Annotated in this window: 32 protein-coding genes, 2 other RNA genes and 4 pseudogenes; 18 read left to right on the top strand and 20 right to left on the bottom strand. The window is 65.2% G+C overall.

The features are described 5' to 3' along the window. Nucleotides 1-164: 164 nt before the first annotated feature. Nucleotides 165-1,280 carry an IS1595 family transposase gene (locus tag J7360_RS17600; protein ID WP_209034339.1) on the top strand — a complete coding sequence of 372 codons (1,116 nt, stop codon included), beginning with the start codon at nucleotides 165-167 and terminating at the stop codon, nucleotides 1,278-1,280. On the opposite strand, the gene J7360_RS17595 is transcribed toward J7360_RS17600, so the two are convergent. From J7360_RS17595 to J7360_RS21680, 9 genes and pseudogenes are all read right to left on the bottom strand, one after another. Beyond that, on the bottom strand, nucleotides 1,235-1,750 hold the full coding sequence (locus tag J7360_RS17595; protein ID WP_007969295.1) for a hypothetical protein: 516 nt from the start codon (nucleotides 1,748-1,750) through the stop codon (nucleotides 1,235-1,237). The two genes, J7360_RS17600 and J7360_RS17595, sit on opposite strands and share 46 nt — an antisense overlap. A gap of 183 nt (nucleotides 1,751-1,933) precedes the next feature. Next, nucleotides 1,934-3,360: pseudogene (locus J7360_RS17590) on the bottom strand (MFS transporter). A gap of 426 nt (nucleotides 3,361-3,786) precedes the next feature. After that, nucleotides 3,787-3,863: non-coding RNA, sX9 sRNA (locus J7360_RS17585), on the bottom strand. A 60-nt stretch (nucleotides 3,864-3,923) separates the two neighbouring features. Beyond that, nucleotides 3,924-4,910, bottom strand: coding sequence for an HD domain-containing phosphohydrolase (locus J7360_RS17580; protein WP_057659080.1), 987 nt, complete (start codon nucleotides 4,908-4,910; stop codon nucleotides 3,924-3,926). A 33-nt stretch (nucleotides 4,911-4,943) separates the two neighbouring features. Continuing rightward, nucleotides 4,944-9,038: a CHASE domain-containing protein gene (locus tag J7360_RS17575; protein ID WP_209034337.1), complete on the bottom strand. Its 4,095-nt coding sequence runs from the start codon at nucleotides 9,036-9,038 to the stop codon at nucleotides 4,944-4,946. 142 nt (nucleotides 9,039-9,180) lie between these two features. After that, nucleotides 9,181-10,485, bottom strand: coding sequence for a DUF445 family protein (locus J7360_RS17570; RefSeq protein ID WP_209034335.1), 1,305 nt, complete (start codon nucleotides 10,483-10,485; stop codon nucleotides 9,181-9,183). A gap of 233 nt (nucleotides 10,486-10,718) precedes the next feature. Continuing rightward, nucleotides 10,719-11,573 carry a hypothetical protein gene (locus tag J7360_RS17565; RefSeq protein ID WP_017156201.1) on the bottom strand — a complete coding sequence of 285 codons (855 nt, stop codon included), beginning with the start codon at nucleotides 11,571-11,573 and terminating at the stop codon, nucleotides 10,719-10,721. Between the two features lie 138 nt (nucleotides 11,574-11,711). Further along, complete coding sequence (locus J7360_RS17560; RefSeq protein WP_170922317.1) at nucleotides 11,712-13,076, bottom strand: aspartate aminotransferase family protein; 1,365 nt, start codon at nucleotides 13,074-13,076, stop codon at nucleotides 11,712-11,714. Nucleotides 13,077-13,283: 207 nt separating this feature from the next. Further along, the gene (locus tag J7360_RS21680) at nucleotides 13,284-13,466 is read right to left on the bottom strand and encodes a hypothetical protein (protein ID WP_081027471.1); all 183 of its coding nucleotides are present in this window, start codon (nucleotides 13,464-13,466) and stop codon (nucleotides 13,284-13,286) included. A 126-nt stretch (nucleotides 13,467-13,592) separates the two neighbouring features. Here J7360_RS21680 and J7360_RS17555 point away from each other — a divergent pair, with 126 nt between their 5' ends. From J7360_RS17555 to J7360_RS17535, 5 genes are all read left to right on the top strand, one after another. Next, nucleotides 13,593-15,272, top strand: a complete 1,680-nt coding sequence (locus J7360_RS17555; RefSeq protein ID WP_057659072.1) for an OFA family MFS transporter — start codon at nucleotides 13,593-13,595, stop codon at nucleotides 15,270-15,272. Nucleotides 15,273-15,278: 6 nt separating this feature from the next. Continuing rightward, nucleotides 15,279-16,124, top strand: a complete 846-nt coding sequence (gene fdhD / locus J7360_RS17550; protein WP_057659069.1) for a formate dehydrogenase accessory sulfurtransferase FdhD — start codon at nucleotides 15,279-15,281, stop codon at nucleotides 16,122-16,124. After that, nucleotides 16,121-18,469: an FdhF/YdeP family oxidoreductase gene (locus J7360_RS17545; RefSeq protein ID WP_007972339.1), complete on the top strand. Its 2,349-nt coding sequence runs from the start codon at nucleotides 16,121-16,123 to the stop codon at nucleotides 18,467-18,469. The genes fdhD and J7360_RS17545 overlap by 4 nt, the downstream gene beginning before the upstream one ends. Continuing rightward, the gene (locus J7360_RS17540) at nucleotides 18,459-18,737 is read left to right on the top strand and encodes a hypothetical protein (RefSeq protein WP_022559366.1); all 279 of its coding nucleotides are present in this window, start codon (nucleotides 18,459-18,461) and stop codon (nucleotides 18,735-18,737) included. Before J7360_RS17545 ends, J7360_RS17540 begins: the two co-directional genes overlap by 11 nt. Nucleotides 18,738-19,430: 693 nt before the next feature. Continuing rightward, on the top strand, nucleotides 19,431-20,711 hold the full coding sequence (locus J7360_RS17535; protein ID WP_007972338.1) for an MFS transporter: 1,281 nt from the start codon (nucleotides 19,431-19,433) through the stop codon (nucleotides 20,709-20,711). Between the two features lie 119 nt (nucleotides 20,712-20,830). On the opposite strand, the gene J7360_RS17530 is transcribed toward J7360_RS17535, so the two are convergent. The 4 genes from J7360_RS17530 to J7360_RS17515 all read right to left on the bottom strand — a co-directional run bounded on the left by J7360_RS17530 (nucleotide 20,831) and on the right by J7360_RS17515 (nucleotide 25,500). Then, entirely contained in the window at nucleotides 20,831-21,292 is a 462-nt protein-coding gene (locus J7360_RS17530; RefSeq protein ID WP_209034333.1) for a bacteriohemerythrin, read from the bottom strand. Nucleotides 21,293-21,421: 129 nt separating this feature from the next. Next, the gene (locus tag J7360_RS17525; protein ID WP_005915311.1) at nucleotides 21,422-22,720 is read right to left on the bottom strand and encodes a diguanylate cyclase; all 1,299 of its coding nucleotides are present in this window, start codon (nucleotides 22,718-22,720) and stop codon (nucleotides 21,422-21,424) included. An 84-nt stretch (nucleotides 22,721-22,804) separates the two neighbouring features. Continuing rightward, on the bottom strand, nucleotides 22,805-24,124 hold the full coding sequence (locus J7360_RS17520) for an FAD-binding oxidoreductase (RefSeq protein ID WP_174232335.1): 1,320 nt from the start codon (nucleotides 24,122-24,124) through the stop codon (nucleotides 22,805-22,807). Further along, nucleotides 24,121-25,500 carry a glutamine synthetase family protein gene (locus J7360_RS17515; protein ID WP_057659062.1) on the bottom strand — a complete coding sequence of 460 codons (1,380 nt, stop codon included), beginning with the start codon at nucleotides 25,498-25,500 and terminating at the stop codon, nucleotides 24,121-24,123. The genes J7360_RS17520 and J7360_RS17515 overlap by 4 nt, the downstream gene beginning before the upstream one ends. A 143-nt stretch (nucleotides 25,501-25,643) precedes the next feature. Here J7360_RS17515 and J7360_RS17510 point away from each other — a divergent pair, with 143 nt between their 5' ends. The 12 genes and pseudogenes from J7360_RS17510 (at nucleotide 25,644) to J7360_RS17455 (ending at nucleotide 40,325) form a co-directional block, all read left to right on the top strand. After that, entirely contained in the window at nucleotides 25,644-26,399 is a 756-nt protein-coding gene (locus tag J7360_RS17510; RefSeq protein ID WP_057659060.1) for a gamma-glutamyl-gamma-aminobutyrate hydrolase family protein, read from the top strand. 6 nt (nucleotides 26,400-26,405) lie between these two features. Then, nucleotides 26,406-27,791 (top strand): glutamine synthetase family protein, encoded by a 1,386-nt coding sequence (locus J7360_RS17505; RefSeq protein WP_007963778.1) that lies wholly within the window; start codon nucleotides 26,406-26,408, stop codon nucleotides 27,789-27,791. A 601-nt stretch (nucleotides 27,792-28,392) separates the two neighbouring features. Then, a pseudogene (locus tag J7360_RS17500) lies at nucleotides 28,393-29,761 on the top strand (aspartate aminotransferase family protein). A gap of 217 nt (nucleotides 29,762-29,978) precedes the next feature. Beyond that, complete coding sequence (locus tag J7360_RS17495; protein WP_007963776.1) at nucleotides 29,979-31,094, top strand: polyamine ABC transporter substrate-binding protein; 1,116 nt, start codon at nucleotides 29,979-29,981, stop codon at nucleotides 31,092-31,094. 249 nt (nucleotides 31,095-31,343) lie between these two features. Then, nucleotides 31,344-32,546: an HlyD family secretion protein gene (locus J7360_RS17490; protein WP_057659056.1), complete on the top strand. Its 1,203-nt coding sequence runs from the start codon at nucleotides 31,344-31,346 to the stop codon at nucleotides 32,544-32,546. Then, the gene (locus J7360_RS17485; protein WP_022559356.1) at nucleotides 32,543-34,129 is read left to right on the top strand and encodes an MDR family MFS transporter; all 1,587 of its coding nucleotides are present in this window, start codon (nucleotides 32,543-32,545) and stop codon (nucleotides 34,127-34,129) included. The genes J7360_RS17490 and J7360_RS17485 overlap by 4 nt, the downstream gene beginning before the upstream one ends. A gap of 4 nt (nucleotides 34,130-34,133) precedes the next feature. Then, entirely contained in the window at nucleotides 34,134-35,624 is a 1,491-nt protein-coding gene (locus J7360_RS17480; RefSeq protein WP_057659054.1) for an efflux transporter outer membrane subunit, read from the top strand. 113 nt (nucleotides 35,625-35,737) lie between these two features. Then, the gene (potA, locus tag J7360_RS17475) at nucleotides 35,738-36,871 is read left to right on the top strand and encodes a polyamine ABC transporter ATP-binding protein (protein WP_209034331.1); all 1,134 of its coding nucleotides are present in this window, start codon (nucleotides 35,738-35,740) and stop codon (nucleotides 36,869-36,871) included. Between the two features lie 61 nt (nucleotides 36,872-36,932). Continuing rightward, nucleotides 36,933-37,008: non-coding RNA, sX9 sRNA (locus J7360_RS17470), on the top strand. Further along, entirely contained in the window at nucleotides 37,000-37,911 is a 912-nt protein-coding gene (locus J7360_RS17465) for an ABC transporter permease subunit (RefSeq protein ID WP_057659082.1), read from the top strand. The genes J7360_RS17470 and J7360_RS17465 overlap by 9 nt, the downstream gene beginning before the upstream one ends. Then, on the top strand, nucleotides 37,908-38,756 hold the full coding sequence (locus tag J7360_RS17460) for an ABC transporter permease subunit (protein WP_057659053.1): 849 nt from the start codon (nucleotides 37,908-37,910) through the stop codon (nucleotides 38,754-38,756). The genes J7360_RS17465 and J7360_RS17460 overlap by 4 nt, the downstream gene beginning before the upstream one ends. Nucleotides 38,757-38,960: 204 nt before the next feature. Further along, nucleotides 38,961-40,325 carry an NAD-dependent succinate-semialdehyde dehydrogenase gene (locus J7360_RS17455; RefSeq protein ID WP_007963759.1) on the top strand — a complete coding sequence of 455 codons (1,365 nt, stop codon included), beginning with the start codon at nucleotides 38,961-38,963 and terminating at the stop codon, nucleotides 40,323-40,325. Between the two features lie 151 nt (nucleotides 40,326-40,476). Here the strand turns inward: J7360_RS17455 and J7360_RS17450 are convergent, their stop codons facing one another. From J7360_RS17450 to J7360_RS17420, 7 genes and pseudogenes are all read right to left on the bottom strand, one after another. Continuing rightward, nucleotides 40,477-41,478: a magnesium and cobalt transport protein CorA gene (locus J7360_RS17450; protein ID WP_007970040.1), complete on the bottom strand. Its 1,002-nt coding sequence runs from the start codon at nucleotides 41,476-41,478 to the stop codon at nucleotides 40,477-40,479. Between the two features lie 15 nt (nucleotides 41,479-41,493). Then, entirely contained in the window at nucleotides 41,494-42,777 is a 1,284-nt protein-coding gene (locus J7360_RS17445) for a DUF4105 domain-containing protein (RefSeq protein ID WP_209034329.1), read from the bottom strand. Then, nucleotides 42,774-43,652, bottom strand: a complete 879-nt coding sequence (locus J7360_RS17440) for a transporter associated domain-containing protein (protein ID WP_003488337.1) — start codon at nucleotides 43,650-43,652, stop codon at nucleotides 42,774-42,776. Before J7360_RS17440 ends, J7360_RS17445 begins: the two co-directional genes overlap by 4 nt. A 95-nt stretch (nucleotides 43,653-43,747) precedes the next feature. Beyond that, on the bottom strand, nucleotides 43,748-44,266 hold the full coding sequence (locus tag J7360_RS17435; protein ID WP_057659048.1) for a hypothetical protein: 519 nt from the start codon (nucleotides 44,264-44,266) through the stop codon (nucleotides 43,748-43,750). Then, on the bottom strand, nucleotides 44,266-44,751 hold the full coding sequence (gene ybeY, locus J7360_RS17430; protein WP_003488340.1) for an rRNA maturation RNase YbeY: 486 nt from the start codon (nucleotides 44,749-44,751) through the stop codon (nucleotides 44,266-44,268). Before ybeY ends, J7360_RS17435 begins: the two co-directional genes overlap by 1 nt. A 101-nt stretch (nucleotides 44,752-44,852) precedes the next feature. Beyond that, nucleotides 44,853-45,399 (bottom strand): annotated as a pseudogene (locus tag J7360_RS17425) (hypothetical protein); the annotation flags it as partial. A 2-nt stretch (nucleotides 45,400-45,401) separates the two neighbouring features. Further along, nucleotides 45,402-45,593: pseudogene (locus J7360_RS17420) on the bottom strand (PhoH family protein); the annotation flags it as partial. Between the last annotated feature and the right edge of the window lie 100 nt (nucleotides 45,594-45,693).

Here is a 45,693-nt window from a genome sequence, read left to right as displayed (position 1 = left end):
ACTCAAAATCGGGGGGACGTCGACGAAGCCATAGTGCCCCCCTCCCAAACCCATTGTCAACATGCCCGCAGGGCGTTAACGGGAGGGGCTTGCCCGGACCTTAGCAATGCCGCAGCCGCGGGGGGCGCTGCTCGCCCCCGGCCCGGCACTTCCGGACCAATTCTATGACTCAGCACTACCTTCGGAGCGCGGCCTACCGCGATTTCTCCATCCACTCGATCTACGGCATGTCGGACGATGAGATCCATGCCATGTTCGCCCGCCTGCGCTGGGGCAGTGACTCCCACCAGGCATGCCCAGCCTGCGGTGCGTGGGCCCAGCACTACCGGCGGCCCGCGCGCCAGCAATGGCGATGCAAGGAGTGCGGCCGGGATTTCTCGGTAACGTCGGCCACCGCCTTTTCCAGCAGGAAGAAGTCCCTGCGCAGCATTCTCCTGGCGACCTTCTATTACGCCACAGGGGTGAAGGGGTTGGCAGGCCTTGGATTGAGCCGGATGGGCGACTACTCAAACAAGGCCGCGCACGTCACCCTCGGAAAACTGCGAGAGGCGATCTTCCGGACCCAGGACTTCACACCGCTCACCGGCGTCGTTGAAATCGATGGCGGCTACTTCGGTGGAAAGCCTCGAAAGCCAAATCGTCGTGGACGCCGAAACGATCAGGCTATTGTTGATCGGATCGCCGGACGCCCGACCAAACGCCCATGGCATGCCAGCGGCATGACACGGACGAACTGGGAGAAGCGGAAGAACAAGCGTGTTGTGATGATCTTCCGCCAGCAAGGGCGACTGGGAGAAGGGGCTGTGCGCAGCATTGCCGCCGTTGCCAGATCGGAGAACGACGAGGATGCCGCGAAGCTGATCGCGCGTTACGTCAGCCCCGAAGCAATCATCATGACCGACGAAAGTCCCGCCTACGCGACCGTTTCAGCGACACACACCCACTACGCCGTCAGGCATAGCCAAGAGTACGTTTCGGTCGAGGGTGTCAACGAGAACCAGGCCGAGTCGTTCTTCAGCCGGCTCAGACGCTGGGAGTATGGGGTTTCGCACGGTGTGCGGCCGGCTTACCTGGCTGACTATGCGAACGAAATGGCGTGGCGCGAGGACGTCCGTAGGTTCTCAATCAGAACACAGGTCGAAATGCTTCTGGTAAAGGCCCTCACCGTGGGGCATTCGCGGTGGTGGCGCGGCTACTACCAGGGGAAACGGCGCGGGACTGAGATCCTAATGAATCAGGGCATCCCGCCGTCATCGGCGTCGGGCGCGAGTGCCCAGTAACCCTCTACGTTAGTGCTCGGGCTGTTCCGCCGGATGATCCTTCCGGCGGAACAGTGAGCCTGCAGGCATTTGCGTACCCGCAGCCTGAGTTCCGCATACTGCACATTTCCGTCCACCGCCTTGCCCTGCGAGCCGACGAACAGCAGGACCTCAGTCGTAGACCGCCATTCACCCGCCGCCTCTCTCAGGCAGGCCAGGACGTTTCGGCTGATATGGCCGCGCTGTAGCAGCGGACCCTCACTCGACATTCGTACCGGTCGGATAACCTCCGGCGGCACGCAGATGTCGTGAAGGCCAAGAATGCGGTCCAGGGCTTCAAGATCCCTGCGCGTCGCCTCGACGCTGCTGTCTAGATCGGCCGCACGCTGACGAGCAGCGTCGGCCCTTCTCTGGATCTGGGCAATGTGGCCAGCGAGGCGGGCGCGCTTGTCGACAAGCCATTTCAGTGACGATGGGGTTCTGGTTTCCATGACCCCACCGTAGCACCGGCAACTAGCTGATTTCCTTGGGCAGGTGCGCCATCATGGCGTGCAGGGCGTGGTGCATGGCGTACGCCGACGTGCTCTGAGCGCGGCGCCTGGTGGATATCCAGGCGCTGTGTTTTGCGGCTCAAGAACATGGCCAGCACACGCCGCAATGCGACCGGGCCCGGCTTACGCCCGATGCCCGCTCATTTCCTGCCCGGCGTGCTTGTCGAAGCGCACATGCCAGCAGGTGGCGCTGAGCGAGATCAGGCTGACGATGCAAAATGCCAGCGAAAAATCGCCCTGGTGCGGGGTTGCGTGGCCGCCGGCCAGCATCGCCAGGTTGAGAATCATCGCGCCGGCACACACGCCAACCGAGAGCATCAGTTGCTGCAAGGTCGTATACAGGCTGCTGGCGCGGCTCATGCGCGCGGCGGGCACGTTTCGTAGGCAATGGTGTTGTAGGCGGCGAACTGGAACGACATGAAGGCGCCGCAGCACAGCAGCAGGCCGAACATCAGCGCCGGCGGCCAATCGGGGCGGAACAACGCGCACACCATGTAGCCCAGGCTGGCGAGCACACCGTTGCCGATCAGGCTGTTGCGATAGCCGAAGCGGCGCAGCAATTGCGGGGTGATGCTGCGCATCAGCAGCGCGCCGAGCGCGGTGGCCAGGATCAGGCGGCCGCTGTGCGCAGCGCTCATGCCGAAGCCGATCTGAAACAGCAGCGGCAGCAGAAACGGATGCGCGCCCTGGGTGATGCGCATCAATGCGCCGCCGATCACCGACAGCCGGAACGAGTCGATCCGCAGCAAGCTCAGATCCAGCAGCGGAGCAGGGTGGTGACGCGCGTGCCAGAGATAGCCCAGCGCAGCGCTGCCGCCGATCGCCAGCAACCAGCTGGCCGTGCCGATGCCGTTTTCCTGGCTGACCATTTCCAGGCCGAACAGCAGGCAACCGAGCGCAGTGCCGCACAGCACGAAGCCGCGCAGGTCGAAGCGCGCTGGCCCCGATTCGGTGGGAATCTCGGGAATGAAACGCCGCACCAGCAGGAAGCCGGCGATACCGATCGGCACGTTGATATAGAAGATCCAGCGCCAATCCAGGTACGAGACGAAGAAACCGCCCAGCGGCGGGCCCAGCATCGGGCCGATGAAGGCCGGCACCAGCGTCCAGGCCATGGCCGACACCAGATGGCGGCGCTCCACCGTGCGCAGCAGGATCAGCCGGCCGAGCGGTGCCATCATGGCGCCGCCGGCGCCCTGCAGCACGCGCGCGGCCACCATGGTGGGCAGGCTGTCGGCCAGCGAACATAGGATCGAGCCACCGACGAACACCCAGATGGAGGCGCCGAACACGCGGCGCAGGCCGAAGCGGTCGGCGATGGCGCCGCTGGCCGGGATCAGCACCGCCAGGGCCAGCAGGTAGCTGATCATGGCGATGCTCATGGCTGGCGCCGCCACGCCGAAATCGCGCGCCAGGGTCGGCAGCGCGGTGGCCAGCACGGTGGCATCCATCTGCTCCATGAAAATGGCGCAAGCCAGGATCAGCGAGATGATGCGGTAATCAAGATAACGCGGCGGCGTAGCGCCGGCCTCGGGCACGCTGGAGGACATCGGACTCTCGGTTGCGGGGCCGCACGGCCTGCGTCGCAGACGACTGCAGGGTCGGCCCGCGTCGCACGGTGTTGTACGGCGCAACATGTCCATTGTCTGCCTCTGCAGCGCTGCGTTCAAGCCAATGGCAGCAACGCTGCGTACGTTTGTTGGAGGCAGGCCAGGTGTTGTGCGCTGCGAGGGAAGCGGCCATGAGGCAGACGGACATGCCGAGGAACGCGGCCGCGTTGCGCGCACGCTTATCCGTCCCTTCGAGGCTTCTTCCAATGAGAGAAGGGCATCAGGCGGGCGCCTTGCTAAGCCCTTTCCTGTTGAAAAAGGGTTGGGATGAGGATGCGGCCGAGGACCGCCGACATCAGATCGCTTTTCGCGATCGTTCGCCTGCCTGCATCAGCACGGGGACCTGCCCGAATCAGCGCTAAGAGCAGCCAACAAAACGTAGCGAGCAGCCCTCAGGTGGGCGCGGACGGCGCGCTCAGAACCGCAGTGTAGGAGTGGTACATGAGGATTCCGAGCACCGGCCGCGCCCGCCTGACGATCGCGCAGCAGTTTTGTCAGCTGCTCTAAGCCACTGGGCTGTCCCAAGCGTCCTTGATCTGCAGAATCTGCGGCAATGCCTCGTGGAAATGCTGCACCAGGCGCGGTTCCAGTTGTTTGCCTGCCATGCTGTCGAGCTTGCGCATGGCGTCTTCCACCGTCCAGGGCGCTTTGTAGGCGCGTCGTCCGCAGAGCGCATCGAACACGTCGGCCACCGCCACGATGCGTGCCGATTCGGCAATCGCATCGCCTGACAAGCCTTGGGGATACCCGCTGCCGTCCCAGCATTCGTGATGATGCAGCGCGATTTCCGCTGCCAACCGAAACACCGGGCCGCGGCCGTGGCGCAACAGATCATGGCCGGCTTGCGGGTGCTGGCGCACCACCGAGCGTTCGTGTTCGTCCAGCGCATCGGGCTTTTGCAGGATGCTGCCGGGCACCGCGATCTTGCCGGCGTCGTGCAGCGGGGCGGCGTCCTGCAGGGTCTGCGCCTGCTGCGGCGACCAGCCCACCGCTTCGGCCAGGACCCGCGCATACACCGCCATGCGCCAGATGTGCGCGCCGGTGTCGGCGTCCTGGCCCTGGCCGGCGGTACCGAGCAGATGGATCGCGTCGCGGTATTGCTGGGCAAGACGTGCGTTTTCGGCCAGCTTCAACTGGGTACCGATGCGTGCCTTGAGCAGCGCCGGCGAGTAGGGCTTGCTGACATAGTCGGCCGCGCCCGCTTCCAGCCCGAGGCGTTCGTCCTGCTCGCTGTTGCGCGAGGTCACGAACAGGATGGGGATGGCGTTGCTGGACGGCTGTTGCTTGAGCGCACGTGCCACCGCGTAGCCGTCCATGTCGGGCAATTCGACATCCAGCAGGATCAGCTTTGGGGCATGGCGGCTGACCGCATCCAGGGCTTCGCCACCGGACTTGGCGAAGACCAGTGCGAAGTCGTCGCGTAGCAGCTGGCGCAAGGTGGCCAGGTTGCTGGACTCGTCGTCGACACACAGCAGGGGGCGGGACGGCATGGTCGATCCTTGCCAAACGCTCGGGGAGCGCGATCAGTGCGGGTGGGTGGTTTGCCACTCGCGCAACGTGGTTTCGGCGCGGCGGAAGTCGAAATCTTCGACCGCGCGTTGTAAGGCTTCCTGCAGTGCGCGCGGCAAGCGTGGCGCGCAGATCAATAGCGCGTGATCGATCCGGTCGGCATCGTCGCTGGCAAAGGCCGATGTCAGGATCTGCGCGCTGTCTGCATCAAACGCAGCGCCATCCTCGTCGGCGGCAACGTCGCTGTCGCCATGTTGCAAAAATGCCCGGATCGCTTCGGCGGTGCGCTGCATGACCTCCTTCAACGCGATCAGCGATGCGGTGATGTCGTGTCCTTCCTCGATCCGCGTCTCCAGATCGCCGGCTGCACCTGCCAGGGCCGGCAGCGCGAGCGATCCGGCCGCGCCACGCAGCTTGTGGGCCATCGCGCCGATGGCCGGCAGTTCGTTGCGTCGCAGATGCTCGGCGGCTACCTCAGCCGGGTCCGGGTTGTCGCGTAGCAGCTTGATCAGATAGCGCGCATAGGGTTCGCGCTCGCGCCACAGGCTGCGCGCGCGGGCGGCGTCCAGCAATTCCGGGTCGCTGTATTTCCATTCGGGACCGGCGTGCGCCTGCGCCTCATGCGGAAGCGAGGGAATGCGCCGAGTGCCCGGCTGCAAGAAATGACGAATGGCAGTGACCAGTTCTTCGACGTTAAATGGTTTGGCGATAAAGCCGTTCATGCCCGCTTCCAGCGCTTTTTCCTGCTGCGGCCGGAAGGCGCCGGCGGTCAGCGCGATCACCGGCAGGCTGGCCAGAGCCGGGATCTGGCGCAACCGGCGCGTGGCCTCGTAACCGTCCACCACCGGCATCTGCACATCCATCAGCACCAGGTGGAACAGGTTGGGCGCGCGTTTGAGCGTGCTCACCGCCTGTTCGCCATCGTGGGCGACGGTGACCATGGCGCCTTCGCCCTCCAGAATGCGCTGGGCGACTTCGCAATTGATGTCGCTGTCGTCGACCAGCAACAGGTGTGCGCCTTCCAGACGTCGCGCAACAAACGTCGGCGTGGCAGGGCGGGCACCCGGGCGTTCCTCGAGCAGTTGCTCGACCAGCCGGTGCAGGGCCGCGCCGGTCACCGGCTTGGTCATCACCGCATCCAGATCCTGCTGTTCGGGATGTTGCTCCAGCAGGCGGCGTTCGTAGGCGGTGACCATCACGATGACCGGATGCGGGCCGGGCGTGGCGCGTGCGCGAATCTCGCGCGCAATGGCCACCCCGTCGATATCGGGCATGCGCCAGTCGAGCAGGAAAATATCGTAGGGCTCTGCAGCGTGTTCGATGGCCTGCAGCGCGGCCTGTCCGCTGGCGACGGCATCCACGCGCCAGCCAAGTTCGGTGGCGATGCGCACCAGGTTGTTGAGCGCTGCATCGTGGTCGTCGGCGATCAGTACGCGCGGCATCGCTTCCGGCGGCAAGGCCGGCAATTCGCGCTGTGCCTGCGGTGGCGAGGATTTTTCCAGCGTCACCACGAAATAGAATTCGCTGCCGCGGCCGGGCACGCTTTCCACTTCCAGTTCGCCGCCCATCAATTCGACCAGGCGCCGGCTAATGGTCAGGCCCAGGCCGCTGCCGCCGTAACGCCGGCTGGTGGACGTGTCGGCCTGCAGGAACGGCGAGAAGATCACGCTCTGCTTTTCCTTGGAAATACCGATGCCCGTGTCGCGGACCGAAAACAGCAGCTTGAACTTGTTGGGGTCGCCGCTGGGGAAACGGCGTACCGACAGCACCACTTCGCCCTGTTCGGTGAACTTGATCGCATTGCCGACCAGGTTGACCAACACCTGGTTGATGCGCAGCGCATCGCCCAGCAGCCAACGGCTGTCGCGCGGCAGGGGTTCGACGATCATTTCCACCGGCTTGGCGCTGAGCGAGGAGCGCATCAGGTCGGCGATGTTGTCGAACAGCTGGTTCAGATCGAACGGTGCGCATTCCAGGTCGATACGCCCGGCCTCGATCTTGGAAAAATCCAGGATATCGTTGATGATTTCCAGCAACGTGCGCGCGGAGCGATCGATCTTGGCGACCATGTCCTGCGCTGCGCCGGGCAGTTCGCTGCGCTGAAGCAGGTACAGCATGCCCAGGATGGCGTTCATCGGCGTGCGGATTTCGTGGCTCATGTTGGCCAGGAAATCGGACTTGGACTGGTTGGCGCTCTTGGCCGCATCCATCGCCAGGCGCAGCTGTTTTTCGTGCAGTTTCTGCTCGGTGAGATCCACCGCCACGCCGAGATAGCCGATCACCTGGTCGTGGTCGTCGCGCAGGGTGCTCAAGGTCAGCAGCACCGGCAGGCGACGCCCGTCATGGCTCACATAGGTCCACTCGCTGGTGTCGCTGCGACCCAGGCTGGTGAGCGCGGCGATCGCCTCCAGCGTGTGAGCCACCGGCGTACCGGTCTGCTCGGCCAGCATGTGCGCACGCTCCTGCAGTTCCTCGGGCTCGACGAACTGGCTGGCCTTGCGCCGCCCGATCACTTCTGCCGCGCTGTAGCCCAACAGTTTTTCGGCGGCCGGATTGAACAGCGTGACGAAGCCGCCGGAATCGGTGGCGATGATGGCGTAGCCGGCGTGCGCCAGGATCGCGCGTTGCAGCACCGAGAACTTCACCAGCTCGCTGGTGCGTTCGGCGACCTGGTGTTCGAGCGAGGCGTTGAGGTCGATGATGCGTTGATGCGAGCGCACACGGTCGGACATGTCGCGGAAGAAATGCGAATGGCCGCTGAGCGTGCCTTCGCTTTCGATGATCGGCGCCTTGCTGGCCAGCACATGCACCTGATGCCCGTCGCGATGGCGCATGGTCTGCGCCGCCGATGCGTTGCCCGCCAGTGCCGCATCGGCATGGTCGACCTCCGGCATCGCATACGGCTGCGGCGACAGCAGCATGGTCAGGTCCTGATCGATCGCCTCCTCGGCCGTGTAACCGAACATCGCCTCGGCGGCCGGGTTCCAGTGCGTGATACGTCCATCCGGGGTTTCGGCGACGATGGCTTCGCTGGAATGGCTGACCAGCGCGGCCAGCTCCATCTGCTTGCGCAGCACTTCCTCGTGGCGCAGCCCGTTGCTGAAATACAGCACCAGCAGGGCGGCAAACAGGACCGAGGCGGCCATCACCAGCCCGCCGATCAACCAGGGCGAACTCTGGTTGAGCGAGGCGACGAAGCCGGCGGTGGGGTGGGCGGTAATGACCCAGGTGCGGCCGTAGATCGGCAACAGCCGCACCACCGGCGGCCGCAGCGCGCTGTCGCTGGCTGGCGTGCCGCTGCGATAGAAATTGTGGGTCGGCTCATTGCGGTCGGACAGGTCCAGCGCCACGTCGTCGCGCTCACCCAATGCGCTTCGCACCATCTGTTCGACGCTGAAAGGCGCATACACCCAGCCGCTGGTGGCGAGCATGCGCTGCTGCGGGGTCTGCAATGGCATGCCTTCCCGATAGACCGCCAACAGCACCAGAAAGCCGCTTTCGTTGGGAACGCGGTAACCGGACAGCGAGATCGGCGAGGTCATGACCGGCGCGCCGCTGCGTGCGGCCTGCAGGGCGGCGGCGCGCCGGCGCGGCTCGGAGGCGATATCGATGCCGAGTGGGCGGTTGCCGGAGGATTCCGGCTCGAAATACAGCACCATGTAACGCTCGCCATCCCACGGCGCCAACGGCCGGCGATGGATGTCCGGCGCACCATCGGCACGCGCGGCCTGCAGAAATGCGGCCTCGTCGGCCGGGGCGACCCGATGGATATAGCCGTACCCCAGCACCCCGGGAAACTCGCGTGGATAATCCCGCGAGCGGCTGTACAAGGTGAAGCGTTCTCGACTGATGATGCCGCTGCCTGCGCCGATTACCGCACCGCGCGCGCCGCGCAAGCCATGCTCGAAGGTGGGCATGCGCTCGCTGATGTTGCGCGCCAGCGTACGCACGACGTAGTCGAACCGTTGCTGGCGCTCGAGCTCGTTCTGCCGTTGCAGCCACACGCCGGTGACGATCGCGGCAACCAGGCCGGCGCTCAGGATCAGCAGTGCACCGAAGAATGCGCGACGCCCGTATGTCCTGCGCAAATCCCAGCGGCCCTTCGGCATGTTCGTTCCTTCGCCTTGCCTGTTACGTGCCCAGAGTGCTGGCCGACCTGCGTCGACCTCGTGGTACCGCCCGACATCCGACGGCTGTGTGCAGTCCCCTAAGCCTGCACGTCGGCTCGGATGGGCGATCGACGTTTCCGCATCAAAACGACAGCCAGATCGACAACGCGTGAAGAATCAGTCCGATCAGTCCACCGACCAAGGTTCCATTGAACCGAATGTATTGCAGATCGCGTCCCACCCCCAATTCCAATTGTTCGACGAGGTGACGTTCGTCCCAACTTTTCATCGTCGATGCAATATGGTCGGTGACCGATGTGCGCAAGCGCGCGGTAAGTTTGTCGGCAGCTTGCAACATATGTTGATTGAGCGCCTCACGCAGCGAGGGATCCTGCGACAAGGCCCGGCCGAGCGATTGCATGGAACGCTCCACGTGCGCGGCCATCGACGATTGCTCGCGCGCCAGGTCATTGCGCAGTGCGTCGCGAATTTCGCCCCATAACCCTTGCACATAGTCCTGCAGTGCCGGATGTTCGATGGCGCGTTGCTTCAGTTCTTCCACGCGCACGGCCATTTCCGGTTCGTCGCGCAAGCGCGTGATGTAGCCCTGCAGCCACGCTTCGTAGTCGAGCCTGATTGGGTGCTCGGGTGTTTTGAGGATGTCCTGCAGTTCTTTGATCGCCGCACGCGCCATGCGGTCGGCCAGGCTGTCGCCGATCTCTTCGATCGGCTTGACCCAATTCACCGTGCCGACCAGCTTGGGCCATTCGCGCCGCGCGTAACGCACGATCAATGCAGAAGCGCGCGTCTTGACCTGCTCCTGGTCCAGCCATTCGCCCAGCCGCAGCAACACTTCGTCCAGCAGCTTTTGATGGCGGCCGTCGGTGGTGAGCAGGGCCATGACATCGCCGATGGTGGCAGCGGCGTTCCATTTGCGCAGGCGGTCGACCACGAAACCTTGAATCGCGCGGCGGACGGCTGCCTCGTCGAGCAGTTCCAGCGCCTGCAACATCCAGCCGCGCGTCATCTGCGCCAGCATGCGCGCCTGCTCAGGTTTGGCCAGCCAATCGCCCAGCCGGCTGGCGGGATCGAATACCCGCAGTTTTTCCATCAACGCATCCGGGGCGAGGAACTGGTCGCGCACGAACACTGCCAGCCCATCGGCCAGCCGTTCCTTGCCGCGCGGCAGGATGGCCGTGTGTGGAATCGGCAGGCCCATTGGGCGGCGGAATAGCGCCACCACTGCGAACCAGTCGGCCAATGCGCCCACCGTGGCCGCTTCGCAGAAGGCCGATACCCAGGCCCAGATGCCGTGTTCGCCCATCAGGTGGCTGACGACGAAGCCGGCGAACATCGCCAGCAACAGGGCCACCGCCAACAGCTTCATGCGCTGCAACTGGGCACGACGAGGATCGATCGGACGGGGAGTGCTGAGACTGGGTTCCATCAGGGAAGTGTACCCAGTCGTTTGACCAGGGCATGTCCACGGCAGGTGCCGCCAGCGCTCGCGCAGGTTGGTGGCCGCGTCTTGCGTGCCCTGTGCTCCGGCTGCGCTTGGGTTGGGGCGACCCAGCGCTGTTGCCGTCATAGGAGCGCACCCGGGCGCGACGGGCTTTATCGGCAATGCCGGTCGCGCCCGGGTGCGCTCCTGCGTGCTGCTGTCGACTGTCGGGTGCGCGCTCAGCCGCGCAGGCGTTCGAGCTGCGCCTGCAGTGCGGTCACCTTCGATTGCAGGGCGGTGTTTTCGTTTTCCAGTTCGGTGACGCGGCGCTGCAGGGCCTTGATGTCGCGGCGTTCGGCTTCGCCACCTTCGGCCTCGTCGGCCTTGGGTTTGCGCTTGGCATCGCGTACGCGCTTGGCGGCCTGTTTGAGCTCGGCCTTGCCGGCCTGCGCGGCGGCGCGTTGTTCGTCTTCGGACAGCGTGGCCACCGCAGCGGCGGCGCTGATCGAAATCTCGCCCGCCTTGACCGCCTGCACCACTTCCGGCGCGGCCTGCTTGTGGATGCGTTCGATCATCACCACCTGGTTGCTGCTCAGGCGTGCTTCGCGGGCCAGTTCGGCACGGCTGACCGGGGTAGAGGTCTCGTCCCACGGTGGGCTGTCGGTGTCGTCAGCAGCGTGCGCGCTGCTCTGCTCCAGGCCAGTGTCGTGCTGGTCGCCAGCCACGGCCGGCGCTTCGGCAGCGGCGTCGGCGTCGCGCTGGCTGCGTTGGCGTGCGGCCAGGATCTCGCGCTTGCGCAACGCCAGTACGCCACGCTGGAAGTCGGACACGCTGCGCCGGCCCAGGTGCTGCTCGATCATCCACAGGTGTACATCCTGCATGGACTGGAAGCGCGGGTTCTGTACCGTTTGGAACGGCAGACCGTGTTTCTGGCAGATACCGTAGCGGTTGTGGCCATCCACCAGCACATCGCCCCACAACACCAAGGCATCGCGGCAGCCTTCGGCCAGCAGGCTGCGTTCCAGGGCCTCGTGCTCGTCGGGCGTCAGCGGGTCGATATAGGCCTTGAGTTCTTCTTTGACAACGATGTTCATACGGCAACTGCTGGGATGCGGGGCGGGCATTGTAGTGAGCCTGCCCCGGCTTTGCGCGCTTGACGGGTGCCTGCATGCGTGACACGCGGGAGCCCGTTGCCAGCGCAGGTTGCGGTCGTCGCCGATGGCCAGCCGCGCCTAGTCCACCTGGCGAAGAATCTTGCCCAGTGTCTCCACCATCTGCACGATCTGCGCTGGGGTGACGATCAGCGGCGGTGACAGTGCGATGACATCGCCGGTGACGCGCACCAGCAGGCCGCCCTCGTGGAAACAGCGCTCGAAGACGTCGTAACCGCGCGCGCCTGGGGCGCCGTCGCGTGGTGCCAGCTCGATCGCGCCGATCAGGCCGATGTTGCGGATGTCGATCACATGCGGCGAGCCGCGCAGGCTGTGCAGTGCGTCTTCCCACTGCGGGCCAAGCGTGATCGCGCGCGTGAACAGCTCTTCCTCGGCATAGGTGTCCAGCGTGGCAATCGCCGCTGCACAGGCCAGCGGGTGGCCGGAATAGGTATAGCCGTGAAAGAGCTCGATCGCGTTTTGCGGCCCGTGCATGAAGGCATCAAAGATCGCATCGGCCACCAGCACCGCGCCCATCGGCACGGTGCCGCTGGTCAGGCCCTTGGCGGCGGTGATGATGTCCGGGGTGACGCCGAAGCGCTGCGCAGCGAATGCATTGCCCACGCGGCCGAAACCGGTGATCACCTCATCGAACACCAGCACGATGCCGTGGCGGTCGCAGATGGCGCGCAAGCGCTGCAGGTAGCCCTCCGGCGGCAGGATCACGCCGGCCGAACCGGACACCGGTTCGACGAACACCGCGGCGATGGTGGACGCATCGTGCAAGGCGATCAGCCGCTCCAGATCGTCGGCCAGCTCCGCGCCGTGTGCGGGCAAACCACGCGCATAGGCGTTGCGCTGCAGATCCAGCGTGTGCCGCAGATGATCTGTGCCGGCCAGCAGCGGGCCGAACCATTTGCGGTTGTTGGGCAGCCCGCCGATCGACATGCCGCCGAACCCGACACCGTGGTAGGCCTTCTCGCGGCCGATGAAACGGGTGCGCTGGCCTTCGCCGCGCAGCCGGTGATAGGCCAGCGCGATCTTCATCGCGCTATCCACCGCTTCCGAGCCGGAGTTGGTGAAGAACACATGGCCCAAGCCCGGTGGGGCGATCGCGGCCAGCCGCTGCGCCAGCACGAAGGGCAGCGGCGAGCCCATCTGGAAGGTCGGCGCGAAATCCAGCGTGCCGGCCTGTTCGCGGATGGCTGCCACGATGCGCGCCCGGCTATGTCCGGCATTGCAGCACCACAGGCCTGCCGTGCCGTCCAGGATCTGGCGGCCGTGCACATCGCGGTAATACATGTCCTGCGCCGAGGCCAGCAGGCGCGGCCGTGCCTTGAACTGGCGATTGGCGGTGAACGGCATCCAGAAAGCATCCAGCTGCGTCGGTGCCTGCAGCGCATCGGCGGTATCGCTGGGAAGGTGGTGGGGCATGGCAGGCTCCATCGTGCAGGATCGCTCGACTGTACGCAGCCGGCACCTCGTCCGTCACCTGAGATGCCGGCACGCGCATGGGAACGGCCGGCGCGTCGTGCGTACTCCGGTAGACGGGGCAGGGAGCGGACGACGCCAGCACCCACCACAGCGCTGCGCGTGCAGCCGGTGCGGCGGGAACGGTTTCGCGACGCGGTTGGCGAAGTGCAGACAGACTAGTCAATTAGTCGCAGCTGCGGCCGCTAGCACCAAGGCACGCTTACGCGGCATGGGTGGTAGCGGCGCTTTGCAACACAGCAGGGCGCTGGCGAGCATTGCAAACAGGCACGGATCGCCGATGATGCGCCAGACGACCGCGAGTTGGGCCTGGTCGGTGTCGCTGCCCGTATCGCAACGCGTTATTTGATTGCAGCTATCAATCGTATTCGGAACGGCCGACAGGACGTCGCCATCGCCCGCGAGGCGTTGGTGGTAGTCCTGTCAGCTGTGCTTTCGCAGTTCATCGTTGGTTTTTTGGGGGAAATGAGAATGACGCAAGGGTCCACCGTGGCGACAGCCAGCGGCGCAGACGCCGGTTTACTGTCCAAGGAGCGCATCATTGCGCGGCCGGGGTTCAATCGTTGGTTGGTACCGCCGGCAGCATTGGCGATCCACCTGTGCATCGGCATGGCCTACGGCTTCAGCGTGTTCTGGCTGCCGTTGTCCAAGGCGCTGGGCATCACCGAGTCGATCGCGTGCCCGGCCGAGATGGGCCTGTTCGCGCGCATGGTGGCCACCACCTGCGACTGGAAGATCAGCGAATTGCAGTGGATGTACACGCTGTTCTTCGTGTTGCTGGGCGGCTCGGCAGCGATCTGGGGCGGCTGGCTGGAACGGGCCGGCCCGCGCAAGGCCGGCGTGGTCTCGGCGCTGTGCTGGTGCGGCGGCCTGGTGATCTCGGCAGCCGGCATCCACTTCCATCAGATCTGGATGCTGTGGCTGGGTTCGGGCGTGATCGGCGGTATCGGTCTGGGCCTGGGCTACATCTCGCCGGTGTCGACCTTGATCAAGTGGTTCCCGGACCGTCGCGGCATGGCGACGGGCATGGCGATCATGGGCTTTGGCGGCGGCGCGATGATCGGCAGCCCGTTGGCCGATGCGCTGATGCGCCATTTCGCGACCCCCACCTCGGTGGGCGTGATGGAAACCTTCCTGGTAATGGCGGCGCTGTACTTCGTCTTCATGATGGCGGGCGCGTTCGGTTATCGCGTGCCGCCGAGCGGCTGGACCCCGGCCGGCTGGACCGCACCGGTGACCAGCAGCAATGCCATGATCACCGCCAACCACGTGCACGTGAAAAAGGTCTGGGGCATCCCCCAGTTCTGGTTGCTGTGGGGCGTGTTGTGCCTGAACGTCTCGGCCGGTATTGGTGTGATCGGCATGTCCTCGCCGATGTTGCAGGAAGTGTTCGGTGGCCGTCTGATCGGCGTGGATGTGGGTTTCGCCAGCCTGGATCCGACCCAACTGGCCAGCATCGCGGCCATCGCGGCCGGCTTCACCGGGTTGCTCAGCCTGTTCAACATCGGCGGCCGGTTCTTCTGGGCCAGCATGTCCGACAAGCTCGGCCGCAAGAACACCTACACGTTGTTCTTCGTGCTGGGCATCTGCCTGTATGCAGCGGCTCCGTCGGCTGGCGGCATCGGCGGCATCGCGCTGTTCGCGGGCATCTTCTGCATCATCCTGTCGATGTACGGCGGCGGCTTCGCCACCATCCCGGCGTATCTGGCCGACCTGTTCGGTACCCAGATGGTCGGTGCGATCCACGGCCGGCTGCTGACCGCCTGGGCGACCGCCGGCATCCTGGGCCCGGTGGTGGTGGGTTACATGCGCGAGTACCAGCTGGCCCACGGCAGCCCGCCGTCACAGGTCTACAACACCACCATGTACATCCTTGCCGGCATGCTCGTGCTCGGCCTGATCTGCAATCTGTTGGTGCGCCCGGTGGCCGCGCGTCACTTCATGACGCCCGACGAACTGGCACGCGAAAAGCAGCTGGCCCACGAAAAGGTCGACCGCACCGGACACGGCGTGATTCCACCGGAACAAATGGCACGCATCGGTCATGGTGGCAACCCCGTACTGGTCGCGTTTGCCTGGCTGGCGGTGGGTATCCCGATGCTGTTCGGTATCTGGGTCACGCTGCAAAAAGCCTTCGTGCTGTTCCATTGAGATGAGATGACCAGTCCGTCTTCCCACTCCGTGCGTCCCGGCACTGTGGTGCGCACGGTCCGTCGCCATCGCGGCGGCCGCAGCGCCACGGTGCAGGATAGGGTGGCGGCCGAGATGCCAGTCGCCTTCATCTACAACGGCGTGCCGTTCGCGGTGATGATGGCCACGCCGGAGGACCTGGAGGATTTCGCACTCGGGTTCTCGTTGAGCGAAGGCATCGTCGATCACGCGCAGGACTTGCGCGTGATCGCGGTGGAGACGTTTCTGGAAGGCGCTTCGCTGCAGATCGAAATTCCGCCCGAGCGGGCAGCCGCGCTGGACCAGCGGCGGCGCAATCTGGACGGGCGCAGCGGTTGCGGGGTGTGCGGCAACGAATCCATCGAAGCGGTGCTGCGTGTGCCACCGGTGCTGCACTCGTCCCTGCAGATCGACGTGGATGCCTTGGCAAATGCATTGGATGCGTTGCACGCACGGCAGCCCATCGCCGCGCAGACCGGCGCCGTGCATGCGGCCGGTTGGGCCGATGCGCAAGGCAATGTGCAGCTGGTCCGCGAAGACGTGGGCCGGCATAACGCGCTGGATAAATTGATCGGTGCATTGGCGCGCGCGCGCATCGATGCATCGCACGGGTTCGCGGTGGTCACCAGCCGCGCCAGTTACGAAATGGCCATGAAAGCCGCGCAGGCCCGGATTCCGCTGCTCGCAGCGATTTCGGCGCCTACTGCGCTGGCGATCAGCCTGGCCGAAAGTGCGGGACTGACCCTGATCGGGTTTGCCCGCGATCACGATTGTGTCGTTTACAGCCATCCGCAGCGCCTGGATCTTGGCGTTGCGGTGGGAGAGCCCGCATGAGCAAGAAAACCATCAAGCAGTACGACAATCCCGCGGGCGGCTGGGGCGCATTGCGCTCGGTGGCCAAGCACCTGATGGAACAGGACATCGCCGTGCAGGGCGCCAAGACGCTGCTGCACGCAAACCAGCCGGACGGCTTCGACTGCCCCGGTTGCGCCTGGCCGGATCGCGACCACACGTCCACCTTCGAATTCTGCGAAAACGGCGCCAAGGCCGTGGCGGCCGAGTCCACCGCACGTCGCGCCGGGCCGGAGCTGTTCGCTTCGCACACCGTCAGCCTGCTGTCGCAATACAGCGACTACTGGCTGGAAGGGCAGGGCCGCCTGACCCACCCGATGCGCTACGACGCTGCGACCGATCACTACGTGCCGGTGAGCTGGGACGATGCCTTTGCGCAGATCGCGCGGCATCTCAATGGCCTGGCAACGCCGGATGAGGCGATCTTCTACACCTCCGGGCGCACCAGCAACGAGGCAGCGTTCTTGTATCAGTTGTTCGTGCGCGAGTTCGGCACCAACAACTTCCCCGATTGCTCCAACATGTGCCACGAGCCCTCCGGCACGGCGCTGCGTTCGCAGATCGGCGTGGGCAAGGGCACGGTGTCGCTGCACGATTTCGAGCTGGCCGACGCCATCTTCATCTTCGGGCAGAATCCGGGCACCAATCACCCGCGCATGCTGGGCGAGTTGCGTCAGGCGTCCAAGCGCGGTGCGGCGATTGCAGCGTTCAACCCGCTGCGCGAGCGCGGGCTGGAAAAGTTCGCCGACCCGCAGGACAAGCTGGAGATGTTGCACAACGGTTCCACGCGCATCGCCTCGGATTATTTCCAGCTCAAGATCGGCGGCGACCTGGCTGCGGTGAAGGGCATCATAAAGCATGTGCTGGAGCGCGATGCGCAGGCGCAGCGCGATGGTACGCCGCGCTTGCTGGACTTGGAGTTCATCCAGGCGCACACCGCCAATTTCGAGGCCTTCGCTGCCGACGTGCATGCGGAAAGCTGGGACACCATCGTCGAAGAATCCGGACTGGACGAAACTGCGCTGCGCAAGGCCGGCGAGATCTACCTCAATGCCGAGCGCGTCATTGCGTGCTGGGGCATGGGGATCACCCAGCACAAGCATTCGGTGGCGACCATCCACATGATCACCAACCTGCTGCTGCTGCGCGGCAACCTGGGCCGGCCCGGCGCGGGCGTCTGCCCGGTGCGCGGGCACAGCAACGTGCAGGGCGACCGCACGATGATGATCTATGAAAAACCGCCGGCCGCGTTCCTGGACAAGCTGCAATCGGTGTTCGGTTTCGCGCCGCCACGCGCAGACGGCTTCGATACCGTGGGTGCGATCGAGGCGATGCTGGATGGGCGCGGCAAGGTGTTCTTCGCGATGGGCGGCAATTTTGCTGCCGCCACGCCGGATACCGATGCCACGCACCGCGCGTTGCGCAACTGCGAATTGACCGTGCATGTCACCACCAAGCTCAATCGCAGCCACCTGGTGCATGGGCGCGATGCGTTGATCCTGCCGTGTCTGGGGCGCACCGAGATCGACATCCAGGATGCCGGCTCGCAAGGCGTGACGGTGGAAGATTCGATGAGCATGGTGCACCTGTCGGCCGGCATCAATCCGCCGGCCTCGCCGGACCTGCTGTCGGAACCGGCGATCGTGGCGCGCATGGCCGAAGCCACGCTGGGCGCACGCAGCGCGATCCGCTGGCGTTGGCTGGTAGGCGACTACGACCGCGTGCGCGATCTCATCGCGCAGGTGTTCCCGGACTTTGCCGGGTTCAACGAGCGCGTGCGTACGCCGGGTGGATTCCGTTTGTCCAACACCGCCCGCGATCGGCAGTGGGTGACGCCGGAACAACGCGCGGTGTTCAAGCCGCATGCGGTGCCCACCGACAACCCCATCCATCGCGCGCGTCGTAGCCACGCCGAGCAGATGGTGTTTACGCTGGCCACCACGCGTTCGCACGATCAATACAACACCACCATCTATGGGTTGGACGACCGCTATCGCGGCGTGTTCGGCGAGCGCCGTGTGCTGTTCATCAATGGGGCGGACATCGCGGCATTGAACATGAAGGCGGGCGATTGGGTGGACCTGGAAAGCCTGTGCGAGGACGGCGTGCGCCGCGAGGCGCGGCGTTTCCTGTTGGTGGACTACAACATCCCGCGCGGCTGCCTGGCCGCGTATTACCCAGAAACCAATGCACTGGTGCCGTTGTCCAGTTTCGCCGACGAGGCACGTACGCCGACCTCCAAGTCGATTCCGGTGATCGTGCTGCCGCACCGCGCCGAAACCGCCGACGCGGCACCGCGCGATATCGGAGCGGTGCTTGTCCGCTGACCCACAGCTCACCGTGCAGCTGCTGCAGGTACTTGCCGACGCGCCCGATGGCGTGTCGCTTGCCAGGTTATGCAAGCACCTGGGGGTGCGCATGAGCGTGCTGCTGCGCACGCTCGCCTGGTTGGGGACGGCGAACCTGGACGGTCAGCCAGGCCCGGGTTGGGTCCGCGTGGAAGATCGCGGCGAGCGGCAATTTGCGGTTCTCACGTCTGTTGGTTTGATGGAGCAGGTGCAGCGTGCAACGGTGCAAGAGTCGCAGGACGACTGAGCGATTCGTTGGTTACTTTTTTCGCTGCTTACAAGAACGTGCTTGCAGAGTGTCCTGCGATGGTGAGCGGGCAAGGACGCTGGCAGCAAACTTGAAAACGTCGAGTGCGCGGCGCGCTCACTGCTTGCGGGACACGCCGTAAACCCATCCATGGGGGCTCGATGGCGGCATCCATGCCGCCAACGGTTCCGCAACCGGCGAGGACACCGCACCAGACAGTTGGTCGGCGGTTTTATAAAAGCGGCTTGTGGTGCGAAGACGGCGCAGCTTCGCGCTTGAGTGCCGCAACCTAACCGCGCCCAGGCATAGCGAAAGCGGACGTCGCCTGTCGCTTGCACTGACACCCCCGACTATCTCAACTGGTCCTTGCCCGCCCACCGTCGCGGGACACGCTGCAAGTACGTCCCTGTAAGCTCCGTGGCGGCATTCATGCCGCCAAGGGTCCCGCGACGGTGGGCGGGCAAGGGCCCGCAGCAAACGCGAAGACCTCACACCTTGCTGGCTAAGTAGCTAATGATTGCGGGCTACGTTTTGTCGGGCACTTCTGCGAGTGCGTCTGTTTCAAGACGAGCAACGCGCAATCCACAACACCGTCGGTCACGTCTGTAACTTTTTACCGACCGGCTAGCCTGCGCAAAGCGCTGCCGGGATCTGCCAGAATCGGCCGTCTTGCTTCCTGGATGCCGATCAACGATGACTGCCGCCGTGCCGCTCGCCACACCCACCAATTCACCCGCGCGCGTGCTGTTCGCCAGCCTGATCGGCACCACCATCGAGTTTTTCGATTTCTATATCTACGCCACCGCCGCAGTGCTGGTGTTCCCCACGCTGTTCTTTCCCGCCGGCGATGGCAGTGCGGCGATGCTGCAGTCGTTGGCGACCTTTGCGGTGGCGTTTGTCGCGCGGCCGGTGGGATCGGCGGTGTTCGGTCACTTCGGCGACCGGGTAGGGCGCAAGGCCACGCTGGTGGCGGCGCTGCTGACGATGGGCCTGTCGACGGTGGCGATCGGCCTGCTGCCCAGTTACGCGCAGATCGGAGTATTTGCTCCTGCATTGCTGGCGCTGTGCCGCTTCGGCCAGGGGTTGGGTCTGGGCGGCGAATGGGGCGGGGCCGTGCTGCTCGCCACCGAGAACGCGCCGCCGGGCAAGCGCGTGTGGTACGGCATGTTTCCGCAACTGGGCGCGCCGCTGGGGTTTTTGTTGTCCACCGGCACCTTTCTGGGCATGGGCGCAGCGCTGGACGATGCGCAGTTCATGCAGTGGGGCTGGCGCGTGCCGTTTTTGGCCAGTGCCTTGCTCGTACTGACGGGGCTGTGGGTACGCCTGAGCATCACCGAGACGCCGGATTTCCAGAAGACGCTGGACCGCAAGACGCGTGTCAGGCTGCCGCTGGGCACCGTGGTCTCGCAGCATTGGCCGGCACTGATCGTCGGCACGTTGGGCGCGTTCGCCACCTTCGTGCTGTTTTATCTGATGACGGTCTTTGCACTGGGCTATGGCACCAAGACACTGGGCTATGACAAGGAACAATTCCTGTTGTTGCAGATGGCCGGCATCGTGTTTTTTGCGCTGGGCATTCCGTTGTCGGCCAAGTTTGGCGACCGGCACGGCGCGCCGCTGGCGATGATGCTGGCCAGCATCGCCATCGTGGCATTCGGCCTGGCGTTTGCGCCGCTGTTTCAGGCCAGCCACCCGTTGCAGGTGCTGGGGTTCCTGTCTTTGGGGTTTTTCTTCATGGGCCTGACCTATGGTCCCTGCGGCACGCTGCTGGCCGAGCTGTATCCCACCGAGGTGCGCTACACCGGCGCGTCGCTGTCGTTCAATCTTGCCAGCATCCTGGGTGCGGCGCCGGCGCCCTACGTGGCCACGCAACTGGCGGCCAGTTACGGCGTGCAATCGGTGGGGTATTACCTGGGCGGGGCGGCGGTGCTGAGCCTGGTTGCGCTGGTAGTGGCGCGACGGTGGCGTCGCTGACCGGAGATCGCGACGGTTGATGGAGTGTCCGGATCGTGCAGCAGCACGGCGGCGCACGATGACGCGATACCGTGAACGCCTCAGTGCGCTGCCGTAGAGCCGTGCTGTTGGTCTGGCTTCTAGCTGAAGATCCGCTTGAGCGTGCGGCCCAGCCAGCCACCGTGCTGATGGGTGCGCGAAAACCGGTCCAGGTGTGCGATCACCTGCGGTGCGTAGGCCTGATCGTCGCCGCGAATATGGTTGAACAGCCAGCGCGAGAGCATGTTGCGCAGCTCGTCGCTGACGTCTTCGCCGGCCTGGAAGCGCAGGCGGTATTCGCCGACCCGTTTGCCGAATACCGCATGCACGCGCTGGTGCGCCTGGCTGAAGGGATAGCCGGCTTCCTGCATCAATTCTTCTTCGAAGGCGAAGTGCGAGAGCGTGTAATCGATCAGTTCGTCGATCACCTCCGCCACTGCCAGTTGCTGCAGACTGGTCTGCGCAACATGCAGCTGATTGATCATGTCCACAATGCGCCGGTGTTGATGATCGATCACCTCGATCCCGGTGTTGAGGTCGTCCTGCCAGACCAGCAGTGCCATCGAAGTCCCTTGCCCAGTGCGATGGGCATACGGTAAGCCGCGCACGCCGGCCGGGCGTTGATCTGGATCAAGGCATGTCGGCAGGCGCGTCATCCGCACGCGCCGCTTGGGCCTGCCGACGATGCAGCATCAGCTTGCCAGACGCACCTGGTTACGGCCGCCGGCCTTGGCCAGATACAGGTGCTTGTCCGCTTCGTTCAGCAGGTAATGCAGCGACTGGTCGCTTTCGCTGGCGATGCATACGCCGATGCTCACCGTCATGCTCAACGTCTCGTCTCCCACGCGCACGCGCAGGGCGCTGATGCGCTCGCGCAGGGTTTCGAAATAGCTGGTGGCGTTGGCGGCATCCAGCCCGGGCACCAACAGGCAGAATTCCTCGCCACCGAAGCGTGCGACCAGATCTTGCGGCCGCGCATGCCCGGACACCGACGCGGCCACCGCACGCAACGCTTGGTCGCCGGCCTCGTGGCCCCAGGTGTCGTTGATGTGCTTGAAATGGTCGATATCCACCATCGCGGCGGTCACCGTCTGGTCCTCCAACAACAGCTTGGGAATGACCCGTTGGCTCTGTTCCAGAAAATAGCGCCGGTTGGGCAGGCCGGTGAGGAAGTCGCGGGTGGCAAGATCCTGCAGCGTGCCGATCAGTTCCAACTGGTCCACGTTTTGCGACACGCGGCAGAAGAATTCTTCGCGCGAAAAGGGTTTGCGCAGGAAGTCGTTGGCGCCGTTCTTCAGGAAACGCGGAATCAGCGACGAATCGCTGTTGCCGGATATGCCGATCACCGCCACCTTGTCGCGCGAGCGGATCGCGCGCAGCCGGCGGGTGAATTCCACGCCATCCATTCCAGGCATTTCCTGGTCGACGATGGTCAGGCGAATGTCGGGGTCGCGTTCGATCGCATCCAGCCCGGCAGCGCCGTCGGCCGCCAGCACCACGCGGTAGCCGTACATCGACAGCAGGGCGCCGGCATAGGTGCGTGCCGACAGCGAGTCGTCCACCACCAGGGCGGCGATCCGGCGATTGCGCTCCAGGCGCTGCACCAGCCATGCCAGGTACTCGATGCTGCCCGGCGCATTCTTCAGCACGTAATCGATGATCTGCTGCTGCAGCACGCGCTGGCGCAGGTCTTCGTCGTACACGCCGCTGACCACCACGGTGGGCAGTTTGCGCGAGAGAAAGAATTCCACGACCTTGTCGCGGTCGCCGTCGACCAGCACCAGGCCGGTGAGGACCAGAAACCAGCCGTCCTCTTCGTCCAATACACGCGCCGCTTCGGCCAGGGTCGAGACGACCGTGACCGGGAGTTCCACGCGTTGCTCGATGGCTTCGCGCAGCATGCTGGTGAACGTGCGCGAGTTCTCCACCAACAGCACGCGCTGCGGCAGGACTGCACTTTCACTATTGCGATGTAGGGTACCTGGGGACATCGGCTGGCCGTCTGGATCGAACCGTCAGGTCAGCTAACGGCCCTGCTCGCCAAAACTTGAGCACCGCGTTCCAAAGCGTGGCGGTCACCACAGCGCATCGCGCAGCCGATACCAGCTCATCGCCGCCACCAGCAGCGGGGTCCGCAGCCGCTGCCCGCCAGGGAACGGGCGGTGGCCGATGCGTTCGAACACGTCCAGGCGCCGGCTCTGGCCGGCGATGGCCTCGGCAATGACCTGGCCGGCCAGGCCGGTGGCCGCCACGCCATGTCCGGAAAAGCCCTGTGCGAAGTACAGGTTGGGCGCCAGCCGGCCCCAGTGCGGCGCACGGTTGCGCGAGATGTCCACGTAGCCGCCCCACAGCGTTTCCAGCGGCACATCGTGCAGTTGCGGAAATACCGTATGCATGCGCTGGGTCATCAGGCGCTGCAAGCCCGCAGGCGGACGCGAGGAGTAACTGGCACGCCCGCCGAACAGCAGGCGGTGATCGGCACTGAGCCGATAGTAATCCAATGCCCAGTTGGTATCGGCGACCGCCATGTCGTTGGCGATCAGCGCGCGTGCACGCGCCTGTCCCAATGGCGGCGTGGCGCCGACATAGGTGCCGACCGGCATGATGCGCCGCTCCAGCGGCGGGGCGATGCCGTGCAGCAGGGCATTGCCGGCGATCACGCCGAACGCGGCGGTCACGTTGCCGTGGGCGGTATGCATCACCACGCGCGCCCCGGGTTGCTGCCTGGTCACGGCCGAATCTTCGTAGATGCGCACGCCGGCGGCCAGCGCGGCCCGTGCCAGGCCCAATGCATAGGCCAGCGGATGCAGATGGCCGCTGGCGGGGTCGAACATGGCGCCCAGGTACAGCGGGCTGTCCAGCATCTGGCGGGTGCGTGTGCGGTCCCACCACTGCAGCGGGTAGTCGTAGCGTTCGGCCATGCGCACGATGCCGTGCTGCAGCGCCTGCACCTGACGCGGCTTCAGCGGCACATGCGCGTGGCCGTCGCGCCAGTCGCAGGCGATGGCATGGCCGGCGATGCGTGCGCGCAGCAGGCGCATGCCGTCGCGCGAGAAATCGAACAACAGGCGAGCATCGTCGTTGCCGACCAGCGCTTCCAGCGTTTCCTGCTCGCACCCGTAGCCAACGATGGCCTGGCCGCCATTGCGCCCTGACGCGCCCCAGCCCACACGTCGGGCTTCCAGCACGGTGACGGCGTAACCGGCCTCGGCCAGCGCCAGCGCAGCGGTAAGGCCGGTATAGCCACCGCCGAGAATGCAGACGTCGGCGTGCTCGGCGCCTTGCAGGCGCGGTTGTTGGGGTAGGGCTGGCGTGCTGCGTGCGTACCAGCTGTCCGGATACCCGTTGCCCGGCGAGTTGCCGTGCGGCAGTGGCGCGAGCGGGCGAGCCATCACACGGTGCGCAGGTACCGCGCGTAATCCAGGTCCGGTACCTGCGCCTGGTAGTCGAGCAGCTCGCGTTGTTTCTGCTGGCCGAATACGTGCTGGAACTGCGTGCCGAACTGCTCGCCGATGAAGTCGCTGCCGAGGAACGCATCCACCGCGCCTTGCCAGCTGCGTGGGGCGAACACCGACTGTGCGTACGCATTGCCGGTGATGGGCGCGGCGGGTTCGGTCGGCTGCCGCAGGCCGTCCAGTATCGCGGCCAGCACGGCTGCAGCGACCAGATATGGGTTGGCATCGGCGCCGGCAATGCGGTGTTCGATGCGGGTGTTGTGCGCATCGCTGTGCGGGATGCGCAGTGCCACGGTACGGTTGTTGAAGCCCCAGCTCGCATCCAGCGGCACGAACGCATTGCTGACGAAGCGGCGATAGCTGTTGGCATGCGGGGCGAACATCAAGAGCGAGGCATCTGCATGCCGCTGTAGCCCGGCGATGGCGTGGCGTAGCGGCTGCGCAGGCGCGTCGGGGGCGCTGGCCAGCACGTTGTGCCCGGCGGCATCGAGCAAGCTCACATGCAGATGCAAACCGCTGCCGGCCTGGCCGGGGAAAGGCTTGGCCATGAAACTGGCCAGCTTGCCCTGCTGCTGCGCAATGGCTTTGATGGTGCGCTTGAGCAGAACCGCCTCGTCGCAGGCCGCCACCGCATCGGCACGGTGTTGCAGATTGATTTCGAACTGGCCGGGTGCGTACTCGGCCACGGCGGTGTCGGCCGGAATGCCTTGCTGTCTGCAAGCGACGGTGACCGCATCGGTGAAGCCACGCTGGTCGTCCAGATCCTGCAGCGAATAGACCTGCGTGCTGTCGCTGCGTTCGCCGGTGATCGGGTCGCGCGGGGTTTGCGGGCGCCCCTGTGCATCGGCCACCGCATCGAACAGATAGAACTCCAGCTCTACTGCGATGACCGGGGTCAGGCCAAGTGCGCCAAACCCCTGCAGCACGCGCTGCAACACCGCGCGCGGGGCGACCTCGAACAGCCCGCCTTCGGGGGTGTGCATCGCCAGCAACAGCTGCGCCATCGGCCGTGGCGCCCAGGGCACCGGGCGTAGCGAGCCTTCGATCGGCCGGCAGATGCGGTCGGCGTCGCCGATCGCGTAGCCAAGACCGGTTTCTTCCACGGTGTTGCCGGTGATGTCGGTGGCGATCAGCGACATCGGCAGGCACACGCCGTCGCGATACACCTTGCGCAGCGCGTCGGCGGTCACGCGCTTGCCGCGCAGCACGCCATTGGTGTCGGGCAGTAACAGATCGACCGACTCGCACCCGGCGATGCGAGAGAGGGTGTGGGCATCGGCAGCGGGCAGGGACGCGACGGAAGTCTCGGAAGCCATGGGCAACACCTGCGAAGTCGCCGCGCAGCGTAGCAAAGCGTGCGTGAGCAATCGCAAGCGCAGTGGCGCGCCTGGCAATGCCGGCGATGGCGCGGTAACTTCGACCGTATCGACGTTCCACCCAACGCACCGGATTTTCGCGCATGGCTGTCGTTCCGCTGGTCGGCCTGCCGACCGATCGCATCCTGCAAGGGCCTCATCGGTTCCTGGCCGCCGGCGAGAAGTACATCCGCGCGGTGGTCGAGGCAGCCGGTGCGATGCCGGTGCTGTTGCCCAGCCTACAGCCGGCATTGGATGCGGGCGCGTGGCTGGAGCGGCTGGATGGGCTGCTGTTGACCGGAGCGGTCAGCAATGTGGAGCCGCATCACTACAGCGACGAGCCCAGCTGGGAAGGCAACCCGCGCGACCCGGCGCGCGATGCCACCAGCCTCGGGCTGATCCCGCAGGCGCTTGCGCGTGGCCTGCCGGTGCTGGCGATCTGCCGCGGGCTGCAGGAAGTCAACGTGGCCTTGGGCGGGCGCCTGCATCAGCGCGTGCACGACGTGCCCGGCCTGGCCGATCACCGGGAAGACGCCGGCACACCGATAGACACGCAATACGGTCCGGCGCATGTGGTGCACCTGCATCCCGGCGGCTGGCTGGCGGGCATGAGCGACAGCGCCCAGGTGTGGGTCAATTCCCTGCACGGGCAGGGCATTGCCACGCTGGCCGAGGGCTTGCTGATCGAAGCCACCGCGCCGGACGGTCTGATCGAAGCGTTCCACGGCCCCGGCCCGGGCTTTCTGCTGGCGGTGCAATGGCATCCGGAATGGCGTGTCACACAGCATCCGTTCTACCGTGCCATCTTTCAGGCCTTCGGCGAGGCCTGTCGCCAATACGCCGCGCGACGCGGCAAGTGAGGTTGTATGTCCATCCGCACACGTTCGCGCAAAACCACGCCCACGCAGCCGGAGAGCGCGCTGCGCCGCTGGCTCAAGGAGCGCAGCATCACCGAGGTGGAATGCCTGGTGCCGGACATCACCGGCAACGCACGCGGCAAGATCATTCCCGCCGACAAGTTCTCGCACGATTACGGTACGCGCCTGCCGGAAGGCATCTTTGCCACTACCGTGACCGGCGATTTCCCGGACGACTACTACGCGCTGACCTCGCCATCGGATTCGGACATGCATCTGCGCCCGGATGCCAGCACCGTGCGCATGGTGCCGTGGGCGGCCGACCCCACTGCGCAGGTCATCCACGACTGCTATACCAAGGATGGCCAGCCGCACGAACTTGCCCCGCGCAATGTGCTGCGCCGCGTGCTGGATGCCTATGCCCAGGCCGAGCTGCAACCGGTGGTGGCGCCTGAGCTGGAATTCTTCCTGGTGCAGAAAAACACCGACCCCGACTTCCCGCTGTTGCCGCCGGCCGGGCGCTCGGGGCGGCCGGAAACGGCGCGGCAGTCGTACTCGATCGACGCAGTCAACGAGTTCGACCCCATCCTGGACCTGATGTACGACTATTGCGATGCGATGGAACTGGACGTGGACACGCTGATCCACGAGTCCGGCGCCGCGCAGTTGGAAGTCAACTTCACCCATGCCGATCCGATGTCGCGTGCGGACCAGGTGTTCCTGTTCAAGCGCACCATGCGCGAAGCCGCGCTGCGGCACGGTGTGTATGCCACGTTCCTGGCCAAACCAATGGAAACCGAGCCAGGCAGTGCGATGCATATCCACCAGAGCCTGCTGCATGCCGGCACCGGCAAGAACGTGTTCAGCGGCAAGCGCGAGGGCGGCTTCAGCGATACCTTCGCGCATTATCTGGGCGGCCTGCAGAAATACATTCCGATGGCGATGGGCCTGCTGGCGCCCAACGTCAATTCTTACCGGCGATTGATGTTCGGCGAGGTGTCGCCGAGCAATGTGCTGTGGGGCTTCGACAACCGCACCTGCGGGCTGCGCGTGCCCATCGATGTGCCGCAGAACATGCGGGTGGAAAGCCGCTTTGCCGGCTCCGACGCCAACCCGTATCTGGCCATGGCCGCGACGCTGGCATGCGGGTTATTGGGGATTGGCGAAAAGCTCGAGCCGACCGCGCCGATCAGCAGCAATGGCAAGGAGCAAGGCTACGATTTGCCGCGCTCGCTGGGCGAGGCGCTGGATGAGCTGGAAGGCTGCGAGGCGTTGCAGGAGATGTTGGGGCGGCGGTTCGTGCGTGCGTACATCTCGGTGAAGCGGAAGGAGTACGAGACGTTTTTCCGGGTCATCAGTTCGTGGGAACGGGAGTTCTTGTTGTTGAATGTGTGAGCTGCGTGATTGAGACCCGTGCCGAGCGTTTTCCTTCTCCCGCCCGAAGGGCGGATGAGGGTGCGGTGTCGGGTGGTGTTGAAGCGTGGCTTGTGCCTACGCGTTTTTGGTGATTCAAATTTAAAGCAGAGCTTTCACGCCCTTCGGGCGCGAGTCACTTTCTTTTTCTTTGCTTGTGCAGAGAAAGTAATCAAAGAAAGCACACCCCGTCCTCGCGCCCTGCGCGCCTTCGGCGCTACGGGTGCGCAAGTCCGGCAGAAATTTTTGTAAGGGACATCCATGTCTCTACAAAAACCTCGCGCATCCATGCGCGCCGCCCTGCGTAGGCGAGTCAGTGCTGGTAGGAAGCCGAAAGCGTCGTCGAAATGTCCAGGCCGCCTACGTCGCCAAACGTTTCCTTCTGCCATCGGGACATTGTCCTTCTTCATGGGGGAGAAGGTGCCCGAAGGGCGGATGAGCGCGACGTCGGCGGCAGTTGAAGTTCTCGAGGCCGACTTGTTTGCCGGGCGTGCAAGGGATTGGCCGGGCGATCTGCAAAGCCGTCCACGGTCCGGCAACGGGGCCTGGGTATGCTGGTAACTCCTCATGCGCGGAGCAGGTCGTGGATCCTTCGGTGCTCAAGGCGTTGCAGCAGCTCGACGCCGCCCATCATCTGCATCCGTTCAACGACAATGCGGCGTTGGCGCAGAAGGGCACGCGCATCCTGACGCGCGGTGAGGGCGTGTACGTGTGGGATGCCGATGGCAACCAGTTGCTGGATGCGTTCGGCGGATTGTGGTGCGTCAATGTCGGCTATGGGCGCAAGGAACTGGCGCAGGCAGCGGCAAGGCAGATGGAGCAGCTGGCGTACTACAACAGCTTTTTCCAGTGCACCACCGAGCCCACCATCCAGTTGGCGGCCAAGCTGGCGGAGTTGGCGCCGGGCGATCTGAATCATGCGTTCTTCGCCAATTCCGGGTCCGAGGCCAACGACACCATCCTGCGCCTGGTGCGGCATTTCTGGGCCGTGCAGGGGCAGCCGCAAAAACGCATCTTCATCGGCCGCCATGATGGTTATCACGGCACCACCATGGCCGGCGCCAGCCTGGGCGGCATGAAGGGGATGCATCAGCAGGGCGGGTTGCCGATTGCCGATATCCACCACATCGCACCGCCGTATCACTTCGGCGATGGCCGGAAGAGGGATCCGGAGGAATACGGGTTGCTGGCGGCACGTCGTTTTGGAAGACAAGATTCTGGCACTCGGCCCGGAACATGTGGCCGCGTTTATCGGTGAACCGATCATGGGCGCGATCGGCGTCTACATCCCACCGCGCAGTTACTGGCCGGAAATCGAGCGGATCTGCCGGCGCTACGACGTCTTGCTGGTCGCCGATGAAGTGATCTGCGGTTTCGGGCGTACTGGCGAATGGTTCGGTGCGGAGTATTTCGGCTTCCAGCCCGACGTGATGACGCTGGCCAAAGGCATCACCTCCGGCTACATCCCGTTGGCGGCAGCCATGTTCAACGACCGCGTGGCCGGTGTGCTCAAGACCCAAGGCGGCGAGCTGGCGCACGGTGGCACCTATGCCGGGCATCCGGTGTGCGCGGCGGTGGCGCTTGAAAACCTGCGCCTGCTGCAGGACGAAGGCATCGTCGAGAACGCGCGCACGCAGATAGCGCCGTACCTGGCGCAGCGCTGGGCCGCGCTGGGCGAGCACCGGCTGGTCGGCGAGGCACGCATCGCCGGGCTGGTCGGGGCGCTGGAACTGGTGCCGGACAAACAGCGTCGCGGTGCGTATTTCCCAAGGCGCGGGCGGGTAGGGGCGATGTGTCGCGATTTCGCGCTGCGCCGCGGTCTGATCCTGCGCGCGACCTACGATGCCATGCTGCTGTCGCCGCCGTTGATCATCACCCGCGCGCAGGTCGACGAATTGTTCGACAAGGCCTGGGCTGCGCTGGACGATACCGCGCAGGCGCTGGGTCGATAGCTCCCGCAAAACCTCCCTCCGCACAGCATCGGGCAGCGACGAGGTCGCTGAGCACGCATGCGCCGGCACGATGCCATCGCGGCAACTGCCGCGCTCGCCAGCCGGCAAGCCCTATCTGTGCCGGCCTCGCTGCGCTGGGCAAACCGGGGCGCAGTGGTAGGCTGGGAAGAGACCGGATTCGAGACCGGCCGCCCCATCGCGCTGCCTGGAGACCCACATGACGCTGCGACTGCTCGCCCTGACGCTGTCCATCACCCTGCTGTCCGGCTGTGGCGGCGCTGGCGCGCCCGGCAGGACCGACGCGCAGGCCAAGGTGCTCAACGTCTACAACTATTCCGATTACATCGCCGAAGACACCATTCCCGCGTTCGAAAAGAGCACCGGCATCAAGGTGACCTACGACGTGTTCGACAGCGACGAAATGGTGGAAACCAAGTTGCTGGCCGGCGGCAGCGATTACGACGTGGTGGTGCCCACGCTGAACTTCTTCGGCCGGCAAATCCAGGCCGGCGTCTTCCTGCCGCTGGACAAGAGCAAGATCCCCAATCTGGTCAATCTGGATCCGGACGTGATGCGCCGCATCGCCGCGCAGGACCCGAACAACGCCTATGGCGTGCCGTACATGATCGGCACCACCGGCATCGGCTACAACGTCGACAAGCTCAAGGCGATCTTCGGCAACACCGATGTCGCCAACAGCTGGGATCTGGTGTTCAAGCCGGAGAATCTGTCCAAACTCAAGGACTGTGGCGTGACCATCCTGGACACGCCTTCGGACATGATTCCCATCGCGCTCAATTATCTCGGGCTCGATCCGCACAGCACCACGCCGGCCGAGATCGAAAAGGCCGCCGCGCTGATCAAGACCATTCGCCCGTATGTGCAGAACTTCCACTCCAGCCAGTACGTCACCTCGCTGGCCAACGGCAACACCTGCCTGGCGGTGGGCTGGTCCGGCGACATCATCCAGGCGCGCGACCGTGCCGTGGAAGCCGGCAACAACATCAAGGTGGCCTACGCCATTCCGAAGGAGGGCGCGCCGCAATGGTTCGACATGCTGGCCATTCCCAAGGATGCCAAGCATCCTGACAACGCCTACGCCTTCATCAATTATCTGTTGAAGCCGGACGTGGCCGCGGCCAATACCAACTTCATCCATTACGCCAACCCGGTGCGCACCGCCACGCCGTTGGTGGATGCGGCGATCCGCAACGACACCACCATCTACCCGCCTCCGGAGGTGACCGCCAAGATGTTCACCTATGCCATCAATCCGCCTGAAGTGGACCGGCTGTACACGCGGCTGTGGACCGAGATCAAGACCGGGCATTGACCTGCTGCGTTGACGGCGGGTGCTGCGCCCGAGCGCAGTGCTGCCTCGTGCAACGGCCCATGCCGCGGGCCCGGCGCACGGCGTAGGGGTGGCACCGTCGGGACCTGGTAGGCCGATTGCCAGCTGACTGGCTCATCACGCAATCTGTACCGGGCAGTTCAAATAATTGTATGGTTGCGCCGCCATTGCCGACGCCGCCGAGACGGCCGCGGTGTGGCGCGCCTCGCCCATCACACAGGACGCATCCTTTTGAGCAACCACGACCATCAGTCCAACGACGGCCAGTCTTCGGCCACGGATGCGCAGGGCGCAGGCGCGCGCGACGAGCAGGAGGCGCCCAAGCCCTCGCCGTTGAAGAACCCCAAGGTGAAGTGGACGCTGATCCTGGTCGGGGTGCTGGTGCTGATCTTGCTGGTGGTGTGGCTGGCCTATTACCTGATCAAGGGCCGCTACATGCAGGACACCAACAACGCCTATCTGCAGGCCGATTCGGTGGCCGTGGCACCGCGCGTCAGCGGCTACGTGACCAAGGTGCTGGTGAGCGACAACCAGATCGTGGAGGCCGGCCAGCCGCTGCTGCAGATCGACGACCGTACCTACCAGGCCACCCTGCAGCAGGCCGAAGCCGCCATTGCCGCACGCCAGGCCGATATCGTTGCTGCCACCGCCAATGTCTCCGCACAGGAATCGGCGCTGCTGCAGGCGCGCACCCAGGTCACCGCAGCTGCTGCCAGCCTCAAGTTCGCCCAGGCCGAAGTGAAGCGCTTCGCGCCGTTGGCCGCCTCCGGCGCAGACACCCACGAACATCAGGAAAGCCTGCAGCACGATCTTGCACGCGCACGCGCCCAGTACGACGCCGCGCAGGCGCAGGCCAAGGCCGGCGAGAGCCAGATCCAGGCCAGCCGCGCGCAATTGGAACAGGCACAGGCCGGCGTAAAACAGGCCACCGCCGATGCCGACCAGGCGCGCGTGGCGGTAGAAGACACCCGTCTGACCAGCCGTATCCACGGCCGGGTTGGCGACAAGACCGTGCAGGTGGGCCAGTACCTCGGCGCCGGCACCCGCACCATGACCATCGTGCCGCAGCAATCGCTGTATCTGGTTGCCAATTTCAAGGAAACCCAGGTCGGCCTGATGCGTCCCGGCCAGCCCGCCGAGATCGAGGTCGATGCGCTTTCCGGCGTAAAGCTGCACGGCAAGGTCGAGAGCCTGTCGCCGGGCACCGGCTCGCAGTTCGCATTGCTCCCGCCGGAAAACGCCACCGGCAATTTCACCAAGGTGGTCCAGCGCGTGCCGGTGCGCATTCGTGTGCTGGCCGGTGAAGAGGCGCGCAAGGTGCTGGTGCCGGGTATGTCGGTGGAGGTCACTGTGGACACGCGCTCGGCCAAGGACGCCAAACAGCGTGCCGAACAAGAATCCGACCGCGTGCAGGAGCAGGAGCGCGCGCGATGAGTGCAGCGGCCGCCACCGGCCCGCGTGCCGGCGGCAGCGCCCAGCGCGAGAAGGCCGAGCCGGGCGCCTGGCTGGCGGTGCTGGCCGGCACCATCGGCTCGTTCATGGCGACGCTGGATATTTCCATCGTCAATGCCGCGCTGCCCACCATCCAGGGCGAGGTCGGCGCCAGCGGCACCGAAGGTACCTGGATTTCCACCGCCTACCTGGTGGCCGAGATCATCATGATCCCGCTGACCGGCTGGTTCGTGCGCACGCTGGGCCTGCGCAATTTCCTGTTGATCTGTGCGGTGATGTTCACCGCGTTCTCGGTGGTGTGCGGGCTGTCGACGTCGCTGTCGATGATGATCATCGGCCGCGTCGGGCAAGGCCTGGCCGGCGGCGCCCTGATTCCGACCGCACTGACCATCGTCGCCACGCGGTTGCCGCCCAGCCAGCAGACCATGGGCACCGCCTTGTTCGGCATGACCGTGATCATGGGCCCGGTGATCGGCCCGCTGCTTGGCGGCTGGCTGACCGAAAACGTCAGCTGGCACTACGCGTTTTTCATCAACGTGCCGATCTGCGTTGGCCTGGTCGCGTTGCTGCTGCTCGGTCTCAAACACGAAAAGGGCGACTGGGCAGGCCTGCTCAACGCCGATTGGCTGGGCATCTACGGGTTGACCGCGGGTCTGGGCGGGCTGACCGTGGTGCTGGAAGAAGGCCAGCGCGAGCGCTGGTTCGAGTCCAGCGAGATCAATACCCTGAGCCTGATTGCGTTGAGCGGATTCATTGCGCTGGTGATCAGCCAGTTCCGGCGGCGCCCCCCGGTGATCCGCCTGTCGCTGCTGCTGCAGCGCAGCTTCGGCGCGGTCTTCATCATGGTCATGGCGGTGGGCATGATTCTGTTCGGCGTCATGTACATGATTCCGCAGTTCCTGGCAGTGATCTCCGGCTACAACACCGAGCAGGCCGGATACGTGCTGCTGCTGTCCGGCCTGCCGACCGTGTTGCTGATGCCGATGATGCCCAAGCTGCTGGAAACGGTGGACGTGCGCATCTTGGTGATTGCCGGGCTGATCTGCTTTGCCGCTGCCTGTTTCGTCAATCTGTCGTTGACTGCCGACACCGTGGGCACGCACTTCGTCGCCGGGCAGCTGCTGCAGGGCTGCGGCCTGGCGTTGGCGATGATGTCGCTCAACCAGGCGGCGATTTCGTCGGTGCCGCCGGAACTGGCAGGCGATGCCTCGGGCCTGTTCAATGCCGGCCGCAACCTGGGCGGCTCGGTCGGGCTGGCGCTGATCTCCACCTTTCAGGAGCGCCGCATGACCTTCCACACCGAAACCATCGGCAGCTCGATCACCGCCAACGCCAGCCGTGCGCAGGAAGCGCTGGCCGGCCTGACCGCACAGATGCAGGGCAGTGCCGGCGGCGAGGCGGCGGTGCGCTCGATCGCCCAGTTCGCCCGCGTCGTGCAACAGCAGGCCCTGGTGATGACCTATAGCGATCTGTTCTGGATCTTCGGCGTGATCGTGGTCTGCACGATTCCGCTGGCCTTTTTGCTCAAGCCGTTACCCAAGGGGGCGCACCTTGCAATGCACTGATTCCATGCGCCTGATCCGCATGCCGCTGGCTGCGGCGTTGAGTACGCTGCTGCTTGGCGGCTGCATGCTCGGCCCCAACTACACCAAGCCGCCAGCGGTTGCCGACGCGGCAATGCAAGCGCCCGCCCTGCATCGCGCCAGCGGCGCGGACGTGGTCGCCGCCGCACCCCTGAATCACTGGTGGGAGGAACTGCACGACCCGCTCCTGACCCAATTGGTCACCCAGGCATTGGCCGACAGCCCCAACCTGCGCGCGGCGCAGGCGCGGCTGCGCGCAAACCGCGCGCTGGCCCAGCAACGCCGCGCCGAACGCCTGCCCAAGCTCAACGCCAGTGCGGTGTATGCCTACGCCGAGCCGCCGCAGACCATCGTCGATACGCTCGGCGGGCTGCAACAGGGTCAACCCGGCCAGCCGCCGACGGCCGGCAGCCAGGCGCTGGATCTGGAAAAGACCGAGATCTACAGTGCCGGCTTCGATGCCAGCTGGGAGCTGGATTTCTTCGGCCGCCGCCGTCGCGCCGCCGAAGGCGCGCTGGCGCAGGCGCAGGCCTCCGAGGCCGAGCTCGCCGATGCGCAAGTGCAGCTGGCCGCCGAAGTCGGGCAGGTCTACCTCAATTACCGCGGCTTGCAGGCGCGCCTGGCCATTGCCGATGCCAACCTGGGCAAGATTCGCCAGTCGCTGCAGCTGGTGCAGCAACGCCGCGGGCAGGGCGCCGCCTCGGACCTGCAGGTCGAGCAGATCGCCACCCAGGTGCAGCAACAGCAAGCCCAGCGCCTGCCGCTGGAAATGCAATCGCAGGAGGCGCTGGACCAGCTGGCGTTGATGGTCGGGCGCGAGCCCGGCGCGCTGGATGCGCAGCTCAGCACGCCGCAGCCTTTGCCGATGTTGCCGACACAGGTCCGCGTGGACGATGCCGGTGCGTTGATCCGCCGGCGCCCGGACGTGCGCAAGGCCGAGCGCGAGCTGGCCGCCTCCAGCGCGCAGATCGGCGAGGCATTGAACGGCTACTTCCCGCAGGTGAGTCTGCTGGGCGGGTTGAGCTGGGTCGCCGGCTCGCCGAGCGATTTCAATTCCGATGCGCGGACCACATTGGCCGTGCCGATGCTGCGCTGGTCGATCTTCGACTTCGGCAAGACCCGCGCGCAGGTGGAGCAGGCGCGCGCCGGCAATGCCGGTCGTACGGCGGCGTACGAAGGGACCGTATTGGCAGCCTTGCAGGATGCCAATTCGGCCTTGGCGCGCTTCGGTTCGGCACGCAAGCAACTGGTGGTCGCACGCCAGGCCGAAGCCTCGGCCACGCGCTCGGCCGGGCTGATGCAGCAACGTCGCGATGCCGGCGCCACCTCATCGATCGATCTGCTGGATGTGCAGCGCCAGCAGTTGTCGGCGCAGGACGCCGCCGCGCAGGCGCAGGTGCAGTTGCTGGTGAATTACGTGGCCCTGCAGAAGAGTCTGGGGCTGGGCTGGAGCGAACCGGCGCAGGACGCGCTCTGAGACCAGCCAAGGCAATCCGTGACGCGGCAGCCCATGCGCGGCCGCGCCCGGATGTTGCCATGATGGTCGGCATTGGCCGTTGTGGCGCAGGCATTGCGCAATCGAGAGGTTCAATGGCATCCCCCGAGGCCACCCCGCAGCCCCACCTCACCGCAGGCGAGGACGTCTACCTGAGCATCGACGCGGTCCGCAAGGAGTTCGACGGCTTCGTCGCGGTCGACGACGTCAGCCTGCAGATTCGCAAGGGCGAGATCTTCGCGTTGCTCGGTGGTTCCGGTAGCGGCAAATCCACGCTGTTGCGCTGCCTTGCCGGATTCGAACGGCCGACTAAGGGGCGCATCGTCCTGGATGGTCAATCCATCGACGCGCTGCCGCCGTACGAGCGCCCGATCAACATGATGTTCCAGTCGTACGCGCTGTTTCCGCATATGAGCGTGGAGCAGAACATCGCCTTTGGGCTGAAGCAGGAAGGCTTGTCCAAGGCTGCGATCGCCACCCGCGTCGGCGAGATGCTCGAGCTGGTGCAGCTTGGCGCGCTGGCCAGGCGCAAGCCGCATCAGCTCTCCGGCGGGCAGCAGCAGCGCGTGGCCCTGGCGCGATCGCTGGCCAAGCGGCCCAAGCTGCTGTTGCTGGACGAACCGATGGGTGCGCTGGATAAAAAGCTGCGCTCGCAGATGCAGCTGGAACTGGTCAACATCATCGAAACCTCCGGCGTGACCTGCGTCATGGTCACCCACGATCAGGAAGAGGCCATGACCATGGCTACGCGGATCGCGTTGATGGACCAGGGCTGGATCCAGCAGGTCGGCACGCCCGATGAAATCTACGAGCAGCCGGCCAACCGGTTTGCGGCCGAGTTCATCGGCTCGGTCAATCTGATCGATGCGCTCATCGCCGACGACGCGCCCGAATACGTCACCTTGAAAACGCCTGCGTTCGATGCCTGCATCCGCATCGGCCACGGCATCACCGGCTTCGAGGGGCAGGCGGTGGCATTCGCGCTGCGCCCGGAAAAGCTTGCGATCGGCAAGGACGAGCCGGCCCAGGCCTGCAACAAGGCGCAGGGCGTGATCGAAGACATCGCCTATTTCGGCAGCCATTCGGTGTACCACGTGCGCTTGCCCAGCGGGGTCAAGCTGATGGCCAATTTCGCCAATCGCCAGCGCTGGGCCAGCGAAGCGCTGACCTGGGGCGACACCGTGTGGGTGGGGTGGGGCGAGGACGACGGCGTGGTGCTCACCGCATGAGAGCGGCCAGCAAAACTACTGCGCAGCCGCCAGGGGCGCGCGGCCGGTGCTCGGAATCGGCATGTACCACTCGTACACTGCGGTTCCTGCGCGCTGTCCGCGCCCCCCTGGCGGCTGCTCGCTACGTCCTGCTAGCCACTCTTAGCCGTGGGCTGCCCGGCGCGCGCTGGGGCGTGATCGTCGCACCGTATCTGTGGCTGCTGGTGTTCTTCGCGATTCCGTTCCTGATCGTGCTGAAGATTTCCTTCGCCGAGCGCGCCACCGCAATGCCGCCGTATACCCCGCTGGTGACGGTTGCTGCCGACGGTGCGGTGAGCCTCAAACTGCATCTGGGCAACTATCTGGCCTTGCTGCGCGATAGCCAGTACGTGGCTGCCTACCTGAGTTCGATCAAGATCGCGGCCATTTCCACCGCACTGGCGCTGTTGATCGGCTACCCGATGGCCTACGTGATCGCGCGACTGCCGCTGGCCACACGCAACGTGGCGATGATGCTGGTGGTGCTGCCGTCGTGGACGTCGTTTCTGATCCGCGTGTACGCGTGGATCGGCATTCTCGATGGCAATGGCGTGCTCAATCAGGCGCTGCTGGCGCTGGGTATGATCGAGCAGCCGTTGCAGTTGCTGTACACGCCGATCGCCGCCTACATCGGCATCGTCTACTGCTATCTGCCGTTCATGGTGTTGCCGCTGTACGCCAACCTGGTCAAGCACGATCAGCGTCTGCTCGAAGCCGCCTACGATCTGGGCGCGCGGCCATGGCAGGCATTCGTCCGCATCACCTTGCCGCTGTCGCGCAACGGTATCGTGGCCGGCTGCATGCTGGTGATGATTCCGGCGGTGGGCGAGTTCGTCATCCCGGAAATGCTGGGCGGGCCGAACACCTTGATGATCGGGCGCGTGTTGTGGGGCGAGTTCTTCAATAACCGCGACTGGCCGGTGGCAGCGGCCGTGGCCACGGTCATGCTGTTGCTGCTGTTGCTGCCGATCGTGATCTTCCACCGCTACCAGCAGCGTGAGCTGGAAGGACGGCCGACATGATGCGCGCTGCGCGCGGTGGGCGCCTGCTCGGCGGCAGCGTGCTCGCGTTGGGTTTCGGGTTCCTGTATCTGCCGATCCTGTTGTTGATGGCGTATTCGTTCAACACCTCGCGCCTGGCAACGGTGTGGGGCGGATTTTCGACCAGGTGGTACGGCGAATTATTGCGCGACCGGCAATTGCTCGACGCAGCCTGGGTCAGCCTGGAGGTGGCGTTCTGGACGGCGTGCGCATCGACGGTGCTGGGCACGATGGCCGCCATGGCGATGGTGCGCATGCGGCGGTTTCCCGGCAAAACCCTGTTCGGCGCGCTGATCACCGCGCCATTGGTGATGCCCGAAGTCATCATCGGTTTGTCGATCCTGCTGTTGCTGGTGTCGATGGGCGGCGTGCTCGGCATCGCGCCACGCGGCGCGGTAGCGATCTGGGTAGCCCAAGTCACCTTCACCGTGTCGTTCGTGACCGTGGTGATCTCTTCGCGGCTACAGGAACTGGACCGCTCGCTGGAAGAAGCTGCGATGGATCTCGGTGCCACGCCGTTGAGCGTGTTTTTCCAGATCACCTTGCCGATCATCGCGCCGGCTCTGGCATCGGGCTGGCTGCTGGCCTTTACGCTGTCGCTGGACGATGTGGTGATCGCCAGTTTCCTGGCCGGGCCCAGTTCCACCACCTTGCCGATCAAGGTGTTTTCGTCGGTGCGTCTGGGCATCAGCCCGAAGATCAATGCGCTGGCCACGGTCATGGTGCTGGCGGTGTCGGTGGCCGCGCTGATCGGCTGGTGGCTGCTGGCGCGCAGCGAAAAACGTCGCCTGCGCGATGCGCAGTTGGCACTGCAACGCGAAGGTTGAGCGCCACAGGAGGGCGCGAGGCGTAGATGCGTGCAGGCGGGTGACCGTTGGGCAGGGCAGCTTCCGAAACCAGTGCGACTGCATGCAGCAGGTGGGGCCGGCGGCCGGTGCTTGCGAACACAGTGTTGCGGCAGTTTCAGGCGATTGTGACGCGCCCCGAACTTGCCGGCGTCTAGCATGACCGCCTCGCAATAGGAGACCGTCATGTCCTACGACACCGTCAACCCCGCCAACGGCCAGGTCGAGCATATCCAGCAGACCCTGGACGCCGCTGCCATCGAAGCGCGTCTGGCTGCTTCCGCCAAGGCATTTCCGGCCTGGGCCGCGTTGCCGCTGGCCGAGCGTGGCGCCTTGCTGCGCCGCATTGGCGAGGAGCTGGCCAAGCGCCGCGAGGACCTGCAACGCATCATGACCGCCGAGATGGGCAAGCTGCGCCGCGAGGCGCTGGCCGAGATCGACAAGTGCGCGCAGGCCTGCGCCTATTACGCCGAACACGCCGCCGACTATCTGGCGCCGCGCGACATTCCGACCGAAGCGCAATCAAGCTATGTGCGCTACGAACCGCTGGGCTGCGTGTTCGCGGTCATGCCGTGGAATTTTCCGTTGTGGCAGGCGTTCCGGTTTTTGGCGCCAAGCCTGATGGCCGGCAACGTGTCGCTGCTCAAGCACGCCAGCAATGTGCCGCGCTGCGCCGACGCCATGAAAGAGGTGCTGGACGCCGCCGGCATTCCGTCGGGCGTGTTCGATGTGCTGCATATCGATAACGACCAGGCTGCCGATGTACTGCGCGATGACCGCATTGCCGCGGTGACGCTGACCGGCAGCGAACGCGCCGGTCGCTCGCTGGCCGCCAATGCAGGCGACCAGCTCAAGAAGTGCGTGATGGAGCTCGGCGGCAGCGACGCGTTCGTGGTGCTGGAAGACGCCGATCTGGCGCACACCGTGCAGTCGGCCGTGCAGTCGCGCTTCGACAATAGCGGGCAGACCTGCATCGCCGCCAAGCGTTTCATCGTCGTGGATGCGATCGCCGACCGGTTCATCGAGCGCTTCGTCGCGGCGGCAGCCGAGCGCGTCGTGGGCGACCCGCAGCAGGACAGCACCACGCTGGCGCCGATGGCGCGTGCCGACCTGCGCGACGAATTGCACAAGCAGGTGCAGGCCAGCGTGGCGAAGGGGGCCAAGGTCTTGCTGGGCGGCGAACCGGTCGCCGGCTCGCATGCCGGTTATCCAGCCACCATCCTCGACAACGTCGCCCCCGGCATGCCGGCATACGACGAAGAATTCTTCGGTCCGGTCGCCTCGATCATCCGGGTTGCCGACGAAGCCGAAGCGGTGCGCGTGGCCAACGACACCACCTTCGGTCTCGGCGGTAGCGTGTGGACGGCCGACGCCAAGCGTGGCGAGCGGGTGGCCCAGCAGCTGCAGTGCGGCGCGGCGTTCGTCAACTCAGTGGTCAAGAGCGATGTACGCTTGCCCTTCGGCGGCATCAAACGCTCCGGCTTCGGCCGCGAGCTGGCCGAGCACGGCATCCATGAGTTCATGAACGTCAAGACGATCTATGTGGCTTGACGGCGGGCATTCGGGATTTGGGATTGGAGATTCGCAATAGCAGGCGCTCGCGACCTATGAGCACCCTGGCCTAGGTTGAAAATGAACAACCTGCCAACTGCTCAAACCAATCCCGAATGCCCAATCCCCAATCCCGCGTCGTGTAGCGGCCCTACAGCCACTTAGCGCGCTTGAACAGGCGATACAGCACCAGGCACGAGCCCACGACGCCTGCGACCAGCAATGGGTAGGCGTAGCGGGCATCGAGTTCGGGCATGTGGGCGAAGTTCATGCCGTACCAGCTGGTGATCAGGGTGGGGGCGGCCAGCAGGGCGGCCCAGGCGCCGAGGCGTTTGACGGTTTCGCCCTGGGCCAGCGTCACCATCGACAGGTTGACGCTTAGCGCCGTGCCCAGCATTTCGCGCAGGGTGTCGATGGCATCGCTGGTGCGCACGGCGTGATCGAGCACGTCGCGCAGGTAGATGCCGACTTCTTCGTGGATCAGTGAGCCGGGGTTGCGCTTGAGGTGCGAGAGCACGTCCTGCAGTGGTGCCACCACCAACCGCATCTTGTTGAGTTCGCGCTTGAGCTCATACAGGCGCACCACCGTCTCGCGCTTGTAGTCGTCGGCGAAGATGTCTTTTTCCAGACGCTCCAGCGTGTCGCGGAACTCGTCCATGATCGGCAGGTAATTGTCGACCACGAAATCGAGCACGCCATACAGGCAGAACGACGCGCCCATCTGCAGCATCGCCGGCTCGCGCTCGACCCGATGCCGCACCGGCGCGTAAGACAGCGACGCGCCATGCCGCACCGTCAACAGGAAGCGCCTTCCCAGGAAGGCGTGCGTTTCGCCATAGCGGATGCGTTCGTTGACCAGCTGCGCGGTGTTGACCACCACGAACAGCGAGTTGCCGTAACTCTCGGCCTTGGGGCGTTGATGCGCCTTGAGCGCGTCTTCGATCGCCAGATCGTGCAGGCCGAATTCGTCCTGCAACTTGCGCAGCACCGATTCCTGCGGCTCGTACAGCCCCACCCAGACGAAGCCATCCGGCTGCTGCAGCACATCGCTGATGTGCTCCAGGCTGATGTCGTGGCGCTTGCCTTCGCCGTCGTAGTAAGCGCAGGTGATCACGCAGGACGGATTATCGGGATGATGGCCTTGGCTGTTCATGAGCGCATCCTTCAATCAGCGCGTACGGACGGGCAGGTCACGCGGTCGCAGGGCAATGGCAAGTGCGGTGTGGATCGGCAGCAGCAGCATCACCCATTGCAGGTTGTCCTGCGCCTGGAAGGACAGCCAGTGGATCACCAACGCGGCCAGCGCGCATGCCGCCACAACCCAGGACAGCACGTTGAACCAGCGGCCCGGCCGATGGCCCAGCTGCAGCCGTATGCCGCCGAACCACAGCAGCACGCATAGCGGGTTGACCAGCAGCAGGTTGCGGTTGCCCCACGCCGACGCGTGGGCAGTGAATCCCCACAGATACACCAGCAGGCCGCCGCCGATGGCGCACAACAGCCAGAACGGTAACGCCAGTCCAGCCAGCATGCGCTGCCTGCGGCCCAGGGCCAGTACGCCGGCTGCAACGATGAGGCCGGTCAACAGCCACGGCCACCAGTGCCGCTGTTGTTCGGCGGGTTCCGGCGCGATGCGGTGCGGTAGCAGCACCTGCGTGGATTGCACCAACGGGCGACCGGCACTGTTGTGCACCTGGGTCAGGCTGTCTGCCAGCCGCATCGGCACGAAGGCCTCTTCCCAACGCGACAGCGGACGATCTGCGTACGGGCCCAGGCCCAGGTCGAAGCCCAGCCACATCCATGGGGCAGGGGAGGCCAGGCGCACCGCTTCGCTGCGGAAGGTATTGCCACGCGAACGACCGGCCAGCTGCGATTTGAGCGCGCCGCCCATCGCACGGTCCAGCGTGTCGCGCACCATGGTGGCGCAGTTGGCCATGAAGTAGTCGTAGTGGTAGCGCGCGTTTTCCGGTTGGCTACGTACCGCCAGACCGTCGGCCAGCGCGCGCGCCTGGTCTGGCGGCAGATCCAGCCACTGGACGCTAACACCGCGCCCGGCATCGCGATATTGCGACAGGTCTTCTTCCAGCGGCAGCGCGACCAGGTAGTACATCATCTCGCCGCGCGCAAAACGCGGTACGAAGTCCGGCTCGCTCGGGTCGAAAAAGCCGAAGTTGTACGAGGTGGCCTGCTGCGTGCGCGGGTCGACCACCACGATGGCATCGTGGCCGAACCGTTCGAAAAACACTTCGCCCGGCTGCATGGTGACTACGCCGACGCGTGGCGCCGGTGCAACGGTCAGCGCAGCGTCCTGCGAAGCACTGCCTTGGACAGCCTGGGCCGCTGCGAGCGGGGCGACTAGCAGCGTGAACAGGAGCAGTGCCCAGCAGGCAACCCACTGCCAGGCGCCACCGCGCTGCGGCGCCGTGCAGGCACTGCGGGTGAGCTGGTTCAAGCGTCGTCCTGCGGATCGGGCGGCAGAATGGTGACGTGGAAGGCGTGCACGCGTCGCGCATCGGCCTTGGCCACGCGGAATGCGAAGCGCCCCAGCGTCAACTCTTCGCCGGTTTCGGGCAGGTGCCCGATCGCATCGGTGACCAGCCCACCCACGGTGTCGTACTCGTCGTCGGGGAACTCGGCGCCGAAGCGCTCGTTGAAGTCTTCGATCGGCGTCAGCGCATCGACCACATAGCGTCCATCGGCCTGGATCGCGATGAGCGAATTCTCTTCTTCGGCATCGTCGTGCTCGTCGTCGATCTCGCCGACGATCTGTTCCAGCACGTCCTCGATGGTGACCAGCCCGGCAACACCGCCGTATTCGTCCACCACGATCGCCATGTGGTTGCGCGAGAGACGAAATTCCTTGAGCAGGACGTTGAGCTTCTTGGACTCGGGGATCAGCACCGCCGGGCGCAGCAATTCGCGCACGTTGCCAGGGCCGTTGTCGGCCACCACGCCGCGCAACAGGTCCTTGGCCAGCAGGATGCCGAGCACTTCGTCCTTGTTCTCGCCGTGGACCGGGAAGCGCGAATGGCCGGATTCGACCACCTGCTTCATCAGGTCGATGAAGCGCGCTTCCACCGGCAGCGAGACCATCTGCGAGCGCGAGATCATCACATCGCCCACGGTCAGCTCGGACACGGAGATTGCGCCTTCCATCATGCGCAAGGTGTCTGCGGCGATGAGACCGTCCTGTTCGGCGGTCCGCAGCAAGGCGACGAGTTCGTCGCGGGTATGGGGTTCGCCAGAGAAGGCAGCGCTGAGGCGCTCGAGCCAGCTACGGCGTTTTTCCGGTGTTTCTAGGGATTGGCTACTGTCGTCTTCGGACATCGTGACGGGGAAGGGCACCCGGCAAACCAGGCGTTAGCCATCAGTCTAGCAGGAAGCCGGCACGGCGCTGTGGATGCGCCGTTGCCTGGCCCGGCTCAGGGCAGATCCAGGCTGTAGCCGCAGCCGACCACGGTCTTGCCCGGATGCGATTTGACGTTGGTCACGCTCAGCACGACCGATTCGATCATCGCCTCGCCGGTCTTGGGGTTGGTGGTGTCTTCGCTGACCAGCTCGCGCCCATACATGACCTTCTCGGCGTTATCCACGCCCAGTTCCAGATCCAACTGCTTGGCGAGCGGGCGCGGGTCGGGCAGGTCCAGGATCGCCATGATGCTGGCGCCGGAAAACGCGATGTGATCGGTACTGTGGCCGAACACGCGAATGGGCGTATTGAGCGTGTACTCGGTCATGAACAGGTTGGATTGCTCCAGTGGCGTCCAGCCCAGCGCCACCGCCTTCAGCGGGTCGGCCAGTACCGGCGCCAACGCGCTGAAATCGCCGATGCGCTGGCGGCATTCGATCAAGGCGGCAAGGTCCGGGCGCACCGTCGCGGTCTGCGCCCAGGCGCCGGGCGCGCTCAACATCAGCAGGGCGCCGGCAATGCAAAAACGCATCAGTGTTCTCCTGCGTAAGGGTCGTCGATGCCGAGGTCGGCCAGGATCTCGCGCTCCAGTTGCTCCATTGCCTCGGCCTCCTTGTCGTCTTCGTGATCCCAGCCGAGCAGATGCAAGGTGCCATGCACGGTCAGGTGCGCGTAGTGCGCAGCCAGCGATTTGCCTTGCTCGGCGGCCTCGCGCGCCACCACCGGCGCGCAGATCACCAGATCGCCCAGCAGCGGCATCTTGATGCCCTTGGGCAGGCCTTCCGGCAGTTCGGCGGGGAAGCTCAGCACGTTGGTGGCGTAATCCTTGCCGCGGTAATGGTGATTGAGCGAGCAGCCTTCCTTCTCGTCGACCACGCGTACCGCCAGATCGGCCTCGCGGATGCGCCCCTTCAACGCTGCGGCCACCCACTTGCGAAAACTCACCGCCGACGGCAGGCCGGCGCGCGGCAGCGCATAGCTGACGGCAACGTCGAGGCGGACAGGGCCCTTGGTCATGGGAACACCAGCATTCAGGTCAGACAGAGATGACAGTATCGCGCGAGTGGCGTCTTGCTGCGACGCCTGCGTGTGCGCTCTGGCCGACCGGTCCGGGATCGGCGAACGCACTCGACCAGCACCATGACAAGCGCGCCGCCGTTGGCAATACGATAGAACGCGCTGCCCATCGGCCCGTTCCGGCAATGCGGATCGACCCGTCTGACCTCCAGGGCCGGCGCGAGACCCGGTGGCGATTGCGTCCAGATTGCGGCTTGGCCGTGCTCGAGCAAGCGACCAACCAGATAGCGCGCGTCGGCGCTTTCCTTGTCATCTTGAGCCACTGCGCAGCCGAAGCGGTCGTGCACTTTGCCGGTAGCGGCAAGTAGCGCATGCGCTCGCGTGCCGGCAAGCAGCGCCTGTCGCTGCGCATCCTCATCGGCCGTCGCCGCATCGGCTGCAGGTTTCGCCAACGCCAGGTGTTCCAGTTCGGCCCGATCCAACAGGATGGTCGCTTGCGCAGCGGCCATCGAGACACAGGACGCGGCAAATTGCTGCCGCAGCATGACGCGCGTGGTCGTGTCGGTCTGTTGGCGTGCCTGCGCATGGGCAGGTTCATGGCAAGCCAGCGCCCACCACACCCTCCAACAGTAGGGCGCGGCCTTGCACGGTCAGTCGTCCGCAGGCGGTAGCACGGCGCTATCGCGCTTGTCATAGGCGGTCACGATGCGCTGCACCAATGGGTGACGCACCACGTCGCGCGCTTCGAAGAAGGTGAAACTGGTGCCTTCCACATCGCGCAGCACTTCGATCGCATCGCGCAGGCCGGATTTGACGTGCTTGGGCAGATCGATCTGGGTTAGGGAAGGTCTGAACAACGAGACCTGACAGGGCGGAAGGTGGCGTCGTTCCGAAGAGTGGCTTTTGGAACTTCGGAATTTCGCCATTTCTGGCGCTTTCCGC

The organism is Xanthomonas sp. D-99 (assembly GCF_017746145.1).
Classification (GTDB): domain Bacteria; phylum Pseudomonadota; class Gammaproteobacteria; order Xanthomonadales; family Xanthomonadaceae; genus Xanthomonas; species Xanthomonas cissicola.
Note: the sequence above shows the minus strand (reverse complement) of the source record. Positions and strands in the feature narration are given on the sequence as shown.

Coding starts and splice junctions, on each gene's coding strand:
- J7360_RS17600 (WP_209034339.1), top strand. CDS start 165: ATGACTCAGCACTACCTTCGGAGCGCGGCCTACCGCGATTTCTCCATC.
- J7360_RS17595 (WP_007969295.1), bottom strand. CDS start 1,750: ATGGAAACCAGAACCCCATCGTCACTGAAATGGCTTGTCGACAAGCGC.
- J7360_RS17580 (WP_057659080.1), bottom strand. CDS start 4,910: ATGCCGTCCCGCCCCCTGCTGTGTGTCGACGACGAGTCCAGCAACCTG.
- J7360_RS17575 (WP_209034337.1), bottom strand. CDS start 9,038: ATGCCGAAGGGCCGCTGGGATTTGCGCAGGACATACGGGCGTCGCGCA.
- J7360_RS17570 (WP_209034335.1), bottom strand. CDS start 10,485: ATGGAACCCAGTCTCAGCACTCCCCGTCCGATCGATCCTCGTCGTGCC.
- J7360_RS17565 (WP_017156201.1), bottom strand. CDS start 11,573: ATGAACATCGTTGTCAAAGAAGAACTCAAGGCCTATATCGACCCGCTG.
- J7360_RS17560 (WP_170922317.1), bottom strand. CDS start 13,076: ATGGAGCCTGCCATGCCCCACCACCTTCCCAGCGATACCGCCGATGCG.
- J7360_RS17555 (WP_057659072.1), top strand. CDS start 13,593: ATGACGCAAGGGTCCACCGTGGCGACAGCCAGCGGCGCAGACGCCGGT.
- fdhD (WP_057659069.1), top strand. CDS start 15,279: ATGACCAGTCCGTCTTCCCACTCCGTGCGTCCCGGCACTGTGGTGCGC.
- J7360_RS17545 (WP_007972339.1), top strand. CDS start 16,121: ATGAGCAAGAAAACCATCAAGCAGTACGACAATCCCGCGGGCGGCTGG.
- J7360_RS17535 (WP_007972338.1), top strand. CDS start 19,431: ATGACTGCCGCCGTGCCGCTCGCCACACCCACCAATTCACCCGCGCGC.
- J7360_RS17530 (WP_209034333.1), bottom strand. CDS start 21,292: ATGGCACTGCTGGTCTGGCAGGACGACCTCAACACCGGGATCGAGGTG.
- J7360_RS17525 (WP_005915311.1), bottom strand. CDS start 22,720: ATGTCCCCAGGTACCCTACATCGCAATAGTGAAAGTGCAGTCCTGCCG.
- J7360_RS17515 (WP_057659062.1), bottom strand. CDS start 25,500: ATGGCTTCCGAGACTTCCGTCGCGTCCCTGCCCGCTGCCGATGCCCAC.
- J7360_RS17510 (WP_057659060.1), top strand. CDS start 25,644: ATGGCTGTCGTTCCGCTGGTCGGCCTGCCGACCGATCGCATCCTGCAA.
- J7360_RS17505 (WP_007963778.1), top strand. CDS start 26,406: ATGTCCATCCGCACACGTTCGCGCAAAACCACGCCCACGCAGCCGGAG.
- J7360_RS17495 (WP_007963776.1), top strand. CDS start 29,979: ATGACGCTGCGACTGCTCGCCCTGACGCTGTCCATCACCCTGCTGTCC.
- J7360_RS17485 (WP_022559356.1), top strand. CDS start 32,543: ATGAGTGCAGCGGCCGCCACCGGCCCGCGTGCCGGCGGCAGCGCCCAG.
- J7360_RS17480 (WP_057659054.1), top strand. CDS start 34,134: ATGCGCCTGATCCGCATGCCGCTGGCTGCGGCGTTGAGTACGCTGCTG.
- potA (WP_209034331.1), top strand. CDS start 35,738: ATGGCATCCCCCGAGGCCACCCCGCAGCCCCACCTCACCGCAGGCGAG.
- J7360_RS17460 (WP_057659053.1), top strand. CDS start 37,908: ATGATGCGCGCTGCGCGCGGTGGGCGCCTGCTCGGCGGCAGCGTGCTC.
- J7360_RS17455 (WP_007963759.1), top strand. CDS start 38,961: ATGTCCTACGACACCGTCAACCCCGCCAACGGCCAGGTCGAGCATATC.
- J7360_RS17450 (WP_007970040.1), bottom strand. CDS start 41,478: ATGAACAGCCAAGGCCATCATCCCGATAATCCGTCCTGCGTGATCACC.
- J7360_RS17440 (WP_003488337.1), bottom strand. CDS start 43,652: ATGTCCGAAGACGACAGTAGCCAATCCCTAGAAACACCGGAAAAACGC.
- J7360_RS17435 (WP_057659048.1), bottom strand. CDS start 44,266: ATGCGTTTTTGCATTGCCGGCGCCCTGCTGATGTTGAGCGCGCCCGGC.
- ybeY (WP_003488340.1), bottom strand. CDS start 44,751: ATGACCAAGGGCCCTGTCCGCCTCGACGTTGCCGTCAGCTATGCGCTG.